The sequence below is a fragment of the Agromyces sp. NPDC056965 genome (genome assembly GCF_042673425.1).
Taxonomy (GTDB): Bacteria; Actinomycetota; Actinomycetes; order Actinomycetales; family Microbacteriaceae; genus Agromyces.
Genome location: NZ_JBHURI010000035.1, coordinates 1 through 43895, shown reverse-complemented (window position 1 = coordinate 43895; position 43895 = coordinate 1). Strand labels below are relative to the sequence as shown.

Below are 43895 nucleotides of genomic sequence, written 5' to 3'. Positions count from 1 at the left end.
ATGCTGCGGCATCCGCCCGTCGAGGGTGCAGGCCCGGCGGCTCAGAGCTTGGTGAGCCGCTTCGGGTCCGGCTGCTCGACGGGCTCCCATCCGCGACGGGTGGGCCGGTTGGGCCGTTGCGCATCGCGGGAGCGGTACACGATGTAGGGGCGGAAGAGGTAGCCGACCGGGGCCGAGAACACGTGCACGAGCCGGGTGAACGGCCAGAGCGCGAAGAGCAGGGTCGCGGTGATCACGTGCAGCTGGAACGCGAGCGGCACGTCGGCCATGAGCTCGGGCTGCGGCTGCAGGCCGATGAGGCTCCGGAACCACGGCCCGATCGTGCCGCGGTACTCGTACCCCGGCCCGAACACCTGGTGCAGCACGGTCGCGGCCGTGCCGAACGCGATCGTGGCGCCGAGGAAGACGTACATGACCTTGTCCATCGTGGTCGTCGCAAGGAACACCGGCCCGACCGTGCGACGCCGGTAGATGAGGATCACGAGGCCCGCGATGGTGAGCACCGCGGCCGCCGTTCCCAGCGCCGTCGCTCCGAGGTGGTACATGTGCTCGTCGATGCCGATCGCGTACAGCCACTCGCGCGGGATGATGAGGCCCACGAAGTGCCCGGCGATGACGAAGAGGATGCCGAGGTGGAACATGGGCGAACCCCAGCGCAGCAGCCGGTTCTCGTACACCTGGCTCGACCGGGTGGTCCAGCCGAACTTGTCGTAGCGGTACCGCCAGATGTGGCCGACGACGAACACGGCGAACGCCGCGTAGGGCAGCGCCACCCACAGCACGATCTCGAGTGCGTTCACGTGCGAACCTCCTCGGGCGGGCCCCCGGCGGGGGTGAACGGCGGCAGGTTGCCGAGGAACGACAGCCCGACCGTCTCGGTCGGCGGCCCCTCGTCGATGAGGGCGAGCACGCGTTCGCGGGTCGCGTCGTCGATCTCGGGAAGCGAGCCGCAGACGGCGCGAACGACCGCTGCATAGGGGCTGTCGAGCCGTTCGAGTGCCGCGCGCAGCACCTCGAGCCCCTCGCGATGCGCGGCGATCAGCTCGGATGCCACGGGCGAGTCGCTTCGCGCCGCCAGTTCGAGCACGGCCGGCAGGAAGTCGGGCAGTTCGTCCGCGTCGAACTCCCAGCCCGCCGCCCGGTAGGCCTCGAGGAACGCGACGAGCGCGGTGCCACGCCGCCTCGTGTCGCCCGCCGTGTAGTAGCTGAGGTAGAGGCAGCACTTGCGCTTCACATCGAAGGTCGCGACGTACTGCGCCTCGAGCTCGGCCTGCGGCGTCGCGCGGGCATGATCGAGAAAGGTCGCGAACTCGGCCGCGATGGGCGCGGGCAGCGCGGCGACGGATGCCTCGATCGCGCCGAGCCGCTCGGCGAAGCCCGGCCCGGGGTAGTCGAGCAGCAGCGAGGCCGCCATCTGCGACGCCCTGCGCTGGTCGCGCGTGAGGGTCAGGGACTGCATCGGCCGGGGCATCCGGTTCAGGGTGATCTGCATCGGCAGGCGAAGGCGGGCCGTCATTTCTTCTCGCCCTTCGGGGGGAACAGCCCGCCGGGCGTTCCGTTGCCGTCCCAGTTCAAGAGGTTCACCCGGCCGGGCGTCGACGGCCGGTCGGCGGTCTGCCGGTTCTTCAGCGCGTGGAAGTTCTCGACCGCCACCGGCACCTGCTGACCGCTGGAGGACCCGAACGGTCCGGCGCCGCCCATGCCCGGGCCGCCGTCGTAGTCGAGCGAGCAGGCGAGTTCGTCGAGTTCGCGGGCCTGCTCGGTGTGCGCGGCCGGGATCACGTAGCGCTCCTCGTACTTCGCGATCGCGAGCAACCGGTACATCTCCTCGAGGGTCTCGCCGGTCATGCCCACCGCGTCGGCGATGCGCTCGTCCTTGCCCTCTCCGAGGTTGATGCCCCGCATGTACGAGCGCATCGCGGCGAGCTTGCGCAGCGACGCCTCGACCGGGCGCGTGTCGCCGGCGGTGAAGAGCCCGGCGAGGTACTCGAGCGGGATCCGCAGCTTCGAGATCGCCGCGAACAGGGTCTTCGCGTCTTCGCCGTCGTTGCCGGAGGAGGAGATCACGTCGACCACGGGCGACAGCGGCGGGATGTACCAGACCATCGGCATCGTGCGGTACTCGGGATGCAGCGGCAGCGCCACCCGGTACTCGCTGATGAGACGCCGGATGGGGCTGCGCTGGGCCGCGTCGATCCAGTCCTCCGGAATGCCCTCGGCGCGCGCGGCCTCGATCACGGCAGGATCGTGGGGGTCGAGGAACACGTCGCGCTGGGCGTCGAGCAGTTCGTGCTCGTTCTCGACGCTCGCGGCGGCCGCCACCCGGTCGGCGTCGTAGAGCACGAGCCCGAGGTAGCGCAGCCGCCCGACGCACGTCTCGGAGCACACGGTCGGCAGCCCGACCTCGAGGCGCGGATAGCACAGCGTGCATTTCTCGGCCTTGCCGGTCTTGTGGTTGAAGTACACCTTCTTGTACGGGCAGCCGGAGACGCACATGCGCCATCCGCGGCACTGGTCCTGGTCGACGAGCACGATGCCGTCCTCCTCGCGCTTGTACATCGCGCCCGAGGGGCAGGAGGCAACGCACGAGGGGTTCAGGCAGTGCTCGCAGATGCGGGGGAGGTAGAACATGAAGGTGTCCGAGAACTCCGCGGCGACGTGCTCCGACATGTGCTGCAGGATCGGATCCTGCGCCATGGTCTCGCCCGAGCCGCCGAGGTTGTCGTCCCAGTTCGCCGACCACGAGATCTTCATGTCCTCACCCGTGAGCAGGCTCTTGGGCCTCGCCACCGGCGTCTGCTCGCCGGCGGGGGCGTTCAGCAGCATGTCGTAGTCGTAGGTCCACGGCTCGTAGTAGTCGTGGATCTCGGGCAGCTTGGGGTTCGAGAAGATCGTCGCGAGCTTCTTCAGCCGCCCGCCGCTCCTGAGCTTCAGCCGACCGCGCTTCGTGCGCACCCAGCCGCCGCCCCATTTCTCCTGGTCCTCGTAGCCGCGCGGGTAGCCGACGCCGGGCCGGGTCTCGACGTTGTTGAACCAGACGTACTCGACGCCCGACCGGTTCGTCCACGCCTGCTTGCACGTGACCGAGCAGGTGTGGCATCCGATGCACTTGTCGAGGTTCATGACCATCGACATCTGCGCCATGACCTTCATCAGTACTCGACCTCCTGGCTGCGGCGGCGGATCACGGTGACCTCGTCTCTCTGGTTGCCGGTCGGCCCCAGGTAGTTGAAGGCGAACGAGAGCTGCGCGTAGCCGCCGATGAGGTGGCTCGGCTTCAAGAGCACGCGGGTGAGCGAATTGTGGATGCCGCCGCGCCGACCGCTCGTCTCGGTGCGCGGCACATCGACCGTGCGGTCCTTCGCGTGGTACATGTACACCGTGCCCTCCGGCATGCGGTGCGAGACGATCGCTCGCGCGACGACGACGCCGTTGCGGTTGTACGACTCGATCCACTCGTTGTCGCGCACGCCGATCTTCGCGGCGTCCTGCGGGCTCATCCAGATCGTGGGGCCGCCTCGCGAGAGCGAGAGCATGAAGAGGTTGTCCTGGTACTCGGAGTGGATCGACCACTTCGAGTGCGGGGTGAGATAACGCACGGCGACCTCGGCATGGCCGGATGCCGCCGGGTCGCCGCTCGGCGTCGTCGACCCGACCGCCGGCGAGTCGCCGAAGAGCCTCGCGAGGTCGAGCGGCGGCCGGTAGATCGGCAGGTTCTCGCCGAGCTCGGCCATCCAGTCGTGGTCGAGGAAGAAGTGCTGGCGACCGGTGAGGGTGTGCCACGGCTTCAGGTGCTCGACGTTGATCGCGAAGGCGGTGTAGCGGCGCCCGCCGTGTTCGGAGCCCGACCACTCGGGGCTCGTGATGACCGAGACCGGCCTCGCCTGCACATCGGCGAAGCGGATGCGCCCGCCCTCGTGGTCGAGGGCCAGTTGCGCGATCTTCTGGCCGGTCTTCTGCTCGAGCTGGCGGAACCCCTGCACCGAGAGGCGTCCGTTGGTGGTGCCCGAGAGCGCGAGGATCGCCTCGCAGGCCTTCACGTCGGTGTCGAGCAGCGGCTGCCCGGCGCCGGCGCCGGTCTGGGCGACGCCGTTCAGGCGTCCGAGCTCGGCGACCTCCGGGGTCGGGTCGAACACGATGCCCTTCGTCACCATGCCGGCCTTCACGGCGAGCGGGCCGAGGGTCGCCATCTTGTCGGCGATCGCGGTGTAGTCGCGCTCGACGACGACGAGCTTCGGCATGGTCACGCCCGGCACGAGCGGCAGGTCGTGCTCGACCGTTCCGTGGGGGGTCGCCATCGCGTCGGGGGTGTCGTGCATGAGGGGCGCGGCCACGAGGTCCTCACGCGTGCCGAGGTGGGCCGCGGCGTAGTCGGAGAGACGGCCGGCGATGAGGTGGAAGATCTCGAAGTCGGTCTTCGTCTGCCACGGCGGGGCGATCGCCGGGTTGAACGAGTGCACGAACGGGTGCATGTCGGTCGACGACAGATCGTGCTTCTCGTACCAGGTCGCGGCCGGCAGCACGACGTCGGAGAAGAGCGTGGTCGACGTCATCCTGAAGTCGGTCGTCACGAGCAGGTCGAGCTTGCCCTCTGGCGCCTCGTCGCGCCAGTCGATCGTCGTCGGCCTGCGGCCTTCGGAGGCCTCGGCGGCGCGCACGGAGGAGTCGGTGCCGAGCAGGTGCTTCAGGAAGTACTCGTTGCCCTTGCCCGAGGATCCGAGGATGTTCGCCCGCCACACGTTCAGCACCCGCGGGAAGTTCTCGGGCGCATCGGGGTCTTCGCAGGCGTAGCGCAGCGAGCCGTCGTTCAGGCTGTCGACGACGTACTGGCCGGGCTCCTTCCCTGCGGCGCGGGCGTCGTCGACGAGGTCGAGCGGGTTGCGGTCGAAGGTCGGGTAGCTCGGCATCCAGCCGCGCTTGGCCGACTCGACGAGGCAGTCCGCGGTGGTGCGGCCCGCGAACAGGCCGGCGGCGAGCGGGGAGGCGAGCTGATCGGCCGGCAACCCGTCGTAGCGCCACTGGTCGGTGGCGAGGTACCAGAACGCGGTGCCGATCATGGCGCGGCCGGGGCGCGACCAGTCCGATGCGGTGCCGTACTGCGTGTACCCCGTGACGGGTCGCACCTTCTCCTGACCCACGTAGTGCGCCCAGCCGCCGCCGTTCACGCCCTGGCAGCCGGTCATGGTGGTCAGTGCGAGAAAGGTGCGGTAGATCGTGTCGGAGTGGAACCAGTGGTTCGTGCCGGCGCCCATGAGGATCATCGAGCGGCCGCCCGATCGTTCGGCGTTGTCGGCGAACTCCCGCCCGATGCGTTCGGCCTTCTCGGCCGGCACGCCCGTGATCTCCTCCTGCCACGCGGGGGTGCCCGGCGTCGAGGCGTCGTCGTAGCCGCTCGGCCACGTGCCGGGCAGCCCCTCGCGACCGACGCCGTACTGGGCGAGCAGCAGGTCGAACACGGTCGTCACGGTGCGCCCGGCGACGTGCGCCACCGGCACGCCGCGGCGCACGATGCCGGCTCCGCCCTCCTGCTCCGCGCCCGGTTCGGGCGCGACGTCGAAGCGCGGCAGGTCGACCGCCGCCGTCTCGCCCGTCCACCCGGTGCCGTCCATGATCGAGAGCTTCGGGTCGACGCCCTCGAGGTCGAGGTTCCACTTGCCCTGGTCGGACGCTCCGAAGCGATGCCCGAGCGAGCCGTTCGGCACGACCGGGGTGCCGTCGCCGGCCATCAGCACCGTCTTGAACTGCGGGTTGTCGACGGCGGCGGCAGCGCCCCCGAGGTCCGAGGCCGTGACGAACTTGCCCGGCACGAATCCGTCGCCGCGTGGTTCGAGGGTCACGAGGTACGGGGCGTCCGCGTAGCTCTTCAGGTACTGCTCGAAGCGCTCGGTGCGCCGCTCGACGAGGAACTCGCGGAGGATCACGTGACCCATCGCGAGCGCGAGCGCACCGTCGGTGCCGGGGTGCGGGGCGAGCCACTCGTCGGCGAACTTCGTGTTGTCTGCGTAGTCGGGCGAGACCGTCACGACCTTCTGGCCGCGGTAGCGCGCCTCGGTCATGAAGTGGGCGTCGGGCGTGCGGGTGACGGGCACGTTCGAGCCCCACATCATGAGATACGTGGAGTTCCACCAATCGGCCGACTCCGGCACGTCGGTCTGGTCGCCGAAGACCTGCGGGCTCGCCACGGGCAGGTCGGCGTACCAGTCGTAGAACGACTGCATCGTGCCGCCGATGAGGTTGATGAACCGGGCCCCGGCGCCGTGCGAGACCATCGACATCGCCGGGATCGGCGAGAAGCCCGCCACCCGGTCGGGCCCGTGCGCCTTGATCGTGTGCACGTGCGCCGCCGCGACGATCTCGAGCACCTCGTCCCACGAGGCGCGCACGAGTCCGCCCTTGCCGCGAGCCCGCTTGTAGGCACGGGATGCCTCGGGGTCGGCCATGAGCGAGTCCCACGCGAGCACGGGGTCGCCGCCGACCCGCTCCTTCGCCTCGCGGTAGAGGCCGAGCAGCACCCCGCGCACGTAGGGGTAGCGCACGCGGGTGGGGGAGTACGTGTACCAGCTGAAGGCGGCGCCCCTGGGGCATCCGCGCGGCTCGTACTCGGGGGAGTCGGGACCGACCGACGGGTAGTCGGTCTCCTGGGTCTCCCACGTGATGATGCCGTCCTTCACGTACACCTTCCACGAGCAGGAGCCCGTGCAGTTCACGCCGTGGGTCGAACGCACGACCTTGTCGTGCGCCCAGCGATCGCGGTAGAAGACGTCGCCCTGGCGGCCACCGTCGAGGGTGACCGTGCGGAGGTCGGGAGACACCTCTCCGGGCCGGAGGAACCGGCCGAACTTCACGAGGGCGTCGGCCAGTGGGCCGTCGGTGGCGGGCTGGGCGGCAGGGCCGGGCGGTCGGCTCATCGAAGCCTCCTCGTTGCAGCTTGTGCTTCGCGTCGGCCACGGTCGCGCCCCGACACGTCCTCCCGCCATTGTGGTGGGAGATCACCCGAATGGGAAGGAACTCGCCCGCATCAGCGGATTCCGCGCGTCGAACGGGCGCCGCGGGCGCGTGCGTTCTCGGCCGTCGGCCGGTACTGTCTGCCTCAGGAACGTCAGCGATCTCCAGCGTGCCGAGGGGGCAGCATGAACGAATCGTCGTCGCAACAGGTGTCGCAGCAGTCGTCGCAACGGGAGGGCGGCGAACTGCGGGGGCAGTTCGGTCAGGTGCTGCTGGCGACCTTCGCCTCGACGATCGGGTTCTGGGCGTGGATGGTGATCGCGCCGCTGCAGAAGACCTATGCGACCGAACTCGGACTCGACGAAGGCCAGATCTCGCTCATGCTCGCCATGCCGGTGCTCGTCGGCGCGCTCGGCCGGGTCGTCGTCGGCGCCCTCACCGATCGGTTCGGCGGGCGCAGGATGTTCACCTTCGTGCTGCTCGCCTCGGTGCCCGCGGTCCTGCTGGTCGCGCTCGCCGGAGAGCTCGCGAGCTTCCCGCTGCTGCTCGTCGCCGGCTTCTACCTCGGCGTCGCCGGCACGATCTTCGCCGTCGGCGTGCCGTTCTCGAGCGCCTGGTACGAGGCGAAGCGTCGGGGATTCGCGACGGGCGTGTTCGGCATGGGCATGATCGGCACCGCGGTCTCCGCGTTCTTCACGCCGCGACTGGCCGAGAGCTTCGGATACCTGCCGACCCACCTGTTGATCGCGGCGATCATGACGGCGACCGCGATCCTGGTGTGGGTGTTCCTGCGGGACTCGCCCGTCTGGGAGCCGAGCCGTCAGCCGCTCGTGCCGAAGGTCATGGGTGCGCTGCGGCTCCGCATCACGTGGGAGATGTCGTTCCTCTACGCGATCGTCTTCGGCGGCTTCGTCGCCTTCGCGACCTTCCTGCCGAAGTACCTCACGACGATCTACCCCGACGACGTCGATCCGATCGGGGCCGGCACCCGCACGGCGCTGTTCGCCGTGGCCGCGGTGGTGGCCCGCCCGATCGGCGGGGCGCTCTCCGACCGGGTCGGCCCGAAGGTCATCTCGCTCATCTCGCTCGCGGGCATCGTCTCACTGGCGTACATCGTCGGGCAGCAACCGCCCGAGGGGGTGCTCACGGGCGCCGTCTTCATCGGGATGGCGGCCGCGATGGGTCTCGGCATGGGCGCGGTGTTCGCCTGGGTGGGGCCGTCGACCCCGAAGGACAAGGTCGGGGCGGTGACCGGCGTCGTCGCGGCCGCCGGCGGCCTCGGCGGGTACTTCCCGCCACTCGTGATGGGCGCGACGTACCAGGCGGAGACGAACTCCTACGCGCTCGGGCTCTGGTTGCTCGTGCTCGTCGGTGCGGTCGCGCTCGTCGTCGCGGGCATGCTCCGCGACGCACGACCCGGCGCCTGAGCATCGGCGGTCGGGGCGCGGAGCGGCCGCTCAGCCGCGCGGTCGGCCCTGCTCGGGCCAACGTGCGGCGAGCGCAGCGGCCTTCGCCGAGAGTTCGTCGATCGAGCCCTTGCCCGCACCGGCGGCGAGCCCCACGAGCAGGGTGCTGAGCGGGCCCGCCGGTCGGGCGACGCCGTGCGCGACCTCGCGGGTGAGGTCGAGCACCTCGCCGATCGAGACGCCCGAGGCGTCGATGCCGAGTTCCGCGGCGAGGGCTGCGACCCATTCGTCGAGTTCGCCCGGCGTCGCCTGGGCGGGGGAGTCGTTCATCGTGATCCTTCCGGGTTGCGGTTCGGGGCCCCGGCGGGGCGAGCGGATGCCTCGCGCGCGCGTCGGAGGTCGGCCCACGTGTCGACGTCGGCGGCGAGGCCGTCGACGTCGTCGATCCGGTCGAGGCGGAGCCCTCCGACGAGTGCCCCGACCGACGCATCGCGCACGGTGCCGAGCCGGGCGAGCGCGCCGTCGAGCCGGGCACGGCGATAGACCGCGGTGAGCCATTGCGGGCGTCCGTCGTCGAGGCAGATGCCGTCGATCCCGTCGCCCGTCGGCGAGTCCGTCGCCGTTCGTGCGGCGTCGGCCAGCGCGGCGGCGACGGCGTGCGCATGCGGGAGGTCGCACGAGAGCACGAGCACCCACGCGGCATCCGCCCCGCCATGCGGTTCGGCGTCGGGCAGCGCCTCGAGCGCGGCGGCCACACCGGCCACCGGGCCCCCGAACGGCGGGTCCTCGCGCCGGGAGATCGCCGGGGGAGCGACGAGTCCGGGCGGCCCGGCGACGACCGTGCGACCGGCGCCGGCTTCGAGCGCGGCGGCCACGGCGAGATCGACGAGACGGATGCCGCCCACCTCGAGCTCCGCCTTCGGGGTGCCGCCGAGCCGGCTCGAGCGACCGCCCGCGAGGATCACCGCGTCGAGCGTGAACGCCCTCGCGTGGGCGCCGGGCCGTGGGGCGGCTGCTGCACCGGGATCCATGCCGGGATCCCCGCTCGACCGGGTCATCCGCCGACCAGCACGATCTGCACCTCGTCGCCCGCGCGCACCTCGTCGATGCCCGTCTCGACGATCGCGAAGCCGTCGGCCGCTGCGAGCCCGCCGACGAGGTGCGAGCCCGAACCGCCCTCGGCGGCCGGACGCACCCGCAACCCGCCCCGGCTCGCACCATCGGCGTCGTCGACGATCGTGATCGGCATGTACTGCCGGCGGGCGACCGGGCTGCGCCAGCCGGCCGTGGCGACGGCGGCCAGGCGGCGTCGCTGCGTGCGCTCAGCTCCCCGGAGCCGCTGGAGCGCCGGCCGCACGAACGCCTCGAACGACACCGCCACCGCGACGGGATTGCCGGGCAGGCCGAAGACGATGATGCCGTCCGGCAGGGTTCCGAACGCCTGCGGGCTGCCGGGCTGCATCGCGACGGAGTGGAAGTCGACGCTCCCGAGGGGCTCGAGGGCCGTCCGCACGATGTCGTGATCCCCCTTGCTCACCCCGCCCGAGATCACGACGAGGTCGGGGTGCTCGGCCACCGCCCCGGCGAGCGCCGCGGCGAAGGCCTCGGCGTCGTCGGGAGCGTGCTCGACCCGAACGACCGTGCCGCCCGCCTCGGTCACGAGCCCCGCCAGCAGCACCGAGTTCGATTCGGGGATCTGCCCGCGCCGGAGCGGAGCGCCGGGACCGACCAGCTCGCTGCCCGTCACGATGACGGCGACCCTCGGCGAGGGGCGCACGGCCATTCGCGCGTGGCCGGCCGCGGCCGCGGCGGCGAGTCGGGCAGCGGTCAGGACGACCCCCTGCTCGAGGATCGGCCGGCCCGCCTCGACGTCCTCGCCGGCGCGACGGATGTGCGCGGCCGGCTTCGGCGCCGCGGTCACCCGGACGGAACGGATACCGGAGTCGGTGTCCTCGAACGGCACGATGGCGTCGGCGTCGGACGGCACGGCTGCGCCGGTCATGATCCGCACCGCCTCGCCGGGCCCGATCGTGGGATCGAGCGGGCTGCCGGCCGCCACCTCGGCGACCACCGACAGGGCCACCTCGCGGTCGGGCCCTGCGCCCGCGACATCCGCCCGGCGAACCGCGTACCCGTCCATTGCGGAGTTGTCGAAGGCGGGGATCGGCAGCCGGGTCTCGATCGACGCCGCGAGCACGAGCCCGCCCGCCTCGGCGAGCAGCACCTCGAGCGCGGGGAGCGGGCGGATGCGGCCGAGCACGTGCTCGAGATGGGCCTCGACCGACTCGTGGGCACCGCGGCTCATGCGCCCCGCCCCATGTGCTTCGAGTCCATGCGCCAACGTTACCGGGGCCCGGGCGGCAGTCGATCGCCGCAACGAGCGGCGATGAGGCTCCCGCAGCCGCGTCGCCGCACGCTAGCGTCGAGCCATGAGGGAAGGTCGGCAGGCATGATCGAGGTGCGTCCGAGGGCCGCGGCCGGGTGGCCGGCTGCGATCGAGTCGGCGGATGCCGCCGACGCCCACGCCGGTGTCGAGACCCGCCAGGCCGCCGGCGGCGAGCTCGACGAGATGCTCGCCCGCTTCGAGGCGACCTGGGGCGAGGGGCGAGGGCCCGACCGCTCGATGCTGCAGGCGCTGGCGCACGCGGGCGGCACGCTGCTCGTCGCGGTGGATCCGAGGCCCGCGTCGGGCACCGGAGTGCTCGGCGCCGCGCTCGGCTTCCTCGGCTGGGAGGGCGGCCTCCACCTGCACTCGCACATGAACGCCGTCGACCCCGTGGCCCGGGGCCGCGGCATCGGACTCGCCCTCAAGCTCCGCCAGCGCGCGATCTGCCTCGAGCACGGCATCGACGAGATCCGCTGGACCTACGACCCGCTCATCCGTCGCAACGCCCGCATGAACCTCGTGCGGCTCGGTGCCGAGGTCATCGCCTACCACCCCGACTTCTATGGGCGGCTCGACGACGCGATCACGGGGACCGACCGCAGCGACCGCTTCGAGGTGCGCTGGCGCCTCGACTCCGTGCGCACCCGCCGTGCGCTCGCCATGCGGCCGCAGCCGACCTGGTCGGCCCGAGGCGGCCTCGCGCTCGATCCCGACTTCGAGCGACTGCGAGCGGATGCCCCCGCCGACGCGGCCCGACTCCGCGAGCGTTCGCACGACGCCTTCGCCGCGCTTGCCGCCGACGGGCTGCGCCCCGAGCTCGACTCGGCGGGCGACTACGTCTTCACGAACGACGACCCCGACCGGGAGGCCGAATGACACCCATGACCGGAACACCGACCACGCCGGCCGCGCAGCCGACCCCGTCACCGCGCATCGAGGCGATCGAGCTGCATCGCATCGAGGTGCCGCTCGTACGCCCCTTCGAGACGAGCTTCGGCCGGGAGACCGTGCGCGAGGCGCTGCTCGTTCGGGTGCGCACCGACGCGGGCGACGGCTGGGGCGAGTGCGTGGCGGGCCGTGATCCGTTCTACTCCTCGGAGTACGTCGGCGGCGCGGCATCCGTCATCGAGCGCTATCTCGCGCCCGCGCTGCTCGACGCGCCGGCGGCCGGAGCCGCGCACGCCGCGCTCGCGGGCGATGCCCGCTCGGGCGGCGTGCCGCTCGCGGCAGCCGTCGCGCCGGCGCTCGCCTTCGTCTCGGGCCACCGCATGGCGAAGGGCGCCATCGAGGCGGCCGTGCTCGACGCGGAGCTGCGTGCCCAGGGGCGGTCGATGGGCGAGGCGTTCGGCGCGGTGCGCGACTGGGTCGACTGCGGCGTCTCGGTCGGCATCTCCCCGACGCTCGAGGAACTGCTCGACGAGGTCACCGGCTACCTCGAAGAAGGTTACCGGCGCATCAAGCTGAAGATCAAGCCCGGCTGGGACCTCGTGCCCGTCGCGGCGGTGCGCGAACTCATGGGGCCGGGCGGCCTGCTGCAGGTCGACGCGAACACTGCGTACACGGCCGACGACATCCCGTTGCTCGCCGGCCTCGACCCGTTCGGGCTGCTGCTCATCGAGCAGCCGTTCGCCGAGGAGGACCTCGCGACGCATGCGCTGCTCGCAAGTGCATGCGAGACGCCGGTCTGCCTCGACGAGTCGATCCTCGACGCCGCGACCGCGGTGGACGCCATCGAACGCGGGGCGACGTCCGTCATCAACATCAAGCCCGGTCGCATGGGCGGCTATCTCGAGGCGCTGCGCGTGCACGACGCGTGCCGTGCCCTCGACGTGCCGGTCTGGTGCGGCGGCATGCTCGAGACCGGCATCGGCCGCGCGGCGAACGTCGCCCTCGCAGCCCTGCCCGGCTTCGTGCTGCCGGGCGACACCTCTGCGTCGTCGCGCTACTACGCCGACGACGTCACGGAGCCGTTCGTGCTCGGCACGGGCGAGCACCGGGGGCAGTTGCGGGTACCGGACGCCCCCGGCACCGGCGTCGCGGTGCGCGAGGAGCTCGTGCGCGAGTGGGCGAGTGCGGAACCGGTCGTGCTGACGCGCCGCTGACGCCCCTTCGACGTTCGCCGGGGGAGGTCAGGCGGCGAGGAGCGCGGCCGCGCGCTCGCCGATCGCCGCGGCGGACCCCGCCCGACCGGGGTCGTCGTCGAGCGCGAACCAGGTCGACGAGAGCGCGCACCACGCGACGAGCCACTGCGCGAGCCGGGGCCGCTCGATGCCGCTCGCCTCGGCGACGACGCCGAACTGGCGTTCGAGCCGGCCGGGGCGCAGCGCCCGCTCGGGCGAGGGGTTGCAGAGCAGGTTGCAGTAGTCGAAGCCGGCTTCGCCGACGAGGCCCTTCGGGTCGATCGCGAGCCAGCCGCGCTCGCCGAAGTCGAGCACATTGCCGTGGTGCAGGTCGCCGTGTAGCACGACCGGGTCGCGCGGGTCGTCGAGGAGGGCGGCGGCGATGTCGGCGCCGCGGCGGTGCTGCGCGCCGAGGCCGTCGGCGGCCGTGAACAGCTCGCGGAACCAGGTCGGCAGGTCGATGAGTTCCGGCGGGTCGGGGCGTTCGAGCACGAGAGCGGATGCCGCGTGGATGCGGCCGGCCGCTGTGCAGATCGTGCGGCTCGCCTCGTCGTCGCGGCCCTCGGCGACCATCCGCACGAGGTCGCGGGTTCCGGTCGCGCGCTCGAGGAGCAGCGCTTCATCGCGATGGGCGAGCACCTTCGCGGCGCCGTGTCCGTCGAGGGCGACGAGGAGCTCTGCGCCGCGCTCCTCCTCGTCGATGTGGGCGAGCTTCAGCATCGCCGGCGCGCCGTCGCTCGTTCGCACGGGGATGAGCCGGCTCGATGCCGTCGTCATGGGGTCGCCGTAGGGGCGCAGGTGCCAGCGCCGCAGCCATGCGGCATCGCCGGCGAATCCGGGGTTCACCGGGCCGAGGTCGCTCACGGGCGATTCCACTCCTTGCCCGCCCACGGGTCGTAGTCGACCTCGAGCGGCTCCTGCTCGGGCCGCTGGGCCTCGGGCACGTGCTGCAGGTTCACCCGGATGCGGTACCAGAGCGACGAGCTGCCGCGCATGCCGTCGACGAGCAGGTCGGCGGGGTGGAGGAGCGCGACGACCTCGGGGTGCCTCGCCTTCCAGCGTTCGAGCCCCTCGAGCGCCTCGGGCTTCGTCTCGGCACGGGCGATCTCGATGAGGGGCATCGTCGAGGCGCGGCGCCCAGAGCCGTCGGAGGACTTCGGCGGCTTCTCGGCCGGACCGAGCTCCTCGGCGAGGGCGAGCAGTCCGTCGAGGCCGCCGACGGCGTCGTCGATGCCGGCAGCGGGGTCGCCGCGCTCGGCGAATCGCTCGAGCACGCTCGCCACGGTGAATCGCTCGGGGTGGCTGCCGCGCACCTCGCTCCAGTCGAGCGGCGTCGACACCCGCGCGTCGGGCAGCGGCCGGATGGAGTACGCCGAGGCGACGGTGCGATCCTTGGCATTCTGGTTGAAGTCGACGAAGACGCTCTCGCCCCGCTCCTCCTTCCACCACCTCGCCGAGGCCATGCCGGGAGCCCGGTTCTCGACCTCGCGCGCGAGGGTCTCGGCCGCGAGCCGCACCTCGCGGTAATCCCACCGCGGTTCGATGCGCACGTTGATGTGCAGGCCGCGGGAGCCCGAGGTCTTCGGCCAGCCGACGAGTCCGTGGTCGGCCAGCACTTCGCGGGCGACCATCGCGACGTCGATGATCTGCGCCCACTCGACGCCCGGCATGGGGTCGAGGTCGACGCGCAGCTCATCGGGATGGTCGAGGTCCTCGGCTCGCACCGGGTGGGGGTTGAGGTCGAGGCAACCGAGGTTCACGACCCAGGCGAGCGCTGCGGCGTCGCGGATCACGACCTCTTCGGCCGAGTTGCCGGACGCGTAGTGCAGCGTCGCGGTCTCGATCCAGTCGGGCCGCTTCTCGGGGGCGCGCTTCTGGAAGAACGCCTCCTGATCGATGCCCTTCACGAAGCGCTTCAGGACCATCGGCCGCCCGCCGGCGCCTCGCAGCGCCCCTTCGACGACGGCGAGGTAGTACCGCACGACGTCGAGCTTCGTCAGCCCCGGCTCGGGGAACACCATCTTGTCGGGGCTGCTGATGCGCACCTCGCGGTCGTCGATCTGCAGCACCTCGGCCGTCGACGCCTTGGGGCTCACGCTCTCCACACTAGGGCGCGGCGCCCGCGAAGGGGAGGGTCGTTCCCCTCAGCCGGATGGCAGGGCCGCGGTCGACGACTCGGCCACCGTCGCGGCTGCGAGAGCGTATCGGCGCGGGGTCTCGCCGATGACGGCCCGGAACTGGCGCGTGAAGTGCGCCTGATCGGAGAAGCCGAGGTCGGCGGCGAGCTCGGCCAGCGACGGCGGCTCGGCCGCCGCGAGCGCCTGCGAGGCCTCCTGCATGCGGTAGCGCCCGATGAGCCACTTCGGCGTGAGCCCGAGTCGGCCGCGAACGAGCCGTTCGAGTGCGCGAAGGCTCAGGCCCGACGCTGCGGCGAGCGACTCGGCGCGCACGATCGTACGGTCGGTCTCGGCGAGCTCCACGACGTGCCGCAGGAGCGCGGCATCGTCGTCGAGCTCGATGCGCTGGCTGCGGAGCCACGCCTCGAAGCCGGTGATCGCGGATGCCTCGTCGCCCGCCCCGACCGTTGCGCGCACGTGCTCGGCGAAGCCGGCCGCATCCGTCGCCCGCAGCGCATCGAGCGGGACCGACGAGCCGACGATCTCGCGAACGGGGCCGGGCGCGAGGCGGTGCGCGACGCCGGGTTGCAGCAGCACGCCGAACGCCCAGCCCTCGCCCTCGAGGCGCTGGCGGCTGCGCCCGAGCTCTGGGCCGTAGAGGGCTGCCGCGTGCGGCTCGACGACGAGGTTCGCCGACGGGTAGTCGAGCACGCCCTGCTCGACGACGATGCCGGACGGCAGCCGCCAGCGGGGAATCCAGATGTGGCGCACGAGCCCCTCGAGATCGGCGCTCACGGCGTGGCGAGTGAGGCGCACGGGCGCATCGAGCGAGTCGGCCTGTTCGGCGGCGCGGCCCGCGAGCGGCGCGATGCCGGGTTCGCCCGGTCGGCCGGCGAGCACGCCCTTCACGGCGGCGCCGGCACGCGAACGCCAGTAGTTCTCACCCGTCTGCATGGGCCCAGTCTGGCGAGCCCCACCGACGTCGCCCCCAGTCGGACGCCGCGTCGCGTTTGTGCAAGACGCGGGCACCGGGGCATCCGTAGCGTCGATGCCACCACCGGAAACCACCACAGGAGGACACCATGCCCGATTTCGAGATGACCCTGTTCGTCGCTGCAGTCCCCGACCGCGTCTGGGACGCGATCACCGGCGAGGAGGGCAGCCGGGCCGTGATGTGGGGTTCGGCGCTGCAGGGCGAGCTCGCGCCCGGCGCCCGCTACGAGTACGTCGGGCCGGGGCAGGACGGCGACGAGACCGTGCACGTCTACGGCGAGGTGCTGCAGGCGGTGCCGGGCGCGATCCTGCAGCTCACCGAGCACCCCGGGCCCACCTACCGGGAGAATCACGCCGAGCTCCGCAGTCGCATGACCTGGCGCCTCGAACCGGCGGGGGAGTCGCTCACGAAGCTCACGTTCACGAACGACGAATGGAGCGAGGGCCACCCCGCGGAATCCGAGACCTCCGACACCTGGCCGCTCGTGCTGTCGAGCTTCAAGTCGTGGGTCGAGACCGGCAGGGCGTTGCCGTTCCCCTCGTGACCCCGCGCGGAGTAGGTTGATGCCACCACCGGTCGGCGAAGGAGGCACCATGGGGCGAGAACCCGCGTTTCGGATCGTGCGCTGGGAGCTCAAGGTGCTCTACATCGTCGTCGCGTGGATCGTCGGGTACGCGCTCATCGACCTGCTCGACGCGCTCGGTGCGCCGGGCGTGGCGCTCGAGATCGTCAACACGATCGTGAACCTCGCGGCGTTCGCGCTCGCGGTGCGGATCTTCCGCGGCCGAGGCGAGCCGATCGACCCGCCCCGGGCGTGGTGGCGCATGACCGCCTGGCCGACCCTCAGCCGCCGGCTGGGCATCCTCTGCTCCGTTCTCGCGGCGATGACGGTGCTGGGCGCGATCCTGGGTGCACTGGGCGTCACCGCCCTGCCGAGCGGGGTGACCCTCGGCCTCGGCGTCGGAACCGCCCTCCAGTTCGGGCTGCTCGCGTTCCTGTACCTGAACTCGGCCGTGCACATGGCCCGCCTCGGCATCGCGAAGCCCGAACGCCTGCGCCCGACGATTCGTCTGTCGTAGGCGGGGCCGCGCGGGCGGTGCCGAGTTCCCCGGCGGCGCGAGCCGTAGGATCGCAGCATGGCTGACGACGCGGTGAAGCAGGCTCAGGAGGCGGCCGCTGCGGCCGCCGAAGCGGCGAAGGCGCTGCAGGCGCAGGCCGAGGAGGCGATGCGCAAGGCGGAGGAGGCGGCGGCACTCGCGAAGGCCGCAGCTGAGGCTGCGACGACGGCGACGGATGCCGCAGCGCCCGCCGCAGCCGAGGCGCCAGCTCCCGAGCCGGCGCCCGCAGCCGAGCCGGCGCCCGTTCCCGAGCCGGCGCCCGCAGCTGAGCCGGCGCCCGTTCCCGAGCCGGCGCCCGAGCCGTCCGCGGCGTCGGCGCCCGCAGCCGAGGCGTCCGGCCCGCTCGACCAGGCCCAGGTCGACGCCATCCGCGCCGGCTACGCACTCGAGGGCGCAGCGCTCGAGATCGGTGCGCTCGTCAACGGAGCGGCGCTGCCCGACGTGCCCGTGCGCATCCCGCTCGCGATGACGAACCGGCACGGGCTCGTCGCGGGCGCGACCGGCACCGGCAAGACCCGCACGCTGCAGGTGCTCGCCGAGCAGCTCTCGGCCAACGGCGTCGCCGTGTTCGCCGCCGACATCAAGGGCGACCTCTCGGGCGTGGCGACGCCGGGCGAGGGCAACGAGAAGCTCCTGGCCCGCACCGCGGGCATCGGCCAGAAGTGGAGCCCCGCGAGCTTCCCGACCGAGTTCTACTCGCTCGGCGGCGTCGGCCGGGGTGTGCCGATCCGTGCGACGATCTCGGGCTTCGGCCCGCTGTTGCTCTCGAAGGCGCTCGGCCTGAACGAGACGCAGGAGTCGAGCCTCGGCCTCGTCTTCCACTACGCGAACGCGAACAGCCTCGCGCTGCTCGATCTCGAAGACCTGCGGGCCGTGCTCGCGTACCTCGTCAGCGACGAGGGCAAGCCCGAACTCGAGGGGCTCGGCGGCCTGTCGAAGGCGACCGTCGGGGTCATCCTCCGCGAGCTCATCACCTTCGCCGACCAGGGCGCTGACGTCTTCTTCGGCGAACCCGAGATCGACACGGCCGAGTTCCTGCGCGTGGCGTCCGACGGCCGCGGCGTCATCAGCCTGCTCGAGGTGCCGGGGGTCGCCGACAAGCCGGCGCTCTACTCGACGTTCCTCATGTGGCTGCTCGCCGACCTGTTCACCGACCTGCCCGAGGTCGGCGACCTCGATCAGCCGAAGCTCGTCTTCTTCTTCGACGAGGCGCACCTGCTCTTCGCCGACGCCTCCAAGGACTTCCTCGCCCAGATCACGCAGACCGTGCGACTCATCCGCTCGAAGGGCGTCGGCGTCTTCTTTGTGACCCAGACCCCGAAGGACGTGCCGGCCGACGTGCTCGCCCAGCTCGGCTCGCGGGTGCAGCACCAGTTGCGGGCGTTCACGCCCGACGACGCGAAGGCGCTGCGCGCGACGGTCTCGACGTACCCGAAGTCGGGCTACGACCTCGAGGAGGCGCTCACCCAGCTCGGTACGGGCGAGGCCATCGTCACCGTCATGAACGAGAAGGGCGCGCCGAGCCCGGTCGCCTGGACGCGGCTGCGTGCCCCGCAGGCGTCGATGTCGCCCTCGCCCGACGCCGTGATCGACGCGGCCGTGGCCGCATCGCCGCTCTCGGCGAAGTACGGCACCGGCATCGACCGCGAGTCGGCGCACGAGATCCTCACCAAGAAGCTCGCGGATGCCGCGGCGAAGGTCGGCGCGGAGGAGGCGGCGACGGCCAAGGCGAAGGCCGATGCCGAGTTCGAGAAGATGCAGGCGAAGATCCGGGCGGATGCCGCGAAGGCCGACCGGAAGGCGCAGGCCGAGTACGACCGGCTCATGAAGCAGACCTCGACGACGTCGCGATCGCGCTCATCGCGCTCATCGCGCTCGAAGGAGAAGTCGGCGCTCGAGCAGGTGCTCGGCTCGAAGACCACGCAGAACGTGCTGACGAGCGTCATCACCGGGATCTTCGGCATGGCCAAGCGCAAGTAGGCTCACCCCGCCGGGCGACGAGCACGATCGCCGCCATGCGGGAGGATGGACCCGTGCCAGAGATCCGCCAGTACCGTGCCGCCGACCGCGATCAGGTCGCCCGGATCTGCCTGCTCACGGCAGCCGGCGGCGGCGACGCCACGGGGGTGTACTCCGACGACTCGCTGATGCCCGAGGTGTTCGCGCTGCCCTACGTCGACTACGCCCCCGACCTCGCCTTCGTCGTCGCCGACGGCGAACGGGTGCTCGGCTACGTGATCGGCGTGGCCGACACCGCGGCCTTCGTCGAGTGGTGGAAGCGGGAGTGGGCGCCCGGGTTCGCCGCGCGGCATCCCGAACCCGGCGCCCCGACGGGGCACGCGCCGCGATTCACCGAGGCGCAGCTCGTCGAGGCCGGCACCACGCCAGAGCGCATGCTCATCGACGAGCTCGCCGAGTACCCGGCGCACCTGCACATCGACCTGCTGCCCGAGTTGCAGGGGCGCGGGTTCGGTCGCCGCCTCATCGACACGCTCCGGGCGGCGCTCGCAGCGCGAGGCGTCCCGGCGGTGCACCTCGGCATGGATGCCGCGAACACGGGTGCCAGGGCCTTCTACGACCGGCTCGGCTTCCACGAACTGCCCTCGAGTCGCCCGGGTTCGCCGCTGCTCGGCATCGCGACGGGCGACACCGCCCCGTCGACCGACCCGGGAACCGCCGGCACCGCGGTCAGCGACTGAGCGAGCGCCGCTCGAACCAGTAGAGCAGGCGCGGGTTCGACTCCCGCAGCTCCGCGAGCGTCATCGGCTCGGACCCGATCGTCTCCTCGACGCCGAGCACCTCGGCGACCTGATCCATCGTCGGCTCGTCCCAGAATCGGCCGCGCATGCGGAACGCGCCCCTGCCGGTGCGTTCGACGACGAAGAGCTCTTGCGTCGTGTCGAGGCTGTTCGTGCGGTAGAGCTGCACCCGCAGCACGCCCGCGACATCGCGTGCCGCAACGGTCGAGACGCCGCCGAAGAAGCCGCGCTCGACGATGCCGTACCGGCTGATCGATGCGTTGGCGCGGCGGTAGCCGATCCACGCGACGAAGATCGCACCGAGGACGACCGCGGTCGTCGCTCCCATGACGGGCCACGCCTCGCGCGAGTCCATCAGCCAGATCTCGGCCGCCAGCACCGGCAGCGCGAGCGCGAGGAGCGGCAGCCCGACGCTCCGTCCGAGGGAGCGGCGTGGCCTCAGGGTGAATACCCTGAGGCCCTCGCCCCCTACTGCCGCCGCCTCGATGGAGGAGCCCCCTGCGTCCCCACTCCTCAGTTCCATCGCCGCCGCTGACATCCCTCTCATCATGGGTGGCGCGCAGGAATCGCGCCATTCCGCATTAATGAGGACACGGATCCGGCCGGGCGCGTCGCGGGGGCCGGGAACGTGCTGGACACCGGCCGGGAAATGAAGAACGGCCCCGACGCATCGGGGCCGTTCTTCATGGATCTACCGCGGAGGATGGGGGATTCGAACTGCCGATAGCCCATGTGCGCTCAGCTACTCGATGAGGCTTGGATGGGCCAGAAATCAAGGGGAGTCGCGTGCTTCCGCATCTGGTTCTGACCCCGAGATACGCACCCCTACGCCGCCGGTAGCACACGCGTTAGCACACGACTCGTCGGCATGCTCGGCCGCCATCTGCTCACGCACGATGCGGAGCTTCGCGCGGAAGAAGATCGCTGCCGCAGCGGCGATGCACTCCTCACGAGTAGGCAACAGCTCTACACATCCTCGTCGGGGAATCGTCGACGAGCGGGCTCGAGGTGTACGTCGAGCCGCCAGGGCACCTGCAGCCCGGTCGAGATCTCCTGCAACCGTCGAATCTCGTCATCGTCGCCTTGCAGTCGAGCCATGATCCAAGCGCTGAGCATGCAGAAGCCGGCGAGCGCGTACAGCAGCTCGTGCTCCATCGAGGCTTCGGGGCTGTCTCGCAACTGCAGCTCGCCCTCGACCTCGACGATGAAGTCGAGGGCCGCCTCGTGAGTGACGTGCCCGACCTGCGAGAGCACCTTGTACGACGACTTGAGGAACATGACCGAGTCGAGTTCGTTCATGATGCCGTCGGTACCGGTGAACTTCGGCAACCCCTTGCCCTCCGGCGTTTCGATCGAGTCTGCCCACTCTTGAAGCTCGGTCTTGGAGGACGTGCTCGCGATGACCTGCAGGTAGTCGCGCTGCGCGCGGACTTGGCTGATGTTCAGCCGGGCGATGCCGCCAGGCGTCAGGTAGGCCCACTGGGCAGTCACGGAGTGCTCGAGGGCAGCCCGGAGGAGCACCTTGCCTTCGGAGCTGTACCCGGCCTTGCGAAGCCTCAGGTAGGCCTGCGCCAGCCTGCGCGTGCGCTGCAGGAGCCCGAACAGTGCGATGAAGTCGGTCTGATTCTCGGGCGGGACATCGATCCGATCACGCTTGCTGATGGCTTGGATATACCGCAGCACGAAGGTCGAGAGGAGTTCCACAGATGGTAGATCAGCCACGGTGTGCGCTCACCATTCCCAGGACAATGCTCGGCGGAAGCTGGGGTGGCTGCTCATCCCGCCACTGTAGCGAGCGTCACCGACAGGGCTAAGGGCCTGCACTGGTTGCCTCGGCTGGTGGGGTCTCAAGGGGTTGCGGCACACGCACGCTACCCTGCTCCTCGAGCTCGGCGAGCATCCGAAAGTCGTGCAAGAACGCCTCGGGCACTCGACGATCACGACGACGATGAACATCTACTCGCACGTCACTCCGACAATGCAGCGGAACGCAATCGACCGGCTCGCGGCACATATCGAAGGCGCGTAGCCGTAGATAGGCTCGCCGGCATGGGAAAACTCCTCTATGGCCCGAAAATCGTGATTGACCTCGACGATCAGAATCTCTTTCATCTCGACGTCCTCATTGCCCGTCTGCGAGGCGAGAGCTTCCAGCTCCATTTGACCGCGGGCGGCGCACATGACGGCAGTCTGCTGTCTTTGGCGATCGGCCCTGGCGTGAGCCTTTCGATGGAGTACTACAACGGCCCCGAACTCAGTCTGGAACTGGATGTGATCGACAAGGCGTTGGGCATGGTGCAGAGCCACGGATTCGTAACTGTCCCGTTCACGTTCAAGCGGCACCAAGAGGGGGCAACAGGCGCGTAGCACAACATTTGGCACGCGCACCAGAAAAGCCCCTCACCTGAACTTGGAAAGTCCAGATGAGGGGCTATTTTCTATCCGCGGAGGATGGGGGATTCGAACCCCCGAGGGCTTTCACCCAACACGCTTTCCAAGCGTGCGCCATAGGCCACTAGGCGAATCCTCCCGGGGACTCCTCACGCACCCGCCAGAGCCCGGTTGCCCTTGCTGCGTTTCCGCCCTGGGGGAGTTGGCCTGGATGGCGCCACGTGAGGAGCCGGAGACAGTCTACCCGAGCGCGAGGGGCGTCTTGACCGCGGCCGGTTCGGCGGGCCGAGCATCCGCCGCCGTGCACGCCATTCACCGGCGCCGGCGGCCCGCACCGGCGGTACGGTGAGTCGATGGTCGACCCCGACACCGACGCCGTGCTCCGGTTCATCGGGGATGCTCGCGCGGGGGCGGGGCGCCCGATCGTCGTCGGCGTCTCGGGCTACTGCGGTGCCGGCAAGTCGACCCTCGCGCGTTCCCTCGTCGAGCACGCGAGCGACATCGTCCGTCTCCGCGGCGATGACTTCCTCGACCCGGTGCGCTCGCACCGACGTTCGAGCGACTGGAACGGCGTCGAGCGGGTTCGGCTCGCCGACGAGGTGCTGAGTCCCTTCCGCGACGGGCGCGGCGGGGTGTTCCGCCCGTACGACTGGACCCGGCGGCGTCTGGGGGAGCCCCGGCCGCTGCCGACCGCCGACGTGCTCGTGGTCGACCTCATCGGGCTCTTCCATCCCGAGACCGTGGACCTGCTCGACGTGCGGATCTGGGTGGATCTCGACCTCTCGACCGCCGCAGCGAGGGGCAAGGCTCGCGACGAGGCGCTCGGCCGAAGCCACGAGCGGCTCTGGGACGAGGTCTGGACGCCGAACGACCGCGACTTCGCCGAACGCTTCAGGCCCCGTGATCAGGCGCATCTCGTCGTCGACACGAGCTGAGTCAGGGCGCGACCGCTCGGCGGGCCGCCCGGGCGGCGAGGAACGCCTCGAAGGCCTCGCGGCTGGTCTTGGCCGGCGTGAAGCCGAGCTCGGCCTTCAGGCGCGAGTTGTCGAGCACCGGGCGGTATCGCAGGAACCCGACGCGCTCGGGACCGTGCACAGTGAGCCGGGTCGCGCGGCCGACGCGGAGCGCGACGGCGAGCGCCGACGCCGGCACCGTGATCGTGCGCTTGCCGAGGGCCGCGGCGATCTCGGAGACCGTCATGCGGCCGTCGCCGGCGACGTTGAAGGCGCCCGTGACCTCGCCAGTGGCACCGCGAACGATGGCACCGACGACGTCGTCGACCCAGACGAAGACGAACGGACTGTCGGAGCCGCGGATCGCGAGGATGCGCGGGCCGTCCCAGAGCGCCGTGATCTGGTTCGCCACAGATGGGCCGAGGATCGTGCCGATGCGGAGCACCACCTGCCCGAGCGCCGGGTGGGCGACGCGGTACGCCGCGAGCATCTCCTCGACGAGGCGCTTGTGGCGCGAGTAGCTGAACTCCTCGTTGCCGCGGATGCCGTCGGTCTCGACGAGCCACTCGGGATTGTCGGCGTGGTAGCCGTAGGCCGCGCCCGACGACGACACCACGATGCGTCGAACGCCGAACGCGACGGCGGCGTCGAGCACGTTGCGGGTGCCCTCGACGTCGACGCGGTACTCGACGTCCTCGCTCAGCCCGCCCGGGTTCACGATCGCGGCGAGGTGCACGATCGTGTCGATGCGGTGGTCGCGCACGACCGCGGCGACGTTCGCGGCATCCGTCACGTCGCAGTGCAGGGCGACCACGCCGGCCGGCGGCTTCGCGGGCGTGCGCACGTCGCCGGCGACGACGAGATCGACGTCGGGGTGCCCGGCGAGGGCGTCGACGGCGCTCGATCCGAGGAACCCGGCGCCGCCGGTGACCAGCACGCGCCTCATGCGGTGGGCTCGGCTTCGCTCGTCGCGGCACCCTGCGGGCGCGCGGCGTCGGGCGCGGCCGTCGCGGCCGCCGCCGCGGCATCCGCCCGCTTCGAGTGCCGCGCCCACAGGGTCGCGACCGTGAGGCCGGCGATGATGTCCCAGATGCCCCACCAGCCGGCGACGACGGCCATGCCGCCGAGCCCGCCGAAGAACGCGAAGACGAGGCCGAGCCCCAGGCCCGCGTTGCGGATGCCGACCTCGAAGGTGATCGCCTTGCGGTCGCGCACCCCGAGTCCGCCGATGCGCGCGCTCGCGTAGCCGAGCCCGAGCGCCACGGCGTCGTGGAGGAACACCGCGAGCAGCACGACCCCGATGAACGCCATGAAGATCGCCCAGTTGCCGATGAGCGCCGCCGCGATGAAGCCCACGAGCCCGAGGAGGCTCACCCAGCGCGCATACGGCTGCACCTTCGCCGCGAAGCGGGGCCACCGGGCGCGGATCAGGAGGCCGGCGAAGAACGGCACGCCGATGATGAGGAAGATCTCGAGGAGCATCTGCCAGCCGTTGAGGCTGACGGCGCGCACGAGCTCGCCCGCGGTCGGGTGCAGGCCGCCCCAGAACGCGAGGCTGATCGGCAGCAGGAAGATGTAGACGACGTTCGACACCGCCGTCATCGAGACCGAGAGGGCCACGTTGCCGCCCGAGCGGTAGGTGAGCACCTGCGAGATGTTGCCGGGCGGGCAGCACGCCACGAGGATCATGCCGAGCGCGATCGACGCCTGCACGTTCAGGAGCAGCGTCAGCCCGAAGGTCACCGCCGGCAGCAGGACGATCTGCGCCGCGAGCGCGATGATCATCGCCTTCGGCGCCTTGGCCACGGCCTTGAAGTCGGATGGCGCGGTGTCGAGCGCGATGCCGAACATGATCAGGCCGAGCACCACGTTCAGTGCGACGAGCGAGCCGGGGGCGAAGTTCAGGACGACGTCGTCGATGTTCATGCGGTGCCGCTCTCGGTCTGGATGGTCGGGTCGGTGGCCGTCGTCGTCGCGTTCGCTGCGACGGGGCCGGATGGGAGGAGCGGGCCGCGCTCCGTGGTCGGCGGCAGCGTGCCGAGCAGGCGCTTGACGGTGCGCCGGTACGCGTCCTTGTTGACGTAGTACGACATGCGGTCGAAGCCGAGGTAGTCGTAGCCGCCGGTGAGGTCGGGCCACGGGGCATCCGCTCGCCGCCGGAACCGGGCCGCGGCCTCGGGAGCGTCGTCGGCCGCGGCGAGGTAGGCGGCGATGAGCTCCGCCTGCTCGTACCGGCCCTGCCAGCCGATGCCCGACGCCTCGATCATGCCGAGCACGAAGAGGCCGTTGAACGACGGCGGGAAGACGTTCATGAAGAGCGACGGCGAGGCGCCCTCCCAGTTCAGGTGCGCACGCTCGACGAACGGGTAGTCGAGCCGGTAGCCCGTCGCGAGCACGACCAGGTCGTAGTCGCCCGACGATCCGTCGGCGAAGTGCACCGTGCCGCCGTCGAAGCGATCGATGTCGGGAACGACGCGCAGGTCGCCCTGGCCGAGGTGGTTCAGCACCATCGTGTTCACGATCGGGTGCGACTCGTAGATCCTGTAGTCGGGCTTCGGGAAGCCGAACCTCACCGGGTCGCCCGTGAACGCCTTCAGCACGCGCGTGTCGATGAACTGCTTGATGCGCGCCGGCAGCGGGCGCCCCTGGTTCAGGGTGTCCGACGGGCGGCCGAAGAGATAGCGGGGCACGAAGTAGTAGCCGCGGCGCACGCTGAGGTCGACGGATGCCGCGTGGTGCACCGCATCGACCGCGATGTCGCACCCGGAGTTGCCGGCGCCGATGATGAGCACGCGCCGGCCGTCGAACGTCTTCGCCGACTTGTACGCGCTCGTGTGCATGATCTCGCCCGTGAACTCGCCGGCGAATCCCGGCACGTTGGGCTCGGCGAGCGTGCCGTTGGCGAGGATCACGCCCGAGTAGTCGCCCGTGACCGTCTCGCCGTCGGCGGTGACGGCGGTGACTCGCCACCGCGGCGCTCCGGGCGCGGCGCCGCGATCGGGGGCGGGCAGTGGCGAGACATCCGTCACCCGGGTCTGGAAGCGGAAGCGCTCGCGCAACCCGTAGGCGTCGGCGTAGGCGCGGAAGTACTCGAGCAGCTCGCGGTGGCTCGGATAGTCGGCGGCCCCGGCCATGGGGAACTCGGCGAACTCCGTCGTCGTGCGGCTCGAGATGAGGTGCGCGGACTCGTACATGGTCGAGCGCGGGTTGTCGATGTTCCAGAGGCCGCCGACGTCGGGGCCGGCCTCGAATCCGTCGAACGGGATGCCGGCGCGGCTGAGCGCTCGCGCGCCGGCCAGGCCGGACGGGCCCGCTCCGATGAGGGCGATGTGGTGCACTGGGGCTCCTGGGTGGGGAAGACGCGTTCGATGGGGGAGTCGGCGCGGCACGTCGATGTGCCCGAACAGCATAAGCGAATACTGCTCGGGTTCTGGACGCGGCCCGGACGGCCGGAGGCCATAGGCTTCGATGACGACCATCGAGGGGGAATCTTGGCGGATGCAGGGCTCGTGAGACTGGCGGCGGAGGCGTACGTGTACGGCTTCCCGATCGTGTTCGACCTCGAGCAGGTGAACCGGTACGTGACGACCGGTGTGGGGGCCAACCCCGCGGCGTCGTTCAACACGTTCAGCCATGCGCGCACCCTCACGACGGCCGAGGACACCTTCGTGTCGATCAACAACGACACCGTCTACTCGATGGCCTCGATCGACCTCAGCGTGGGCCCCGTGCTGCTGAGCGTGCCCGACGCCGGCGACCGCTACTACGTGCTGCAGTTCGTCGACGCGTGGACGAACAACTTCGCGTACGTCGGCAAGCGCGCGACGGGCACCGCCGCCCGCGATTTCCTGCTGCTGCCGCCCGACTGGGAGGGGGAGGGCGGGGATCTCGGCGATGCGACGGCGATCCGCTTCCCGACCCGCATCGCCTCGATCGTCGGCCGTTGGGCCTGCGCCGGGGTCGACGACCTGCCGGCGGTCCATGCGCTGCAGGACGCCACCACGCTCACGCCCCTGCGCCGCTCGCTCGTACCGCCCATCGGGCTGCCCGAGACCGAGGCCGGGATGCCGGAGGCGCTCGACTTCTTCGAGAAGCTCCGCGTGTACTCGCAGACCTTCGCGCCGGCCGAGCGGGATGCCGCGCTGCAGGCGTCGTTCGCCCCGCTCGGGCTCACCGGCGCCGAGTCCGTCGGCTCGCTCGACGAGGCGACCAGAGCGGTACTCGAGGCGGGCTTCGCCGCGGGGAAGGCGACGCTCGAGCAGGTCCTGCACTCGGGCGCCGCGCCGGTCGTGAACGGGTGGATGCTGACGTACCACGTCTTCGACTACAACCTCGACTACTTCGAAGCCGGCACCGTCGACGACCCCGCGTGGAAGATCGCCGACCCGAAGCTGCGCATCGTGCAACGCGCCGCTGCTGCGCTCGGCGGCCTCTGGGGCAACCACGCCTACGAGGCGGCCTATGTCATGACGTACGTCGACGCGGCGGGCGAGCCGCTCGACGGATCGGGGAGCTACACGCTGCGGCTGTCGCCGACACCGCCGGTGGGGGCGTTCTGGTCGCTCACGATGTACGACGTGCCGAACTTCTACCTCGTCGACAACGAGATCGACCGGTACTCGATCGGCGACCGCACTCCCGGCGTCGTGCGCGACGCCGACGGGGGGATCACGATCACGATGAGCGCGGCACGGCCCGCCGACCCGGCCGAGGTCGCGAACTGGCTGCCCGCACCGGCCGCGGCCTTCCGCCCGATCCTGCGCATGTACATGCCCGACGAATCGGTGCTCGACGGCAGCTACGTGCTGCCGGCGATCGAGCGCTCGGCGTAGCTCCGCGGAGCACGACCGGGTCATCCGCATGGGGGATGCCCCGGTGCCGACCTTCCGACCGTGGTACCACGCCGTCGGCACCTGCAGCCGATGCGCCGGGCGGTGCGCGTTCCTAACGTGGAGACAGTGCCCCGTTCCACTCCGCTCGCCTCCCCGTCCGCCTCGTCATGGCTCCGTCACCCGGCCGCCGCTGCGCTCCGCCTGGGAGGTGGCGGCCTGGTGCTGCTCGCCCTCGGCATGATGTGGGCGTCGCGCATCATCTTCCCGGGCGACACGTACGTCAGCGGCCTGGGCGCTGCGAGCGAGATCACCTCGGTCGCCTTCAACGTGTCCCTCGCGATGGTCGCGCTCGGCGGTGCGGCGTCGGCGATCGGGCTCTGGGGCCTTCGCAGCGGCCGCGGGCTGTTCGGCGCGGTGGCGGTGAGCACGAGCCTGCTCGCCGCGAGCGCCATGTTCGGGGTCGGGGCGGCCGTGCCGTGCAGCACCGGCTGCCCGATCCCGCTGACGCCGGGCGCGGCTCCGCAGGATCTCGTGCACACGACGGCCGCGGTGCTCGGCTTCGCGCTCGCCGGAGTCGCGATCATCCAGACGCTCCGGTTCGGCCGGGTCTACGCGGCGCTCGCCGTGCCGTGCCTCGTGCTCGTGATCGCGGCGGCGTCGGCCGGCGGCATCCTCTCGCTCGTCGGCGTCGCCACCGGGCTCGGAGGATGGCTCGAGCTCATCGCGACGACGTCGGCGCTCCTCTGGCTGACCGTCGTGTCGCTGACGACCCAGCACCGCATCACGACCGCATCGCTGCTCCGACGATCGATGGCGGATTCCCAGACCCCGGCCGCCTCCCGCCCAATAGGCTGGACGGGTGGCGCACCGCATCTACATCTGCTCGGCTGAAGGCAACACGGGGAAGTCCACCGTGGCGCTCGGCGCACTCGACACCCTGACCCATCGCGCGACCCGGGTCGGCGTGTTCCGGCCGATCGCACGATCGACCGACGAACGCGACTACGTGCTCGAGCTGCTGCTCGCCCACGAGGGCGTCGTGCAGATCCCCTACGACGACGCGGTCGGCGTGGGCTACGACGACGTGCACGCCGACCCCGAAGGGGCGCTCGCGACCATCGTGAGCCGCTTCAAGGCCGTTGAAGACCGCTGCGACGCGGTCGTCATCATCGGCTCCGACTTCACGGATGTCGGCAGCCCCACCGAACTCGCCTACAACGCGCGCATCGCCGCGAACCTCGGCGCGCCCGTGCTCCTCGTGCTCGGCGGCCGGGTCGGGCAGGGGCAGGGGCGCAGCCGCTCGGAGCGGCTCGGCTACTCCGACGCGCGCAGCCCCGAAGAACTCGCCCAGCTCACGGAGCTCGCCGTCGAGGAGCTCGAGCGCGAGCACGCGACGCTGCTCGGCATCGTCGCGAACCGCGCCGACCCCGAGCGGCTCTCCGAGATCGTCGAGGCGATGGCGTCGGCCGCGCGGCCGAACAGCGCGTCGGTCGCCGCCGGGCGCGGCGCCGGGGCATCCGTCGCCACCTGGGCGATTCCCGAGGACCCGTACCTCGTCGCCCCCTCGATGCGCGCCATCATGGAGGCCGTCGACGGCACCCTGCACGCGGGCGATCCCGAGTTGCTGAACCGCGAGGCGCTCGGCGTCATCGTTGCGGCGATGTCGATGGAGAACGTGCTCACCCACCTCACCGAGGGTGCAGTGGTCGTCGTGCCCGGCGACCGCAGCGAGGTGCTGCTCGGAGTGCTCACCGCGCACTCGAGCGCGACCTTCCCGTCGCTCTCGGGCATCGTGCTGAACGGCGGCATCCCGATCGCCGAACAGGTCGACCGGCTCGTCGACGGTCTGAAGGCCGGGCTGCCGATCATCCGCACCGAGCTCTCGAGCTACGACACGGCGCTCGCCATCACGCACACCAGGGGCCGGCTCGCCGCTGAGTCGCAGCGCAAGCGCGACACCGCGCTCGCCCTCTTCGAGAAGCACATCGACGGGCAGGCGCTGCTCGACCTGCTCGAGGTCGCGCGCCCCGAGGTCGTGACACCGCTCATGTTCGAGTACGACCTGCTCGAGCGGGCCAGGCAGACCCGCAAGCGCATCGTGCTGCCCGAGGGCTACGACGACCGGGTGCTCCGCGCAGCGGCGACCCTGCTCGCCCGCGACGTGGCCGACCTCACGATCCTCGGGGAGGAGATCGAGGTGCGCTCGCGTGCGATCGGGCTCGGCCTCGACATCTCGAAGGCCGAGGTGCTCTCGAACCACGACTTCGTGCACGTCGCCCGCTTCGCCGAGGAGTACCAGCGGCGGCGCGCGCACAAGGGCGTCACGCTCGAGCAGGCCCGCGAGACCGTGCAGGACGTGTCGTACTTCGGCACCATGATGGTCGAGCTCGGCCTCGCCGACGGCATGGTCTCGGGCGCGGCGCACACGACGGCGCACACGATCCGGCCGTCGTTCGAGGTCATCAAGACGAAGCCCGGGGTCGACGTCGTCTCGAGCGTGTTCCTGATGGCGCTCGCCGACCGTGTGCTCGTCTACGGCGACTGCGCCATCGTGCCCGACCCGACCGCCGAGCAGCTCGCCGACATCGCCATCTCGTCGGCGGCGACGGCGGCGCAGTTCGGCATCGAGCCGCGCATCGCGATGCTCTCGTACTCCACTGGCGAGTCCGGTTCGGGCGCCGACGTCGACAAAGTGCGCCGGGCGACCGCGCTCGTGCGCGAGCGCGCACCGCAGCTCGCGGTCGAGGGGCCGATCCAGTACGACGCCGCGGCCGACGCCGCGGTCGCACGCACGAAACTGCCCGAGTCGGATGTCGCGGGGCGGGCGACGGTCTTCATCTTCCCCGACCTCAACACCGGCAACAACACGTACAAGGCGGTGCAGCGCTCCTCGGGGGCGGTCGCGATCGGGCCGGTGCTGCAGGGCCTGCGGAAGCCGATCAACGACCTCTCGCGCGGCGCCCTGGTGCAGGACATCGTGAACACCGTGGCGATCACGGCGATCCAGGCAGCAGACCCGGCATGAGCGTCGTGCTCGTCGTGAACTCGGGGTCTTCGTCGCTGAAGTACCAGCTCATCGACGTCGAGGAGTCGGAGACGCTCGCGAGCGGGCTCGTCGAGCGCATCGGCCGCGGTGTCGGCCACGCGAGGCACCGTCACGAGGGGCCCGAGAACGACAGCCTCGGCTCCACGTGGGACGCGGCCGTCGAGGTCGCCGACCACGAGGCCGCGTTCGCGGTGATGCTCGAGGCGTTCGCGGCGCACGGCCCGTCGCTCGAGGCGCACGCGCCGATCGCGGTCGGGCACCGGGTCGTGCAGGGCGGTGCGCGGTTCTTCGAGCCGACCGTCATCACGCCGCTCGTGAAGATCAACATCGACGAGCTCTCGGCGCTCGCGCCGCTGCACAACCCCGCGAACCTCGAGGGCATCGAGGCGGCGCAGCGCGCGTTCCCCGACGTGCCGCATGTCGCCGTCTTCGACACCGCGTTCCACCAGACGATGCCGCCGGCCGCGTACACGTACGCGATCGATCGCGAGCTCGCGGCGAAGCACCGCATCCGCCGCTACGGGTTCCACGGCACCTCGCACCGCTTCGTCTCGCGGGCGGCGGCGGCCTTCCTCGAGCGCCCCGTCGAGGAGCTGCGCATGATCGTGCTGCACCTCGGCAACGGGGCGTCGGCCTGCGCGGTCGCCGAGGGGCGCTCGATCGAGACGAGCATGGGCATGACGCCCCTCGAGGGCCTCGTCATGGGCACCCGCTCGGGCGACATCGACCCCGCGGTGCTGCTGCACCTCGAGCGCCGGGCCGGGCTCGACGCCGACGGCCTCGACCGGCTGCTGAACTCGCAGAGCGGCATCCTCGGACTCAGCGGCCACGCCGACATGCGCGACCTCGTCGGGGCGAAGGAGTCGGGCGACGAGGCGTCGGCGCTCGCGCTCGACGTCTACGCGCACCGCGTGCGCTCCTACGTCGGGGCGTACGCCGCGCAGCTCGGCCGCGTCGACGCGATCGTCTTCACAGCGGGGGTCGGCGAGAACTCGCCCGTGGTGCGGGAGCTCGCGCTCGCCGGTCTCGAGGGCTTCGGCGTCGAGCTCGACGCCGGGCGCAACCTCGAACGCGGTTCCGAGGCCAGGCGCATCTCGACGGATGCCTCGAAGACCGCGGTGCTCGTCGTGCCGACGAATGAAGAGCTCGAGATCGCCCGTCAGACCCTGGAGCTCGTCGGCGCCTGACCCGGAGGCGATGTCCGCCGCGGTCGTCTGCGGCGGCGTGCAACTATTCACAAGAACCATTGCACAAGAGTTCTTGTGGAACTATGCTGGCGGCATGAACGACCCACGCGAGACCATCGACCTGCACGACGCCGGCGCCATGCGAGCGCTCGCGCACCCGATGCGACTGCGCATCCTCGGCCTGCTGCGGGTCGAGGGCCCGAGCACGGTCGGCGCACTCGCCGAGCGCACCGGCGAGGCGCCGGGTTCGGCGAGCTACCACGTCGCGACCCTCGCCAAGCACGGCTTCGTGGTCGAGGCGCCCGAGCTCGCCCGAGACAAGCGCGAGCGGTGGTGGCGGGCCGCGCACCTCATCACGAGCTGGCGCACCGAGGAGTTCCTGGGGGACCCCGAGGCCCACGCGGCATCCGATGCCATGCGGCGCGTCGTGCTCGACTCGTACCACCGTGAACTGCTCGAGGCGATCGACGCCGAGGCCGACCTCGAGCCCGAGTGGGTCGCCGCCTCCGACTCGAGCGACGGCGCAGCCCGCCTCACGATCGACGAGTTCCGCGAGCTGAACGCCGAGCTCGACGCGGTGCGCGAGAAGTGGTGGGGCGTCGGCCGCGAGCCGCGCCCCGGCACGAGGGCCGTGCGCTGGATGACCCACACCTTCCCGAGGCCCGAGCGATGACGAACGACACCGACGCCGAGGCGACCGCCGACACGACCGCCGACCGGGCCACGACGGATGCCCCGCGCCGCCGCACCCCGCTCGTCGCCCTCTTCGCCGCGCAGCTCTTCTCGCTCTCCGGCAATGCGATCGCGCTCATCGCGATCCCGATCATCGCCCTCACCGAGACGGGTTCCCCGCTCGCGGCCGGCGTCGCCGGCGTGTTCGCGACCGTGCCGCTCGTCATCGGCGGCGCACTCGGGGGAGTGCTCGTCGACCGATTCGGCTACCGCACCTCCTCGATCGTCGCCGACGTCGCGAGCGGCGTCACCGTGCTCGCGATCCCCGTGCTCGCGGCGACCGTCGGGCTGCACTTCGGCGTGCTCCTCGCCCTCGTCTTCCTCGGCGGCCTGCTCGACGCTCCCGGTGACACGGCGAAGACCGTGCTCATGCCCGACCTCGCCGAGCTCGCCCGGGTGCCGCTCGCCCGTGCCGCCGGCGCGCAGTCGACCGTGCAGCGCACCGCCACGATGATCGGCGCGGGCGTCGCCGGCGCCCTCGTCGCGCTCGCGGGCCCGATGCCGGCGCTCGTCGTGGACGCAGCGGGCTTCGCGGTGTCGGCGCTCCTCGTCGTGTGCTTCGTGCCGCGGCGAGCCGCGGCATCCGTCGCCGATGGCGATGCGCCCGTGCAGGGCGGTTTCGTGGCCGGCATCCGCTTCATCGCCGGCTCGCCGCTGCTGCGCTCGATCGTGTTGCTCGTGACGCTCACGAACGCGATCGACGCGGCGGGCATGACCGTGCTGAAACCGGTGTACGCCACGCAGGTGCTGGGCGACCCAGCAGTGCTCGGGTTCATGGTCGGATGCTTCGCGGCCGGCGCCCTCACCGGGTCGGCGCTCTTCGCCGCCGCCGGCCACCGCTACTCGGGCCGGGTGGTCTTCGCCCTGTGCTTCGTGCTGGCGGGCACACCGCCGTACCTCGCGATGGCGCTCGGCGCGCCGGTTCCCGTGCTGCTGCCGATCCTCGCGCTCTCGGGCCTCGCCGCCGGAGCGCTCAACCCGATGATGGCGACCGCGATGTACGGGCTCGTGCCCGACGGCGTGCGCGCCCGCGTCTTCGGGGCGATGACCGCGGGCGTCGCGGCCTCGATGCCGCTCGGCGCCTTCCTCGGCGGCCTGTCGGTCGAGCAGTTCGGACTCGCGCCGACGCTGCTCGCATGCGCGATCGTCTACCTCGTGCTCGGATCGAGCCCCCTCTACCTGCGCTCGTTCTCGGGGCTCGCCGCAGCTCGCACCCCTACGGGGGTACGGGGTGCGAATGGCTCACCCGTGTGATGCGATCGCGAGAATCGTGTTCGTACGCTCGCTGCACGGTCGACACCGACCGGTGAAGCACACCCCCGAAACGTTCGTCTGAGTTCCATTCGCACCTTCGGATGACGAGATGAGCGCGCATGAGCCTGCAGGTCGTAGAACGCCCCGACGGAGCCCTCGGCACCATGTCGCCCGTGATCCTCACGGCGGGTCGCCGACGCGAGGGCGTGGATCCGGCGCAGAGCGGCTTCGCGCAGCTCTCCCGTCAGATCAAGGCCGAGGGCCTGCTCGACCGATTCGTGGGCTTCTACGTGCGCAAGGCCGTCTTCTGGGCCGTCGTGCTCGGCGCCGCGGTCGCGGCATCCGTCATGATCGGCGACTCGTGGTGGCAGCTCGTCGTGGCCGCCGCACTCGGCGTGATCTTCACCCAGTTCGCCTTCATGGCGCACGAGGCCTCGCACCGGCAGGTCTTCCGCTCGGGACCGGCGAACGACTGGGCGGGCCTCATCCTCGCGAACTTCGTCGTCGGCATCAGCTACAGCTGGTGGATGAACAAGCACACGCGCCACCACGGCAACCCGAACGTGATCGGCCGCGACCCCGACATCGTGAAGGACACGATCTCCTTCCTCGAAGAGGACGCTGCAGAGAGCCGCGGGCTCGTGCGCATGATCACGCGCAAGCAGGGCTACCTGTTCTTCCCGCTGCTGCTGCTCGAGGGCATCAACCTCCACGTGCACGGCATCCGCCACGTGCTCGGCAAGGGCGCGGTCAAGCGGCGCGGCCTCGAGATCACGCTCATCGCGGTTCGCCTCGTCGGCATCTTCGCGCTCGTCTTCTGGGCGTTCCCGCCGCTGCTCGCCACCGTCTTCCTGCTCGTGCAGCTCGGCGTGTTCGGCGTCTACATGGGCGCCTCGTTCGCCCCGAACCACAAGGGCATGCCGCTCATCCCGCGCGGCGTCCGCGTCGACTTCCTCGAGCGCCAGGTGCTCACGAGCCGCAACATCCGCGGCGGACGGTTCATGGACTCGTTCATGGGCGGCCTGAACTACCAGATCGAGCACCACCTCTTCCCGAGCATGGCGCGGCCGGCGCTCGCTCGCACCCAGGAGATCGTGCGCGAGTACTGCCGCGAGAACGACGTGCGCTACACCGAGACGGGGCTCGTCGAGTCGTATGCGATCGTCATCGCGTACCTCAACCGGGTCGGACTCGCCGCACGCGACCCGTTCGACTGCCCGATGATCAACTCGTACCGCCGGCGCGACTGACGAGGCACCGGCGCGCGCGCCGAGCCTGAGACGTCAGCGTGCGAGTCGCGCGCAGTCGATGCAGAGCTCGGCCGTGGGCCGCGCCTCGAGGCGCGGCACGGTGATGCGCTTGCCGCAGTTCCTGCAGAAGCCGTAGCTGCCGTCGTCGATGCGCGCGAGGGCATGGTCGATGTCCGCGAGCTCGGCGCGCGCGTCGGCGAGCACGGCCGTGCGCTGCGACCACTCCTGCGTCATCGTCGGGCCCTCGGGGTCGTGCTCGTCGTCGGCCGATGCGCCCGACCTCGCGGCCCGCACCTCGGTCATGACGTCGCCGAACTCGGCGAACCTGCCCTCCGCATCGGCCCGCTCCTGCAGGAGTATCGCCCGGAACCGATCGAGCTGTGCCTGTGTCATCGTCGACAAATCGCGCCCCTTTCCGATTCCCGCATGGTACGCCCCCGACGACCGGACATGGTGTCGGACGCGGCAACTACGATTGATGCGTGGTCACCGCCCTGTATCGCCGCTACCGGCCAGAGACGTTCGCCGAGATGATCGGCCAGTCCCAGGTGACGGAGCCGCTCATGACGGCGCTCCGCACCGATCGTGTCAATCACGCCTACCTGTTCAGCGGTCCCCGCGGCTGCGGCAAGACCACGTCGGCGCGAATCCTCGCTCGCTGCCTCAACTGCGCAGAGGGCCCGACGGATGTCCCGTGCGGCGTCTGTCCCAGCTGCGTCGAGCTCGCTCGTGGCGGTGGCGGGTCGCTCGACGTCGTCGAGATCGACGCCGCGAGCCACAACGGCGTCGACGACGCGCGCGACCTGCGCGAGCGCGCCGTGTTCGCCCCGGCGCGCGACCGCTTCAAGATCTTCATCCTCGACGAGGCCCACATGGTCACGCCGCAGGGCTTCAACGCGCTGCTGAAGCTCGTCGAAGAGCCGCCCGAGCACATCAAGTTCATCTTCGCGACGACCGAGCCCGACAAGGTGCTCGGCACCATCCGCTCGCGCACGCACCACTACCCGTTCCGCCTCGTGCCGCCAGGGCCGATGCTCGAGTACGTGCAGCAGCTCTGCACCGAAGAGGGCGTCGACGTCGCGCCGGGCGTGCTGCCCCTCGTCGTGCGCGCCGGCGGCGGTTCGCCTCGAGACACGCTCTCGCTCCTCGACCAGCTCATCGCGGGGTCCGACGGGCCGACGATCGACTACGAGCGCGCGGTGGCGCTGCTCGGCTACACCCACGGCGCGCTGCTCGACGAGGTCGTCGACGCGATCGGCGCGGGCGACGCGGCCGGGGCCTTCGCCGCGGCCGACCGCGTCGTGCAGACCGGCCAGGACCCCCGGCGCTTCGTCGAAGACCTGCTCGAGCGGCTGCGCGACCTCATCGTCGTCGCCGCCTCCTCGCCCGAGACGGCCGCTGCGGTGCTCCGCGGAGTACCCGAAGACGAACTCGCCCGCATGGCGACCCAGGCCGCGGCGTTCGGCCAGGCCGAACTCTCGCGAGTCGCCGACCTCGTCAACCAGACCCTCACCGAGATGACCGGCGCCACCTCGCCGCGCCTGCACCTCGAACTCATGCTCGCGCGCGTGCTCGTGCCGGCGGCCGACGACACCGAGCGCGGCGCCCTCGTGCGCGTCGAGCGGCTCGAACGTCGGGTCGGCGTGGCCGATGCCGTCGGGGCGGCCCCCGAAGCGCCTGACGCGCGACCTGCTGCCCGCCCCCAGCCGACGGCCACGGCGGCACGGGTTCCGGCCGAGCGTGCGGTGACGCCGGCACCGGTCGCCGCACCGTCGTCGGCGCCGGCCGCGCCTGCCGACGCCGTGCCTGCGGCGGCGCCCGCGCCGGCGACGTCCGAGACGGCCGCGCCCGTGCAGGCCGAGCCCGTGGCGCCCGAGCCCGTTGCGCCCGCCAGACCCGTCGGACCGGTCACGCTCCAGCAGATCCGCGATGCCTGGCCCGAAGTGCTCTCCTCGCTCCAGCGCACGAAGCGCAGCGCCTGGATGGTGGCGTTCACCGCGCAGGTGCGCGACTTCCGCGACGGCGACGTGCTCGTCCTCGCATTCCCGAGCGAGCACGACGTCGCGGGCTTCCGCGGCGGTGCGCCCGGGCAGAGCGTCAGCGAACTGCTCCGCGGCGCCATCGTCGACGTGCTCGGCGTGCGGGTGAAGTTCGTCGCCCGGGTCGACGGCGCCGGTGGCGCGCCGGCCGGCGGTGCTCCGGTCGCCACCCCGCCGGCGCTCGCGACCCCGCCTGCACCGGTGCCGCCGTCGACGCGGCCGGCGGGCCCCGCGAGCGACTCGGCGTCGGGCTCGGCGAAGCCGGCAGCGGCCGAGACCTCTGCCGCTGACGCACGCCCGACGGCGTCCGCGTCGGCGACACGCTCGGCACCCGGTTCCGGCTCGCAGTCGAGCGCGCCGGCCCCGAGCTCGCCGGCTCCATCCGGTCCCGTCGACTCGTGGGCGACCGTGGCCATCCCTCGCGACCCGGGCGAGAGCGACGGGGCCGAGTCCGCGCAGTCGGGCGGCCGTACCGCGACGGCGCTCGCCGAGCGGCCCGTACCGGCGGCGATGGCGCCCGTCGCGGAGGCATCCGTCGCGTCGGCACCCGCTCGCGTCGACGTCGGCGATCTGCCCGACGACGCCGATGCGCCGCCCGAAGACGAGGAACCGCCGTTCGATCCCGGGCCGGAGCCCGAGTCGATCTACGACGCGGCCGCACCCGTCGCGGCCGCCGCGCCGGTTGCGGCATCCGCTGCCCCGGCTGCTCCCGCGCCCGCCGCCGACCGCGCTCCCAAGCGCGCCACCCGCCCGCAGGCGACCACCAACGACGGCGGCATCCAGCGCTACGGCGAGGCCGTCGTGCGCGAGGTGCTCGGGGCGACCTTCCTCGAAGAGGTCGAAGCTCCGTCGCGGCCCGGCTTCGGGGAGCGTGGCTGATCATGTACGAAGGCATCGTCCAAGAACTGATCGACGAACTCGGTCGCCTGCCGGGCATCGGGCCGAAGTCCGCCCAGCGCATCGCGTTCCACATCGTGCAGACCGAGCACTTCGACGTCAGTCGACTGGCCGAGATCCTCATGCAGATCCGCGACAAGGTGCGGTTCTGCGAGATCTGCGGCAACGTCTCCGAAGAGGCGACGTGCGGCATCTGCCGCGACCCGCGACGCGACCCTGCGCTCATCTGCGTGGTCGAGGAGGCGAAGGACGTCGTCGCCATCGAGCGCACCCGCGAGTTCCGCGGGCTCTACCACGTGCTCGGTGGAGCGATCAGCCCGATCGACGGCATCGGCCCCGATGAGCTGCGCATCCGCCAGCTGATGCAGCGACTCGCCGATGCGACGGTGACCGAGGTCATCATCGCCACCGACCCGAACCTCGAGGGCGAGGCGACCGCGACCTACCTCAGCCGTCTGCTCTCGACCCTCGAGATCCGTGTCACGCGTCTCGCCTCGGGTCTGCCCGTCGGCGGCGACCTCGAGTACGCCGACGAGGTCACCCTCGGGCGGGCGTTCGAGGGGCGCCGCGTCGTCGGCTGACGCACGCGCCCTTGACGGTCCGCTCGCCCGCCGATAGAACGGAGCAATGGCGAGCAGGGGTGCGGAGTGGGTCGCTGGGTACGTCGCGGCATGGGAGTCGAACGATCCGGCCGAGATCGGAGCGCTCTTCACCGATGACGCCCGGTACTTCACGAGTCCCGATTCGGAGCCGAGAGTGGGCCGCGACGCGATCGTCGCGGGCTGGCTCGAAGACCTCGACGATCCCGGCTCCTGGGCGTTCGACTGGCGCCTCGTGCACGAGGACCACGACTTCGTCGTGATCCAGGGGCGCACCGTGTATCCGGCCGAGCGCGACTACCTGAACCTCTGGATCGTCCGCCTCGCGGACGACGGCCGGGCCACCGAATACACCGAGTGGTACATGGCGCGGTCGCACAAGGGCTGAGCGAGCGCCGAACCCGCCTCAATCGGTGAGCGGACCTCGACCGGCGGTGCGGGACATGCCCCCGAACAGGGGGTGAGGAAAACTCACATTAGGTCTTGTGGCGGCATCCGTCGTTCGGAAGGCTGTGCCCTGTGCGGCATCCGTCGCGCCGAATCCTCCTCCGGGGAGTTTCCCATGTCTCGCAGACTTCGTTCGATTCCTGCCGCGGTCACCGCGATCGTCGGCCTCAGCCTCTTCGTCGTGGCCGTGCCACCGGCCAACGCGGCTCCGCCCGGCTCCGACCCGGTGCCGGTGGCGACCGGGCTCAACAATCCACGGCAGATCTCGGTCGGCCCGGGCCAGCGCCTCTACGTCGCCGAAGCCGGCACGGCCGATTCCTGCGGCCCCATTCCCGGGGCTCCGGCGGAGTTCCAGGTGTGCGGCCTGACCGGATCGGTGACCGAGGTCAGCGGCTCCGACCAGCGACGGGTCGTGACCGGGCTGCCCGCGATGAACTTCAACGGCGAGGTCATCGGCACCTCCGACGTCGACGTGCGCGGCAACACGATCACCGTGTTGATCGGCGGCCTGAGCGGCGCCGCGATAGCGCGCGACGCCCTGCCGGCCCAGTACGCCGCCCTCGGCACACTGCGCACGGGGCGGCTGCAGTCGGCGCCGATCACCGGAGCCGACCTCGCCCTCGCGGCCGACCTCAACGCCTACGAGGTCGCGAACAACCCCGACGGCAACGTCCCGCCCGACAGCAACGCGGTCGGATTCACGGCCCTGAACTCCAAGAACTGGGCGGTCACCGACGCGGGCGCCAACGACCTGCTCACCGTCGGCACGCGCGGTGAGAGCACCGTGGCGGTGTTCCCCGATGGACCACCCGTGCCGAACCCCTTCGGCCCAGGCCTGATCGCGCCGCAGGCGGTTCCGACCGATGTCGTGGTGGGCCCCGATGGCGCGTACTACGTGTCGCAGCTGACGGGATTCCCCTTCCCGACCGGCGGATCGACGATCTGGCGCGTGACCGCTGACGGGCAGGTGTCGGCATACGCCACCGGCCTCACGATGGTCACGAGCCTCGCCTGGAGGGGCAACACGCTCTACGCCGTGCAACTCGACGACGCGAACTTCTTCGACGGGCACGTCGGCTCGCTGCGCAAGATCACGGCGGGCGGCTCGGTGCACGAGGCGGTGGCCGCGAACCTGTCGGCACCGTACGGCGTGGCGATCCGCGGCAACTCCGCGTTCCTCACGATCGACTCGGTCTCCGCGGGAGACGGCTCCGTGATCCGGGTCGACCTCCGCTGAGCGGCACTCGCCGCCCCTATCGCAGCACCTCGACGAGCACGACCCATGCCATGAGCAGGGCGGCGACGATGCTGAGCACCGAGCCGACCGCCATGGCGATGAGTCCGGCCTCGGCTGCGCCGACGATGACGAGCACGGCACCGGTGAGGAACGCGGCGACCGGCAGCACTCCCGCGATGCTCTTCAGCACCCGATCGAGCGGCGAGACGAAATCCTCGCGCATGACCACCCGGATCGCGTGCACCTGGAAGAGGCCGGCCAGCAGTGTCGCGACGAGCACCTCGATGCCGTAGGCCGCGACGGGCTGACCGGGGATCAACCCGAACGCGCTCGCCGTGATCGCCAGCACGAGCGCCGCGATCGAGGAGGCGGCGCGCGGCGGCAGCGTGACCGATTTCATGATCTCGGCGATGTTCACCGACATCGCCACGATGAGCAGGCCCGCGAGGGCCGCGGTCGCGCCCACCATCGCGACGTTGAACTCCGACCAGCTCGCAAGCGGCTCCGACATGGGAACACGCTACCGCCGCCTCGGCGAACGTCACATAGCCGGGCGGGTATGCGGGCCCGCCGTATGATGGTGCTTCCGGCGCCGGCCACCCGAGCGGCAGCCAGCAAACCACCCCTGGGAGACCACGTGAGCTTGATCGTGCAGAAGTTCGGCGGGTCGTCCGTCGCCGACGCGGAGAGCATCAAGCGGGTCGCCAAGCGCATCGTCGAGACCCGCAAGGCCGGCAACGACGTCGTCGTGGCGGTCTCCGCGATGGGCGATTCGACCGACGAGCTGCTCGACCTCGCGAACGAGGTCACGCCGCTCCCGGCGCCGCGCGAGCTCGACATGCTGCTCTCGGCGGGCGAGCGCATCTCGATGGCGCTGCTCGCGATGGCGATCAAGGGCATGGGCCACGAGGCGCGCTCGTTCACGGGCAGCCAGGCCGGCATGATCACCGACGCCACCCACGGCGCCGCCCGCATCGTCGATGTCACCCCGGTGCGGCTGCGCGAAGCGCTCGACGATGGCGCGATCGTCATCGTCGCCGGCTTCCAGGGCTTCAACCGCGACACCCGCGACATCACGACGCTCGGCCGCGGCGGCAGCGACACGACCGCCGTCGCCCTCGCGGCGGCCCTCGACGCCGACGTCTGCGAGATCTACACCGATGTCGACGGGGTCTTCACCTCCGACCCCCGCATCGTGAAGAAGGCCCGCAAGCTCGACAAGATCACGAGCGAGGAGATGCTCGAGCTCGCGGCATCCGGAGCCAAGGTCCTGCACATCCGCGCAGTGGAATACGCGCGCCGCCACGGCGTGACCCTGCACGTGCGCTCGTCGTTCAACAACAGCGAGGGGACCGTCGTCTACGACCCCGCGCGCCTTCCCGAAGGAGAAGCTGTGGAAGAGTCCGTCATCGCAGGTGTCGCGGTCGATCTGACCGAGGCGAAGATCACGGTCGTCGGCGTTCCCGACAAGCCCGGCGTCGCCGCGAAGATCTTCAAGATCGTCGCGGGCACGAACGCGAACGTCGACATGATCGTGCAGAACGTCTCCGCCGCCTCGACCGGCCGCACCGACATCTCGTTCACGCTGCCGAAGTCCGAGGGCGAGCGCGCGCTCACGGCCCTCGCCGGCTCGCAGGAGGCCATCGGCTTCCTCTCGCTGCAGTACGACGACCAGATCGGCAAGCTCTCGCTCGTCGGCGCCGCCATGCGCTCGGCCGCGGGCGTCTCCGCCCGCCTCTTCGAGGCGCTCTACACGGCGGGCATCAACATCGAGATGATCTCGACGAGCGAGATCCGCATCTCGGTCGTCACGCGCGCCGACAGCGTGCACGCCGCCGCTCGCGCCGTGCACTCCGCGTTCGAGCTCGACGGCGACGACGACGCGGTCGTGCACGGCGGCACCGGGCGCTGATCGCCTGAAGAACGGCGAGCGGATGCCGCATCCGCTCGACCATCGAAATCCTCGCGGATCCCGCGGCAATCCTGCCAAGGTTCCGCGAACCGCCGGGCGGCGCCGCCCGGGCTGGGACAATGGAAGAACGCTTCCCGGTGGCCGAGCGGCTGCCGGGTGATGGAGGAGTGCACGTGGGCAACACCAACGGAGTGAACATCGGCGTCGTCGGCGCCACCGGTCAGGTCGGCGCGGTCGTGCGGCGCCTGCTCGAGGAGCGCGACTTCCCGGTCGCCTCCATCCGCTACTTCGCCTCGGCCCGTTCCGCCGGAACGACGCTGCCGTGGAAGGGCGAGGAGATCGTCGTCGAAGACGCCTCGACGGCCGACCCGAGCGGTCTCGACCTCGCGATCTTCTCCGCAGGTGCCACCCTCTCGAAGGCCCAGGCGCCGCGCTTCGCCGCCGCCGGCGTCACCGTGATCGACAACTCGAGCGGTTGGCGCATGGACCCCGAGGTCCCGCTCGTCGTCAGCGAGGTGAACCCGCACGCGATCGACCAGGCCGTGAAGGGCATCATCGCGAACCCCAACTGCACGACGATGGCCGCGATGCCCGTGCTGAAGGTGCTGCACGACGAGGCCGGCCTCGAACGACTCATCGTGAGCACGTACCAGGCCGTCTCGGGCGCCGGCCTCGCGGGCGGTGAAGAGCTGCTCGAGCAGACCCGTGCCGCCGTCGCGCAAGACGCGATCGCCCTCGTGCAAGACGGTTCCGCGGTCGAGTTCCCCGTGGCCGAGAAGTTCCCCCGCACGATCGCGTTCGACGTGATCCCGCTCGCCGGCTCGATCGTCGACGACGGCGACCTCGAGACCGACGAAGAGAAGAAGCTCCGCAACGAGAGCCGCAAGATCCTCGAGCTGCCCGGCCTCCGCGTCGCGGGCACGTGCGTGCGCGTGCCCGTCTTCACCGGCCACTCGCTCTCGCTGCACGTCGAGTTCGCGAACGAGATCACGCCCGAGCGCGCGACCGAGCTGCTCGCAGCGGCCCCGGGCGTCGAGCTCTCCGACGTGCCGACCCCGCTGCAGGCGGCCGGCACCGACCCGAGTTACGTCGGCCGCATCCGTCAGGATCAGTCGGCGCCCGAGGGCAAGGGCCTCGTGCTCTTCGTCTCGAACGACAACCTGCGCAAGGGCGCGGCGCTGAACGCGGTGCAGATCGCGGAGCTCGTGGCGGCCAAGCTGCCCGCGGCGGTCTAGCGCCCCCTGAACGACGGATGCCCCGTGGCCGATCGGCCA

40 protein-coding genes, 1 tRNA gene and 1 other RNA gene are annotated in these 43895 nt (G+C 71.2%); 23 read left to right on the top strand and 19 right to left on the bottom strand.

Annotated features, from left to right (window positions below):
• Positions 1-41: 41 nt before the first annotated feature.
• From narI to ACFTQE_RS10835, 4 genes are read right to left on the bottom strand one after another with little or no spacing between them, the layout of a single operon-like run.
• The gene (gene narI / locus ACFTQE_RS10850; RefSeq protein WP_179550801.1) at positions 42-800 is read right to left on the bottom strand and encodes a respiratory nitrate reductase subunit gamma; all 759 of its coding nucleotides are present in this window, start codon (positions 798-800) and stop codon (positions 42-44) included.
• A complete protein-coding gene (gene narJ / locus ACFTQE_RS10845; protein WP_376925071.1) occupies positions 797-1516 on the bottom strand; it encodes a nitrate reductase molybdenum cofactor assembly chaperone in 720 nt (239 codons plus the stop codon). The genes narI and narJ overlap by 4 nt, the downstream gene beginning before the upstream one ends.
• Positions 1513-3153 (bottom strand): nitrate reductase subunit beta, encoded by a 1641-nt coding sequence (narH, locus tag ACFTQE_RS10840; RefSeq protein ID WP_179550800.1) that lies wholly within the window; start codon positions 3151-3153, stop codon positions 1513-1515. The genes narJ and narH overlap by 4 nt, the downstream gene beginning before the upstream one ends.
• Complete coding sequence (locus tag ACFTQE_RS10835; RefSeq protein WP_376925070.1) at positions 3153-6908, bottom strand: nitrate reductase subunit alpha; 3756 nt, start codon at positions 6906-6908, stop codon at positions 3153-3155. Before ACFTQE_RS10835 ends, narH begins: the two co-directional genes overlap by 1 nt.
• Before the next feature lie 222 nt (positions 6909-7130).
• On the opposite strand from ACFTQE_RS10835, the gene ACFTQE_RS10830 reads away from it, so the two are divergent.
• Positions 7131-8372, top strand: coding sequence for an MFS transporter (locus ACFTQE_RS10830; protein WP_376925069.1), 1242 nt, complete (start codon positions 7131-7133; stop codon positions 8370-8372).
• Positions 8373-8402: 30 nt separating this feature from the next.
• On the opposite strand, the gene ACFTQE_RS10825 is transcribed toward ACFTQE_RS10830, so the two are convergent.
• From ACFTQE_RS10825 to glp, 3 genes are read right to left on the bottom strand one after another with little or no spacing between them, the layout of a single operon-like run.
• The gene (locus tag ACFTQE_RS10825; RefSeq protein ID WP_376925068.1) at positions 8403-8681 is read right to left on the bottom strand and encodes a DUF6457 domain-containing protein; all 279 of its coding nucleotides are present in this window, start codon (positions 8679-8681) and stop codon (positions 8403-8405) included.
• Positions 8678-9382, bottom strand: a complete 705-nt coding sequence (locus tag ACFTQE_RS10820) for a molybdenum cofactor guanylyltransferase (RefSeq protein ID WP_376925067.1) — start codon at positions 9380-9382, stop codon at positions 8678-8680. The genes ACFTQE_RS10825 and ACFTQE_RS10820 overlap by 4 nt, the downstream gene beginning before the upstream one ends.
• 23 nt (positions 9383-9405) lie before the next feature.
• Complete coding sequence (glp, locus tag ACFTQE_RS10815) at positions 9406-10656, bottom strand: gephyrin-like molybdotransferase Glp (RefSeq protein ID WP_376925066.1); 1251 nt, start codon at positions 10654-10656, stop codon at positions 9406-9408.
• Positions 10657-10800: 144 nt separating this feature from the next.
• Between glp and ACFTQE_RS10810 the strand changes: the two genes are divergently transcribed.
• Together ACFTQE_RS10810 and menC are read left to right on the top strand one after the other, a co-directional pair.
• On the top strand, positions 10801-11613 hold the full coding sequence (locus ACFTQE_RS10810; protein ID WP_376925065.1) for a hypothetical protein: 813 nt from the start codon (positions 10801-10803) through the stop codon (positions 11611-11613).
• A gap of 5 nt (positions 11614-11618) precedes the next feature.
• Entirely contained in the window at positions 11619-12839 is a 1221-nt protein-coding gene (menC, locus tag ACFTQE_RS10805; RefSeq protein ID WP_376925064.1) for an o-succinylbenzoate synthase, read from the top strand.
• 27 nt (positions 12840-12866) lie between these two features.
• Here the strand turns inward: menC and ACFTQE_RS10800 are convergent, their stop codons facing one another.
• The 3 genes from ACFTQE_RS10800 to ACFTQE_RS10790 are packed head-to-tail and all read right to left on the bottom strand — an operon-like array spanning position 12867 to position 15928.
• The gene (locus ACFTQE_RS10800) at positions 12867-13721 is read right to left on the bottom strand and encodes an aminoglycoside phosphotransferase family protein (RefSeq protein ID WP_376925063.1); all 855 of its coding nucleotides are present in this window, start codon (positions 13719-13721) and stop codon (positions 12867-12869) included.
• Complete coding sequence (ligD, locus tag ACFTQE_RS10795; RefSeq protein WP_376925062.1) at positions 13718-14953, bottom strand: non-homologous end-joining DNA ligase; 1236 nt, start codon at positions 14951-14953, stop codon at positions 13718-13720. Before ligD ends, ACFTQE_RS10800 begins: the two co-directional genes overlap by 4 nt.
• A 48-nt stretch (positions 14954-15001) precedes the next feature.
• The gene (locus ACFTQE_RS10790; protein WP_376925061.1) at positions 15002-15928 is read right to left on the bottom strand and encodes a helix-turn-helix domain-containing protein; all 927 of its coding nucleotides are present in this window, start codon (positions 15926-15928) and stop codon (positions 15002-15004) included.
• 128 nt (positions 15929-16056) lie between these two features.
• On the opposite strand from ACFTQE_RS10790, the gene ACFTQE_RS10785 reads away from it, so the two are divergent.
• The 4 genes from ACFTQE_RS10785 to ACFTQE_RS10770 are packed head-to-tail and all read left to right on the top strand — an operon-like array spanning position 16057 to position 19785.
• A complete protein-coding gene (locus ACFTQE_RS10785) occupies positions 16057-16512 on the top strand; it encodes an SRPBCC domain-containing protein (protein ID WP_376925060.1) in 456 nt (151 codons plus the stop codon).
• Between the two features lie 49 nt (positions 16513-16561).
• Positions 16562-17047 carry a hypothetical protein gene (locus ACFTQE_RS10780; protein ID WP_376925059.1) on the top strand — a complete coding sequence of 162 codons (486 nt, stop codon included), beginning with the start codon at positions 16562-16564 and terminating at the stop codon, positions 17045-17047.
• Between the two features lie 57 nt (positions 17048-17104).
• Positions 17105-19066, top strand: a complete 1962-nt coding sequence (locus ACFTQE_RS10775; RefSeq protein ID WP_376925058.1) for a helicase HerA-like domain-containing protein — start codon at positions 17105-17107, stop codon at positions 19064-19066.
• Between the two features lie 53 nt (positions 19067-19119).
• On the top strand, positions 19120-19785 hold the full coding sequence (locus tag ACFTQE_RS10770) for a GNAT family N-acetyltransferase (protein ID WP_376925057.1): 666 nt from the start codon (positions 19120-19122) through the stop codon (positions 19783-19785).
• Here ACFTQE_RS10770 and ACFTQE_RS10765 read toward each other — a convergent pair.
• Complete coding sequence (locus ACFTQE_RS10765) at positions 19775-20383, bottom strand: hypothetical protein (RefSeq protein ID WP_376925056.1); 609 nt, start codon at positions 20381-20383, stop codon at positions 19775-19777. The genes ACFTQE_RS10770 and ACFTQE_RS10765 overlap by 11 nt on opposite strands.
• 428 nt (positions 20384-20811) lie before the next feature.
• A complete protein-coding gene (locus ACFTQE_RS10760; RefSeq protein WP_376925055.1) occupies positions 20812-21549 on the bottom strand; it encodes a DUF5677 domain-containing protein in 738 nt (245 codons plus the stop codon).
• Positions 21550-21700: 151 nt separating this feature from the next.
• On the opposite strand from ACFTQE_RS10760, the gene ACFTQE_RS10755 reads away from it, so the two are divergent.
• Both ACFTQE_RS10755 and ACFTQE_RS10750 read left to right on the top strand, forming a co-directional pair.
• Positions 21701-21874, top strand: coding sequence for a tyrosine-type recombinase/integrase (locus ACFTQE_RS10755; protein WP_376925054.1), 174 nt, complete (start codon positions 21701-21703; stop codon positions 21872-21874).
• A 20-nt stretch (positions 21875-21894) separates the two neighbouring features.
• Positions 21895-22212 (top strand): hypothetical protein, encoded by a 318-nt coding sequence (locus ACFTQE_RS10750; protein WP_376925053.1) that lies wholly within the window; start codon positions 21895-21897, stop codon positions 22210-22212.
• Positions 22213-22290: 78 nt separating this feature from the next.
• Here ACFTQE_RS10750 and ACFTQE_RS10745 read toward each other — a convergent pair.
• Positions 22291-22375: transfer RNA gene (locus ACFTQE_RS10745), tRNA-Ser, on the bottom strand.
• Positions 22374-22470, bottom strand: an RNA gene (ffs, locus tag ACFTQE_RS10740) — signal recognition particle sRNA small type. Before ffs ends, ACFTQE_RS10745 begins: the two co-directional genes overlap by 2 nt.
• Positions 22471-22589: 119 nt before the next feature.
• Here ffs and ACFTQE_RS10735 point away from each other — a divergent pair.
• Positions 22590-23171, top strand: coding sequence for a uridine kinase (locus ACFTQE_RS10735; protein WP_376925052.1), 582 nt, complete (start codon positions 22590-22592; stop codon positions 23169-23171).
• 1 nt (position 23172) lies between these two features.
• On the opposite strand, the gene ACFTQE_RS10730 is transcribed toward ACFTQE_RS10735, so the two are convergent.
• Genes ACFTQE_RS10730 through ACFTQE_RS10720 form a run of 3 tightly spaced genes read right to left on the bottom strand, consistent with a single transcriptional unit; the run spans position 23173 to position 26527 of the window.
• Positions 23173-24135 (bottom strand): NAD-dependent epimerase/dehydratase family protein, encoded by a 963-nt coding sequence (locus tag ACFTQE_RS10730; protein WP_376925051.1) that lies wholly within the window; start codon positions 24133-24135, stop codon positions 23173-23175.
• A complete protein-coding gene (locus ACFTQE_RS10725; RefSeq protein ID WP_376925050.1) occupies positions 24132-25115 on the bottom strand; it encodes a bile acid:sodium symporter family protein in 984 nt (327 codons plus the stop codon). Before ACFTQE_RS10725 ends, ACFTQE_RS10730 begins: the two co-directional genes overlap by 4 nt.
• Entirely contained in the window at positions 25112-26527 is a 1416-nt protein-coding gene (locus ACFTQE_RS10720; RefSeq protein ID WP_376925049.1) for a flavin-containing monooxygenase, read from the bottom strand. Before ACFTQE_RS10720 ends, ACFTQE_RS10725 begins: the two co-directional genes overlap by 4 nt.
• Before the next feature lie 153 nt (positions 26528-26680).
• Between ACFTQE_RS10720 and ACFTQE_RS10715 the strand changes: the two genes are divergently transcribed.
• From ACFTQE_RS10715 to ACFTQE_RS10685, 7 genes are all read left to right on the top strand, one after another.
• Positions 26681-28021, top strand: coding sequence for a DUF1254 domain-containing protein (locus tag ACFTQE_RS10715; RefSeq protein ID WP_376925048.1), 1341 nt, complete (start codon positions 26681-26683; stop codon positions 28019-28021).
• A gap of 126 nt (positions 28022-28147) precedes the next feature.
• Positions 28148-28912 (top strand): hypothetical protein, encoded by a 765-nt coding sequence (locus ACFTQE_RS10710; RefSeq protein WP_376925047.1) that lies wholly within the window; start codon positions 28148-28150, stop codon positions 28910-28912.
• The gene (pta, locus tag ACFTQE_RS10705; RefSeq protein WP_376925046.1) at positions 28881-31046 is read left to right on the top strand and encodes a phosphate acetyltransferase; all 2166 of its coding nucleotides are present in this window, start codon (positions 28881-28883) and stop codon (positions 31044-31046) included. The genes ACFTQE_RS10710 and pta overlap by 32 nt, the downstream gene beginning before the upstream one ends.
• Positions 31043-32254 carry an acetate/propionate family kinase gene (locus tag ACFTQE_RS10700; protein ID WP_376925045.1) on the top strand — a complete coding sequence of 404 codons (1212 nt, stop codon included), beginning with the start codon at positions 31043-31045 and terminating at the stop codon, positions 32252-32254. Before pta ends, ACFTQE_RS10700 begins: the two co-directional genes overlap by 4 nt.
• A gap of 94 nt (positions 32255-32348) precedes the next feature.
• Positions 32349-32927: an ArsR/SmtB family transcription factor gene (locus ACFTQE_RS10695; protein ID WP_376925044.1), complete on the top strand. Its 579-nt coding sequence runs from the start codon at positions 32349-32351 to the stop codon at positions 32925-32927.
• Positions 32924-34240: an MFS transporter gene (locus tag ACFTQE_RS10690; protein WP_376925043.1), complete on the top strand. Its 1317-nt coding sequence runs from the start codon at positions 32924-32926 to the stop codon at positions 34238-34240. The genes ACFTQE_RS10695 and ACFTQE_RS10690 overlap by 4 nt, the downstream gene beginning before the upstream one ends.
• 119 nt (positions 34241-34359) lie before the next feature.
• The gene (locus ACFTQE_RS10685; RefSeq protein ID WP_376925042.1) at positions 34360-35490 is read left to right on the top strand and encodes a fatty acid desaturase family protein; all 1131 of its coding nucleotides are present in this window, start codon (positions 34360-34362) and stop codon (positions 35488-35490) included.
• Positions 35491-35523: 33 nt separating this feature from the next.
• Here ACFTQE_RS10685 and ACFTQE_RS10680 read toward each other — a convergent pair whose 3' ends face one another.
• Positions 35524-35883 carry a TraR/DksA family transcriptional regulator gene (locus ACFTQE_RS10680; RefSeq protein ID WP_376925041.1) on the bottom strand — a complete coding sequence of 120 codons (360 nt, stop codon included), beginning with the start codon at positions 35881-35883 and terminating at the stop codon, positions 35524-35526.
• A gap of 89 nt (positions 35884-35972) precedes the next feature.
• Between ACFTQE_RS10680 and ACFTQE_RS10675 the strand changes: the two genes are divergently transcribed.
• The 4 genes from ACFTQE_RS10675 (at position 35973) to ACFTQE_RS10660 (ending at position 40709) form a co-directional block, all read left to right on the top strand.
• On the top strand, positions 35973-38408 hold the full coding sequence (locus tag ACFTQE_RS10675; RefSeq protein WP_376925040.1) for a DNA polymerase III subunit gamma and tau: 2436 nt from the start codon (positions 35973-35975) through the stop codon (positions 38406-38408).
• Positions 38409-38410: 2 nt separating this feature from the next.
• Positions 38411-39007: a recombination mediator RecR gene (gene recR, locus ACFTQE_RS10670; protein WP_074258434.1), complete on the top strand. Its 597-nt coding sequence runs from the start codon at positions 38411-38413 to the stop codon at positions 39005-39007.
• A 46-nt stretch (positions 39008-39053) separates the two neighbouring features.
• Positions 39054-39413 (top strand): nuclear transport factor 2 family protein, encoded by a 360-nt coding sequence (locus ACFTQE_RS10665; RefSeq protein ID WP_376925039.1) that lies wholly within the window; start codon positions 39054-39056, stop codon positions 39411-39413.
• Between the two features lie 174 nt (positions 39414-39587).
• Positions 39588-40709 carry a ScyD/ScyE family protein gene (locus ACFTQE_RS10660; protein WP_376925038.1) on the top strand — a complete coding sequence of 374 codons (1122 nt, stop codon included), beginning with the start codon at positions 39588-39590 and terminating at the stop codon, positions 40707-40709.
• Positions 40710-40725: 16 nt separating this feature from the next.
• On the opposite strand, the gene ACFTQE_RS10655 is transcribed toward ACFTQE_RS10660, so the two are convergent.
• Positions 40726-41220 carry a hypothetical protein gene (locus tag ACFTQE_RS10655; protein WP_376925037.1) on the bottom strand — a complete coding sequence of 165 codons (495 nt, stop codon included), beginning with the start codon at positions 41218-41220 and terminating at the stop codon, positions 40726-40728.
• A 126-nt stretch (positions 41221-41346) separates the two neighbouring features.
• On the opposite strand from ACFTQE_RS10655, the gene ACFTQE_RS10650 reads away from it, so the two are divergent.
• Complete coding sequence (locus ACFTQE_RS10650) at positions 41347-42621, top strand: aspartate kinase (protein WP_376925036.1); 1275 nt, start codon at positions 41347-41349, stop codon at positions 42619-42621.
• Positions 42622-42794: 173 nt separating this feature from the next.
• Positions 42795-43856 carry an aspartate-semialdehyde dehydrogenase gene (locus tag ACFTQE_RS10645; RefSeq protein ID WP_375834706.1) on the top strand — a complete coding sequence of 354 codons (1062 nt, stop codon included), beginning with the start codon at positions 42795-42797 and terminating at the stop codon, positions 43854-43856.
• The last annotated feature ends 39 nt before the right edge of the window (positions 43857-43895 follow it).

Bases quoted from the DNA above. Each gene is read 5' to 3' on its own strand.
- narJ (WP_376925071.1), bottom strand. From the start codon at position 1,516: ATGACGGCCCGCCTTCGCCTGCCGATGCAGATCACCCTGAACCGGATG.
- narH (WP_179550800.1), bottom strand. From the start codon at position 3,153: ATGAAGGTCATGGCGCAGATGTCGATGGTCATGAACCTCGACAAGTGC.
- ACFTQE_RS10835 (WP_376925070.1), bottom strand. From the start codon at position 6,908: ATGAGCCGACCGCCCGGCCCTGCCGCCCAGCCCGCCACCGACGGCCCA.
- ACFTQE_RS10830 (WP_376925069.1), top strand. From the start codon at position 7,131: ATGAACGAATCGTCGTCGCAACAGGTGTCGCAGCAGTCGTCGCAACGG.
- ACFTQE_RS10825 (WP_376925068.1), bottom strand. From the start codon at position 8,681: ATGAACGACTCCCCCGCCCAGGCGACGCCGGGCGAACTCGACGAATGG.
- ACFTQE_RS10820 (WP_376925067.1), bottom strand. From the start codon at position 9,382: ATGGATCCCGGTGCAGCAGCCGCCCCACGGCCCGGCGCCCACGCGAGG.
- glp (WP_376925066.1), bottom strand. From the start codon at position 10,656: ATGAGCCGCGGTGCCCACGAGTCGGTCGAGGCCCATCTCGAGCACGTG.
- ACFTQE_RS10810 (WP_376925065.1), top strand. From the start codon at position 10,801: ATGATCGAGGTGCGTCCGAGGGCCGCGGCCGGGTGGCCGGCTGCGATC.
- menC (WP_376925064.1), top strand. From the start codon at position 11,619: ATGACCGGAACACCGACCACGCCGGCCGCGCAGCCGACCCCGTCACCG.
- ACFTQE_RS10790 (WP_376925061.1), bottom strand. From the start codon at position 15,928: ATGCAGACGGGTGAGAACTACTGGCGTTCGCGTGCCGGCGCCGCCGTG.
- ACFTQE_RS10785 (WP_376925060.1), top strand. From the start codon at position 16,057: ATGCCCGATTTCGAGATGACCCTGTTCGTCGCTGCAGTCCCCGACCGC.
- ACFTQE_RS10780 (WP_376925059.1), top strand. From the start codon at position 16,562: ATGGGGCGAGAACCCGCGTTTCGGATCGTGCGCTGGGAGCTCAAGGTG.
- ACFTQE_RS10775 (WP_376925058.1), top strand. From the start codon at position 17,105: ATGGCTGACGACGCGGTGAAGCAGGCTCAGGAGGCGGCCGCTGCGGCC.
- ACFTQE_RS10765 (WP_376925056.1), bottom strand. From the start codon at position 20,383: ATGTCAGCGGCGGCGATGGAACTGAGGAGTGGGGACGCAGGGGGCTCC.
- ACFTQE_RS10750 (WP_376925053.1), top strand. From the start codon at position 21,895: ATGGGAAAACTCCTCTATGGCCCGAAAATCGTGATTGACCTCGACGAT.
- ACFTQE_RS10735 (WP_376925052.1), top strand. From the start codon at position 22,590: ATGGTCGACCCCGACACCGACGCCGTGCTCCGGTTCATCGGGGATGCT.
- ACFTQE_RS10730 (WP_376925051.1), bottom strand. From the start codon at position 24,135: ATGAGGCGCGTGCTGGTCACCGGCGGCGCCGGGTTCCTCGGATCGAGC.
- ACFTQE_RS10725 (WP_376925050.1), bottom strand. From the start codon at position 25,115: ATGAACATCGACGACGTCGTCCTGAACTTCGCCCCCGGCTCGCTCGTC.
- ACFTQE_RS10700 (WP_376925045.1), top strand. From the start codon at position 31,043: ATGAGCGTCGTGCTCGTCGTGAACTCGGGGTCTTCGTCGCTGAAGTAC.
- ACFTQE_RS10695 (WP_376925044.1), top strand. From the start codon at position 32,349: ATGAACGACCCACGCGAGACCATCGACCTGCACGACGCCGGCGCCATG.
- ACFTQE_RS10690 (WP_376925043.1), top strand. From the start codon at position 32,924: ATGACGAACGACACCGACGCCGAGGCGACCGCCGACACGACCGCCGAC.
- ACFTQE_RS10685 (WP_376925042.1), top strand. From the start codon at position 34,360: ATGAGCCTGCAGGTCGTAGAACGCCCCGACGGAGCCCTCGGCACCATG.
- ACFTQE_RS10680 (WP_376925041.1), bottom strand. From the start codon at position 35,883: ATGACACAGGCACAGCTCGATCGGTTCCGGGCGATACTCCTGCAGGAG.
- recR (WP_074258434.1), top strand. From the start codon at position 38,411: ATGTACGAAGGCATCGTCCAAGAACTGATCGACGAACTCGGTCGCCTG.
- ACFTQE_RS10665 (WP_376925039.1), top strand. From the start codon at position 39,054: ATGGCGAGCAGGGGTGCGGAGTGGGTCGCTGGGTACGTCGCGGCATGG.
- ACFTQE_RS10660 (WP_376925038.1), top strand. From the start codon at position 39,588: ATGTCTCGCAGACTTCGTTCGATTCCTGCCGCGGTCACCGCGATCGTC.
- ACFTQE_RS10655 (WP_376925037.1), bottom strand. From the start codon at position 41,220: ATGTCGGAGCCGCTTGCGAGCTGGTCGGAGTTCAACGTCGCGATGGTG.